This window comes from Nitrospirota bacterium (assembly GCA_040757595.1).
GTDB lineage: Bacteria > Nitrospirota > Nitrospiria > Nitrospirales > Nitrospiraceae > JBFLWP01.
On sequence record JBFLWP010000023.1, the window covers coordinates 1 to 42,369 of the forward strand.

At 62.7% G+C, this 42,369-nt stretch carries 49 protein-coding genes, 1 tRNA gene and 5 pseudogenes; 13 read left to right on the top strand and 42 right to left on the bottom strand.

The genetic code is table 11. The annotated features are described in order from the left end of the window. Positions 1-242: hypothetical protein (locus AB1411_15835; protein ID MEW6545066.1), on the top strand; the 242-nt coding region annotated here is incomplete at its 5' end. A 106-nt stretch (positions 243-348) separates the two neighbouring features. Here the strand turns inward: AB1411_15835 and AB1411_15840 are convergent. Beyond that, positions 349-594 carry a hypothetical protein gene (locus tag AB1411_15840; protein MEW6545067.1) on the bottom strand — a complete coding sequence of 82 codons (246 nt, stop codon included), beginning with the start codon at positions 592-594 and terminating at the stop codon, positions 349-351. A 120-nt stretch (positions 595-714) separates the two neighbouring features. Here AB1411_15840 and AB1411_15845 point away from each other — a divergent pair. The 4 genes from AB1411_15845 (at position 715) to AB1411_15860 (ending at position 2,573) form a co-directional block, all read left to right on the top strand. Beyond that, positions 715-791 (top strand) — tRNA-Thr (locus AB1411_15845). A gap of 392 nt (positions 792-1,183) precedes the next feature. Beyond that, positions 1,184-1,795, top strand: coding sequence for a hypothetical protein (locus tag AB1411_15850; protein ID MEW6545068.1), 612 nt, complete (start codon positions 1,184-1,186; stop codon positions 1,793-1,795). Between the two features lie 67 nt (positions 1,796-1,862). Continuing rightward, on the top strand, positions 1,863-2,291 hold the full coding sequence (locus tag AB1411_15855; GenBank protein ID MEW6545069.1) for a hypothetical protein: 429 nt from the start codon (positions 1,863-1,865) through the stop codon (positions 2,289-2,291). Positions 2,292-2,366: 75 nt separating this feature from the next. Then, positions 2,367-2,573: a hypothetical protein gene (locus AB1411_15860; protein ID MEW6545070.1), complete on the top strand. Its 207-nt coding sequence runs from the start codon at positions 2,367-2,369 to the stop codon at positions 2,571-2,573. Positions 2,574-2,647: 74 nt separating this feature from the next. On the opposite strand, the gene AB1411_15865 is transcribed toward AB1411_15860, so the two are convergent. Both AB1411_15865 and AB1411_15870 read right to left on the bottom strand, forming a co-directional pair. Next, a complete protein-coding gene (locus AB1411_15865) occupies positions 2,648-3,463 on the bottom strand; it encodes a hypothetical protein (protein ID MEW6545071.1) in 816 nt (271 codons plus the stop codon). Between the two features lie 10 nt (positions 3,464-3,473). Further along, positions 3,474-4,262 (bottom strand): SDR family oxidoreductase, encoded by a 789-nt coding sequence (locus tag AB1411_15870; GenBank protein MEW6545072.1) that lies wholly within the window; start codon positions 4,260-4,262, stop codon positions 3,474-3,476. A gap of 499 nt (positions 4,263-4,761) precedes the next feature. Here AB1411_15870 and clpB point away from each other — a divergent pair, with 499 nt between their 5' ends. Both clpB and AB1411_15880 read left to right on the top strand, forming a co-directional pair. Continuing rightward, positions 4,762-7,365: an ATP-dependent chaperone ClpB gene (clpB, locus tag AB1411_15875; GenBank protein ID MEW6545073.1), complete on the top strand. Its 2,604-nt coding sequence runs from the start codon at positions 4,762-4,764 to the stop codon at positions 7,363-7,365. Positions 7,366-7,518: 153 nt separating this feature from the next. Further along, a complete protein-coding gene (locus tag AB1411_15880) occupies positions 7,519-7,935 on the top strand; it encodes an Hsp20/alpha crystallin family protein (protein ID MEW6545074.1) in 417 nt (138 codons plus the stop codon). 48 nt (positions 7,936-7,983) lie between these two features. Here the strand turns inward: AB1411_15880 and AB1411_15885 are convergent, their stop codons facing one another. The 5 genes from AB1411_15885 to AB1411_15905 are packed head-to-tail and all read right to left on the bottom strand — an operon-like array spanning position 7,984 to position 11,725. Continuing rightward, entirely contained in the window at positions 7,984-8,409 is a 426-nt protein-coding gene (locus tag AB1411_15885; protein ID MEW6545075.1) for a hypothetical protein, read from the bottom strand. A 31-nt stretch (positions 8,410-8,440) separates the two neighbouring features. Beyond that, positions 8,441-8,668, bottom strand: a complete 228-nt coding sequence (locus tag AB1411_15890) for a hypothetical protein (GenBank protein ID MEW6545076.1) — start codon at positions 8,666-8,668, stop codon at positions 8,441-8,443. After that, positions 8,665-9,546, bottom strand: coding sequence for a YifB family Mg chelatase-like AAA ATPase (locus AB1411_15895; protein ID MEW6545077.1), 882 nt, complete (start codon positions 9,544-9,546; stop codon positions 8,665-8,667). The genes AB1411_15890 and AB1411_15895 overlap by 4 nt, the downstream gene beginning before the upstream one ends. Beyond that, complete coding sequence (locus tag AB1411_15900; GenBank protein ID MEW6545078.1) at positions 9,543-11,150, bottom strand: recombinase family protein; 1,608 nt, start codon at positions 11,148-11,150, stop codon at positions 9,543-9,545. The genes AB1411_15895 and AB1411_15900 overlap by 4 nt, the downstream gene beginning before the upstream one ends. 44 nt (positions 11,151-11,194) lie before the next feature. Continuing rightward, positions 11,195-11,725 carry a hypothetical protein gene (locus AB1411_15905; protein ID MEW6545079.1) on the bottom strand — a complete coding sequence of 177 codons (531 nt, stop codon included), beginning with the start codon at positions 11,723-11,725 and terminating at the stop codon, positions 11,195-11,197. A gap of 749 nt (positions 11,726-12,474) precedes the next feature. Between AB1411_15905 and AB1411_15910 the strand changes: the two genes are divergently transcribed. Next, entirely contained in the window at positions 12,475-12,648 is a 174-nt protein-coding gene (locus tag AB1411_15910) for a hypothetical protein (GenBank protein MEW6545080.1), read from the top strand. Between the two features lie 226 nt (positions 12,649-12,874). Here the strand turns inward: AB1411_15910 and AB1411_15915 are convergent, their stop codons facing one another. From AB1411_15915 to AB1411_16015, 21 genes are all read right to left on the bottom strand, one after another. Continuing rightward, positions 12,875-13,267, bottom strand: coding sequence for a hypothetical protein (locus AB1411_15915; protein MEW6545081.1), 393 nt, complete (start codon positions 13,265-13,267; stop codon positions 12,875-12,877). A gap of 65 nt (positions 13,268-13,332) precedes the next feature. Continuing rightward, positions 13,333-13,533, bottom strand: coding sequence for a hypothetical protein (locus tag AB1411_15920; GenBank protein ID MEW6545082.1), 201 nt, complete (start codon positions 13,531-13,533; stop codon positions 13,333-13,335). 145 nt (positions 13,534-13,678) lie between these two features. Then, the gene (locus tag AB1411_15925) at positions 13,679-14,854 is read right to left on the bottom strand and encodes a hypothetical protein (protein ID MEW6545083.1); all 1,176 of its coding nucleotides are present in this window, start codon (positions 14,852-14,854) and stop codon (positions 13,679-13,681) included. 11 nt (positions 14,855-14,865) lie between these two features. Further along, a complete protein-coding gene (locus AB1411_15930) occupies positions 14,866-15,798 on the bottom strand; it encodes a hypothetical protein (GenBank protein ID MEW6545084.1) in 933 nt (310 codons plus the stop codon). Positions 15,799-15,856: 58 nt separating this feature from the next. Then, entirely contained in the window at positions 15,857-16,276 is a 420-nt protein-coding gene (locus tag AB1411_15935; protein ID MEW6545085.1) for a hypothetical protein, read from the bottom strand. A gap of 51 nt (positions 16,277-16,327) precedes the next feature. Further along, positions 16,328-16,564, bottom strand: coding sequence for a hypothetical protein (locus AB1411_15940; protein MEW6545086.1), 237 nt, complete (start codon positions 16,562-16,564; stop codon positions 16,328-16,330). Positions 16,565-17,436: 872 nt separating this feature from the next. Next, positions 17,437-17,604, bottom strand: coding sequence for a hypothetical protein (locus AB1411_15945; protein MEW6545087.1), 168 nt, complete (start codon positions 17,602-17,604; stop codon positions 17,437-17,439). Positions 17,605-17,978: 374 nt separating this feature from the next. Then, positions 17,979-18,245, bottom strand: a complete 267-nt coding sequence (locus tag AB1411_15950; protein MEW6545088.1) for a hypothetical protein — start codon at positions 18,243-18,245, stop codon at positions 17,979-17,981. A 19-nt stretch (positions 18,246-18,264) separates the two neighbouring features. Then, complete coding sequence (locus tag AB1411_15955; GenBank protein ID MEW6545089.1) at positions 18,265-18,711, bottom strand: ADP-ribose-binding protein; 447 nt, start codon at positions 18,709-18,711, stop codon at positions 18,265-18,267. A 17-nt stretch (positions 18,712-18,728) separates the two neighbouring features. Further along, positions 18,729-18,944: a hypothetical protein gene (locus AB1411_15960; GenBank protein ID MEW6545090.1), complete on the bottom strand. Its 216-nt coding sequence runs from the start codon at positions 18,942-18,944 to the stop codon at positions 18,729-18,731. A 581-nt stretch (positions 18,945-19,525) separates the two neighbouring features. Further along, entirely contained in the window at positions 19,526-20,191 is a 666-nt protein-coding gene (locus AB1411_15965) for a JAB domain-containing protein (protein ID MEW6545091.1), read from the bottom strand. A 230-nt stretch (positions 20,192-20,421) separates the two neighbouring features. Next, a complete protein-coding gene (locus AB1411_15970) occupies positions 20,422-20,679 on the bottom strand; it encodes a hypothetical protein (GenBank protein MEW6545092.1) in 258 nt (85 codons plus the stop codon). After that, positions 20,676-21,095, bottom strand: coding sequence for a hypothetical protein (locus AB1411_15975; protein ID MEW6545093.1), 420 nt, complete (start codon positions 21,093-21,095; stop codon positions 20,676-20,678). Before AB1411_15975 ends, AB1411_15970 begins: the two co-directional genes overlap by 4 nt. A 97-nt stretch (positions 21,096-21,192) precedes the next feature. Continuing rightward, positions 21,193-24,537: a ribonucleotide reductase N-terminal alpha domain-containing protein gene (locus AB1411_15980; GenBank protein ID MEW6545094.1), complete on the bottom strand. Its 3,345-nt coding sequence runs from the start codon at positions 24,535-24,537 to the stop codon at positions 21,193-21,195. Between the two features lie 557 nt (positions 24,538-25,094). Beyond that, positions 25,095-25,553: a hypothetical protein gene (locus AB1411_15985; protein MEW6545095.1), complete on the bottom strand. Its 459-nt coding sequence runs from the start codon at positions 25,551-25,553 to the stop codon at positions 25,095-25,097. Positions 25,554-25,564: 11 nt separating this feature from the next. Further along, a complete protein-coding gene (locus tag AB1411_15990) occupies positions 25,565-25,861 on the bottom strand; it encodes a hypothetical protein (protein ID MEW6545096.1) in 297 nt (98 codons plus the stop codon). 82 nt (positions 25,862-25,943) lie between these two features. Then, positions 25,944-26,111, bottom strand: coding sequence for a hypothetical protein (locus tag AB1411_15995; GenBank protein MEW6545097.1), 168 nt, complete (start codon positions 26,109-26,111; stop codon positions 25,944-25,946). A gap of 32 nt (positions 26,112-26,143) precedes the next feature. After that, the gene (locus tag AB1411_16000) at positions 26,144-26,272 is read right to left on the bottom strand and encodes a hypothetical protein (protein ID MEW6545098.1); all 129 of its coding nucleotides are present in this window, start codon (positions 26,270-26,272) and stop codon (positions 26,144-26,146) included. A 60-nt stretch (positions 26,273-26,332) separates the two neighbouring features. After that, positions 26,333-26,479: a hypothetical protein gene (locus tag AB1411_16005; GenBank protein MEW6545099.1), complete on the bottom strand. Its 147-nt coding sequence runs from the start codon at positions 26,477-26,479 to the stop codon at positions 26,333-26,335. A 62-nt stretch (positions 26,480-26,541) separates the two neighbouring features. Further along, on the bottom strand, positions 26,542-26,751 hold the full coding sequence (locus tag AB1411_16010; GenBank protein MEW6545100.1) for a hypothetical protein: 210 nt from the start codon (positions 26,749-26,751) through the stop codon (positions 26,542-26,544). Between the two features lie 106 nt (positions 26,752-26,857). After that, a complete protein-coding gene (locus AB1411_16015; protein ID MEW6545101.1) occupies positions 26,858-27,052 on the bottom strand; it encodes a hypothetical protein in 195 nt (64 codons plus the stop codon). 497 nt (positions 27,053-27,549) lie between these two features. Here AB1411_16015 and AB1411_16020 point away from each other — a divergent pair. Then, positions 27,550-27,744 (top strand): annotated as a pseudogene (locus tag AB1411_16020) (transposase). 449 nt (positions 27,745-28,193) lie between these two features. On the opposite strand, the gene AB1411_16025 reads toward AB1411_16020, so the two are convergent. From AB1411_16025 to AB1411_16085, 13 genes and pseudogenes are all read right to left on the bottom strand, one after another. Beyond that, complete coding sequence (locus AB1411_16025; GenBank protein MEW6545102.1) at positions 28,194-28,514, bottom strand: type II toxin-antitoxin system RelE/ParE family toxin; 321 nt, start codon at positions 28,512-28,514, stop codon at positions 28,194-28,196. Then, positions 28,511-28,780 (bottom strand): type II toxin-antitoxin system Phd/YefM family antitoxin, encoded by a 270-nt coding sequence (locus tag AB1411_16030; protein MEW6545103.1) that lies wholly within the window; start codon positions 28,778-28,780, stop codon positions 28,511-28,513. Before AB1411_16030 ends, AB1411_16025 begins: the two co-directional genes overlap by 4 nt. Before the next feature lie 579 nt (positions 28,781-29,359). Then, positions 29,360-29,470 (bottom strand): annotated as a pseudogene (locus AB1411_16035) (type II toxin-antitoxin system HicB family antitoxin). Positions 29,471-29,545: 75 nt separating this feature from the next. Then, a complete protein-coding gene (locus AB1411_16040) occupies positions 29,546-31,303 on the bottom strand; it encodes an ankyrin repeat domain-containing protein (protein ID MEW6545104.1) in 1,758 nt (585 codons plus the stop codon). Between the two features lie 57 nt (positions 31,304-31,360). Next, positions 31,361-31,783: a transposase gene (locus AB1411_16045; protein ID MEW6545105.1), complete on the bottom strand. Its 423-nt coding sequence runs from the start codon at positions 31,781-31,783 to the stop codon at positions 31,361-31,363. Beyond that, positions 31,674-31,922, bottom strand: a pseudogene (locus AB1411_16050) (transposase). Before AB1411_16050 ends, AB1411_16045 begins: the two are co-directional and overlap by 110 nt. A 44-nt stretch (positions 31,923-31,966) precedes the next feature. Continuing rightward, positions 31,967-32,482, bottom strand: a pseudogene (locus AB1411_16055) (transposase). Between the two features lie 55 nt (positions 32,483-32,537). Continuing rightward, positions 32,538-33,014 carry a hypothetical protein gene (locus AB1411_16060; protein MEW6545106.1) on the bottom strand — a complete coding sequence of 159 codons (477 nt, stop codon included), beginning with the start codon at positions 33,012-33,014 and terminating at the stop codon, positions 32,538-32,540. Between the two features lie 40 nt (positions 33,015-33,054). Then, on the bottom strand, positions 33,055-36,294 hold the full coding sequence (locus tag AB1411_16065; protein MEW6545107.1) for a PAS domain S-box protein: 3,240 nt from the start codon (positions 36,292-36,294) through the stop codon (positions 33,055-33,057). A 61-nt stretch (positions 36,295-36,355) separates the two neighbouring features. Further along, the gene (locus AB1411_16070; protein ID MEW6545108.1) at positions 36,356-36,817 is read right to left on the bottom strand and encodes a response regulator; all 462 of its coding nucleotides are present in this window, start codon (positions 36,815-36,817) and stop codon (positions 36,356-36,358) included. A gap of 60 nt (positions 36,818-36,877) precedes the next feature. Beyond that, positions 36,878-39,517, bottom strand: coding sequence for an ATP-binding protein (locus AB1411_16075; protein MEW6545109.1), 2,640 nt, complete (start codon positions 39,515-39,517; stop codon positions 36,878-36,880). Positions 39,518-39,809: 292 nt separating this feature from the next. After that, positions 39,810-40,067: a response regulator gene (locus tag AB1411_16080; GenBank protein MEW6545110.1), complete on the bottom strand. Its 258-nt coding sequence runs from the start codon at positions 40,065-40,067 to the stop codon at positions 39,810-39,812. 17 nt (positions 40,068-40,084) lie between these two features. Beyond that, on the bottom strand, positions 40,085-40,243 hold the full coding sequence (locus AB1411_16085) for a hypothetical protein (protein MEW6545111.1): 159 nt from the start codon (positions 40,241-40,243) through the stop codon (positions 40,085-40,087). A gap of 81 nt (positions 40,244-40,324) precedes the next feature. On the opposite strand from AB1411_16085, the pseudogene AB1411_16090 reads away from it, so the two are divergent. From AB1411_16090 to AB1411_16105, 4 genes and pseudogenes are all read left to right on the top strand, one after another. Continuing rightward, positions 40,325-40,480: pseudogene (locus tag AB1411_16090) on the top strand (transposase). Positions 40,481-40,501: 21 nt separating this feature from the next. Then, positions 40,502-41,167: an IS1595 family transposase gene (locus tag AB1411_16095; GenBank protein MEW6545112.1), complete on the top strand. Its 666-nt coding sequence runs from the start codon at positions 40,502-40,504 to the stop codon at positions 41,165-41,167. Positions 41,168-41,416: 249 nt separating this feature from the next. Beyond that, on the top strand, positions 41,417-41,752 hold the full coding sequence (locus tag AB1411_16100; GenBank protein ID MEW6545113.1) for a type II toxin-antitoxin system RelE/ParE family toxin: 336 nt from the start codon (positions 41,417-41,419) through the stop codon (positions 41,750-41,752). Continuing rightward, positions 41,749-42,198, top strand: coding sequence for an addiction module antidote protein (locus tag AB1411_16105; GenBank protein ID MEW6545114.1), 450 nt, complete (start codon positions 41,749-41,751; stop codon positions 42,196-42,198). The genes AB1411_16100 and AB1411_16105 overlap by 4 nt, the downstream gene beginning before the upstream one ends. The last annotated feature ends 171 nt before the right edge of the window (positions 42,199-42,369 follow it).

Consider the following 42,369-nt stretch of genomic DNA (forward strand, 5'->3'; position numbering starts at 1 on the left):
TGCTGATTCCGTATGTCCGCTGGGGGTATTACAAGGGCGGCTTCAAGAACAACGCGGCGGCGGCGGCCGACAACAGCATTTTGTATGTGGGCATGGTGTGGGAGCCGGACACGCACCTGCGGCTGGTCACAGAATGGATCACCGAGAACCGGCTGACCCAGGTGGGCATGCAGTTCGGGCAGCCCCAGCAAGAAGTCAACGGGAACATGCTCCGGTTCCAGATCCAGTGGTTCTGGAACTGAGACAACCTTCGTTCTCCCTTCTCCGGTTTTGGCCCGGGCTCCCGCGGAGAGCCTCGCTGGAAAGGGCACGCGCATCACCTCCGTGAGTGCAAAGGTGGTCAGAGCCCTATTCGGTGTTCTTAATCACCCAGCCCTTCTTCCGCATGCACCGCTCCGTCGCTTCGAGCAGGAGGTACCGGCTCCCCTGCTGGAGCTTGGGGTCGCGCAACGCGTCGCCCTCGCACCTGTTGTAGTCCTGGGTGAATTCCTCCTGCGGCTTGTTCGGATGGACCCAGGACGGGCCCGAGCAGGCCGCGAGGTGCAGGGCACAGCCGATACAGATCGTGAGAACAGCGGATCGCCATGTCGTCATGAGCCGTCTCCTCCTGAGGTAAACTCCGAAAGGCCGGTTGGAGGATAATCCCGTTCACCCATCGCGTCAAGCGGTCCGACCCTTGCCAGGGCAAAGCCCATCGTGTACCCTCACCCCTGGGCTGGCGTAGCTCAACTCGGCAGAGCAGCGGTTTTGTAAACCGCCGGTTGGAGGTTCAAGTCCTCTCGCCAGCTCCACGCCTCGCTAGCGGGGCGGGAGCCTCAATGCTTGTGGCGATCCGCTAAACGCCACCAGCGGTTGCTTTTCTGTTCCCGAGCTTGCTCGGCGGGAGCGCCGAAGCGCGATCCGCTCGTTTCAGTTTTAGTAAAGGTTCACCGTCTCTGCTGCCATGAGGAATGGGGGAAGCATGCCATCCATGAGACTGTCTTTTATACCAATGGCAGGACTTCTATTCTGGGTACTAGCCCATTCCACCGCTCTTGGAGAGGAGGCTCTGCTCCGGTGGGGACAGTCTACCTCCAGAGGCCTCTACGCGGGCGCCTTCGGTGGCCTTGGGAATTCCAGTAACGGAGGTCTCGCGCAGCGCGGAACGGCCTTTTCCGGCGGTGGGCCCATCTCCGTTAACGCCGTGGGCAATGCTGACACCAAGACGGCGGCGATCGGTGGACTGCACGTTGGTTACGAATGGCCTGGGTGGTGGTACGGCAGGGAGGAATCGAGATGGGGACTGCTACCCGCTGCCGAGTTGGAAGGCTACTATCTCGGGAGCACCCAGAGCGGGCAACTGACCAGTTCGGACTCAATTCCCAATCGCCGCTTTCAGGTCTCCTTTCCCATGCACATGGGGGTCTTCTTGACCAACGCACTCGTGTCTCTCCACACTCCCTACAAGGTTCACCCCTACATCGGTGGCGGCGTGGGAACGGCGTTCGTGTCCGTCTCGGGAGCCGAGTCCTTTCAGGTGAATCCGGCTGAGCCGGGCATCAACCACTTCAATTCGAAACCGGACGCCTCCAGTTGGAGCTTTGCCGCACAGGCGAAGACCGGCTTCCGCACCGAGATTGACGAGCGTTGGTCGGTCTTCGCCGAATACCGGTTTCTCTATCTTGCCCCAACCAGTTACACCTTTGGCGCCACGGAGTATTCCACCCACGTTCCGACCACTCAATGGAACGTCCACTTCGGAGGCATGTTCTACAACATCGCTGTGGCCGGCCTTGGGTATAGTTTCTCTCAATAGGCTGGAGAAGGTCAGAAAGACAGTGAGAAAAAAGAGACAGTTGCGACACTGCCCGATATCTCCGACCATGCCCAGCCGGCTGCTTATCCTGTTCCTCCTGGCGCCGCTCGTGAGCGCCGCCTGCTCCCCATCCTTGGCCTATCGCGAAGGGCATGGGTTCTACTCCGAGCAGCTCACGCAAGCTCAAGTCGAGCAGGCCATCCAAGCGGGCACCGTGACGAAGGCCGGGCGGATCACCATCGAGTCGTCCGATTGCGGGCTCTACTCGGAGCGAGCCGCCGACGAGGCCCTCATCGTGGTCCCGTTGAAGGAGAAGCTTCGGGAGATGGGCGCCAACGCCGCCACGCACGTCTCGGCGACCGAGAGGCCGGTTTTCATCCTGCTCAGCTTCATCACTCTGCCCATGGGGTGCGCCGACTGGACCATCCGCGGCGAGGCGTGGCTGGTGGATGGCCAAGGCATCCCATCAGGTCCGGCTTCTCGTTCCGGACCTTGACGGCCGGAGCTTGATGCCTATCTCCAGCCTTGAGACCGAAGAATTGTTTCCGCTCGCTTCTTGGAGCCGCCGCTGATGGCTACACGAGACCGGGAATGGCCGGCTTACACCCAGTGGTACTGCTGTCCCGTTTGCCGGCGCCTCTGGACCTCTCAAGGAACCGACGTCGTGGCGTTGGACCAGTGCCACGCACTGGGTCCCGCCTACCCTACCGATGGGGTCCCGGCCAAGCTTTGCACGGTCTGCGAAGGGGAGCGGACCATGCCGGTCGCCGAGATCTGACCGAAATCCGTCAATCGTCACGCGTATCTCGTCTCTCGTCTTGCGCTTCACGAGAGACGCTTCACGTTGCCTTCCTACCCCTCGCCTTCTGTCCGCTGCCGGAAGAGCCGCTGCCGCCGGGACGAGCCGTGAAGGGCCGCGAACAGGTGGCCGCGGAAGATCAGCATGGCCACGGCCACGGGAGGCGTGAGGAGCACCACGAGCCCGGAGCTGGCCAGGTCCGGCAGCCCCAGGTAGCTCAGCCAGGCGGTCAGCAGCGTGAACGGCAGGATCAGAATCTGGAAGAAATCGAGCCCCGCGCCGCGACCGAGGCGGCCGGAGATCCCGAAGAAGAACGAGAGGCCGAACGGAGCCACCACCACCGCCAGGGGCAGGAACCACTCGATCCAGTTGTCGAGCACGAACTCGTAGCTCTCCCGGATCACGTCCAGCGGGGAGTCGTGGCGTACCTGATAGATGACCTCGGGAGCCGGGTTCAGCAGGATGAACAGGAGCAGGAAGATGGCGGCGGCCAGGAACGGGCCGTTCGGATTGGCCGCCAGGCCCTTTTCCAGCAGCATCATCGGCACCCACAGGACGAAGCCCAGCCCGATCACGTCCCAGAAGTGCTGGCCCAGGCTTTCCCAGATGTCGTGGAATCCGAGGCGGCGAGGGCTGCCGACGGCCTGCTCGATCAGCCCAAGCGTGGCTCCGATCAACAGGGCGTTGACGGCCCCCAGGATGAACCCGCCGATCAACCCGAGCGGCGCCACGATGGACGTGGCCAGGACCATCGCGGCGCCGAAGAGCACGACCGCGATGACGAGGACCCAGCTCCGGAGAAACGACTGAACGGTGGCGCGCAGGGCGTTCTGGTACAGACGCAGGGTGGCGCGGAGAATTTCGGTCATGGGCCGGCGATCACCTCGACTTCCTCATCCAGCTCGCGGCTCCCCGTGCGAGCAGTCTCCTGGGCACCCAGCGTCCCAACCGGTCCACCAGGGCACCGCTCCAGTTGGTCGTCACGACCGCCGGCCCACGGTCGAGGGCTGCCAGCGAAACGGCGACCACCTCCATCGAGGTCTGGGCCTTGAACGGGTTCCGCGGCTTGAACTGGGCCGTCTCGTGGAAGTCAGTGATCGTGGAACCGGGGCAGCAGGCCTGCACGCGCACGTTCGAGGCCCGCACTTCCTCCGCCAAAGCCTGTGAGAACGTGATCAGGAAGGCTTTCGTGGCGGCGTACTCCGCGATGTACGCGAGCGGCATGAACCCGGCCGTCGAGGCGACGTTGATGATCCCGCCGGACCGGCGCTCGATCATCCCCGGCAGAAAGAGGCGGATGCTCTCGACGACCGTGTTGACGTGGAGGCGCAGCATCTCCTGAATGCGGGGCATGGGTTGTTCGGCGAAGGGGCCGAAGAGGCCGAAGCCGGCGTTGTTGATCAGCAGGTCGGTCGCCGGCCGGCGCTCGCGCGCGGCGGTGAAGAGCCGGTTGGCCGCCTCCGGGAGGGCCAGATCCAGCACCGCCACGTCCGCGGCGACGGGGAAGCGGCCGGCGAGTTCCGAGGCCAGCCGCTCCAGACGGTCCCGGGCCCGAGCCACGAGGAGCAGATCGTACCCCCTGGCGGCCAGGGCCCTGGCATAGTCGGCCCCGATCCCGCGGGAGGCGCCGGTGATCACGGCGAAGGGATTCGTTGTGGAGTGGGACATCGTCGAGGACTCAATCGGACAATAGTCCGGTTGCCCCTCTTCGGTCAAGGTCCCTTCACGACCGGCCGGCCCGGCGTCTCCGCAAGCTTGACCCTCCCTCTCCCCTCCTCTATAAGGTCGTTTTAGGTGAGGGCCGTGCGCCATGATCGATCGGGCCTACGCGGGTCATGCCGGAGAAGCAGGACAGGCCTGGCTCCCGCACGAGGTGATGGCAGGGCTCATCCTCCTCGCGGGCTTGGTCCTCTTTCTACTCATCGGCCTGGCGGTGTCGTTCTGGCGCATCAGACAACTGGACCGGCGGCTGCGGACCGTTGAGCGGTGTGTCGCATCAGATGCCGATCGAGCGTCTTCAGCCGGGCGCCAGGAGCCGTGAGGATCTCACCTGCTCGGAGCGTTTCTCCGTTCGAGGTCTCGATAAGTCGGGCCCATCGGTTGACTTGCGGCTCAGGGTGATTAGCTCTGTTAGCGACGCGGCCTCCGTCGCACGGGAGAACGACCCATGGACATGAACCACATGACCGTCAAGCTCCAGGAGGCGCTCCAGACCGCCTCGGCGCAAGCGATGCGCCGGAGCCACCAGGGAATTGATGTCGAGCACCTGCTCCTGGCCCTGCTGGAGCAGGGGGAAGGCTTGACCGTTCCCCTCCTGGAGCAAGCGGGCGTCTCTGTCTCTTCGGTCCGGAGCGCCGTCGAGCAGGCCCTGGCCAGGCTGCCCCAGGTGCAAGGGGGCGGGGCCACTCCCGGGCAAGTGCACATCACCAACCGTCTGGCTCAGGTCCTCACCAGAGCCGAGCAAGAGATGCAGGCCCTGAAGGACGAGTACCTGAGCGTCGAGCACGTGCTTCTCGCGATGGTGGAAGAAGGGGGCGTCTTCCAGCGTCTGGGGTTGACGAGGGACCGGGTGCTGGCTTCGCTCCAGCAGGTGCGGGGCCACCAGCGGGTGACCAGCCAGGATCCGGAAGGGACCTACCAGGCGCTGGAGAAATACGGACGCGACCTCACCAGGCTGGCCGGCCAGGGCAAGCTGGACCCGGTGGTCGGGCGGGACGAGGAGATCCGGCGGGTCATCCAGATCCTGTCACGGCGGACCAAGAACAATCCGGTGCTCATCGGCGAGCCGGGCGTCGGCAAGACCGCGATCGTGGAAGGCTTGGCCCAGCGGATCCTCAAGGGCGACGTGCCGGAGGGGCTCAAACACAAACGCCTCATCGTGCTCGACATGGGCGCGCTGATCGCCGGGGCCAAGTTCCGCGGCGAGTTCGAGGAGCGGTTGAAGGCCGTGCTCAAGGAGATCCAGGCCTCCCAGGGACAGGTCCTCCTGTTCGTGGACGAGCTCCACACGGTCGTGGGGGCCGGGGCGGCCGAAGGGGCCATGGACGCGGCCAACCTGCTCAAGCCGATGCTGGCCCGTGGCGAGCTCCACATGATCGGCGCGACTACGCTCGACGAGTACCGCAAGCACATCGAGAAAGACGCGGCGCTGGAGCGACGCTTCCAACCCGTGCTGGTGGACCAGCCCTCGGTCGAAGATACGATTTCGATCCTGCGGGGTCTCAAGGAGCGGTACGAGGTCCATCACGGGGTCCGGATCAAGGATGCGGCGCTCGTGGCCGCGGCGAAACTGTCCCACCGGTACATCGGGGACCGGTTCCTGCCGGACAAGGCGATTGACTTGGTGGACGAAGCGGCGGCGCGCCTGCGGACGGAGATCGACAGTCTGCCCGCCGAGCTGGACGAAGTGTCCCGCAAGGTCATGCAGCTGGAGATCGAGCGGGAGGCCCTCCGCAAGGAGAGCGATCCGGGGAGCCGGGCCAGGTTGGAGACGCTGGAGCAGGAGCTGGCCGAGAAGAACCGCGACCTGAGCGCGCTGAAGACCAGGTGGGAAACGGAGAAGGCCGCGGTCGGGCGCCTCCGCAAGATCCGCCAGCAGATCGAGGACGTGAAACACCAGATCGAGCGGGCGGAACGGGCCTACGATCTCAACCGCGTGGCCGAGCTCCGCTACGGCGAACTGCCCAGGCTCGAACGGGAGCTGACCCTCGAAGCGCAGCACCTGGCGAAAAAGCAGGGAGAGAGCCGCCTGCTCAAGGAGGAAGTGGACGAGGACGACATCGCGCTGGTCGTCAGTCGCTGGACCGGCATCCCGGTCACCCGCCTGATGGAGGGCGAGCTGGACAAGCTCCTGAAGCTGGAGGAGTTGCTGCACCGGCGGGTCGTCGGGCAGGACGAAGCGGTCCGGGCCGTAGCCGACGCGGTCCTGCGGGCCCGCTCCGGCATCAAGGACCCGAACCGGCCGATCGGCTCGTTCTTGTTTTTGGGCCCGACGGGCGTGGGCAAGACCGAGCTGGCCCGCGCCCTGGCGGCGAGCCTGTTCGACGACGAGGCGAACCTGGTCCGGATCGACATGTCCGAGTACATGGAGAAGCACACGGTCGCACGGCTGATCGGCGCCCCGCCCGGCTACGTCGGGTACGAGGAAGGCGGCCAACTCACCGAGGCGGTCCGGCGCCGGCCCTTCTCGGTCATCCTCTTCGACGAGATCGAAAAGGCCCACTATGACGTGTTCAACATCCTCCTCCAGGTCCTGGACGACGGCCGGTTGACCGATTCGCACGGCCGCACCGTGGATTTCAAGAACACGGTGCTGATCATGACTTCGAATCTGGGCAGCCAGGAGATCCTCGAGGCCCAGCAGCGGCGCGCCTCCTATGAAGAGGTCCGGGACCTGGTCATGGCCGAGCTGCGGCGGCATTTCCGCCCCGAGTTTCTGAACCGGGTTGACGAGACCGTGGTCTTCCACCCGTTGACCGACGAGCAATTGACCAGGATCGTGGACATCCAACTGGGCCGGCTGCGGGACCGGCTGGCGGAGCGGCGGATCCTGCTGGCCCTGACTCCGGCGGCGGTGACCGACCTGGCCCGCCGCGGGTACGATCCGGTTTTCGGCGCCCGCCCGCTCAAGCGGCTGCTCCAGCAAGACGTCGAGACCCCGATTGCACGGCTGCTGGTCAGGGGCGAGCTTCGGGACGGAGACACGGCGACAGTGGACATGAAGGACGGCCGCATGCTCGTCGTCCCCACCGTCGAGACGAAACAGGACTGAGCGCCCGGGGGCTTGACCGGCGGCCCGGCGGTGTTATCTCCAATTTCCGTCGGCGCCGACGGACGTTGAGCGAGCGTTGACGGGACAACGGCAAGCGGGAACGGATGGCTTGCCGATCGAGCCGAGGGATGTGAAAGTGGAAAGGAGGAGGCCATGCAGCTCGCGACCTATACGCCGTTTGATCTTCAGATCGACAGGTTCTTGAACGATGCGTTGAGCACCGTCGTCCGGCCGATCCGGACCTGGGCCCCGGCCTGCAACGTCTACGAGGATGCGGACGGGTTCCACGTGGAGGCTGCCCTGCCGGGCATGTCGGCGAAGGATATCGAGATCGTGGCGGAAGACGGGGTGCTGACGATCAAGGGCGAGCGGAAAGAGGAGGCGGTTGAGCCCGAGCGGACCTACCTGGTTCGCGAGCTGGGCCGGGGCTCGTTTTCCCGTTCGTTCGCGATCCCGACCCACGTGGATCACAACAAGGCGTCGGCGACCTACAGGGACGGGGTGTTGTTCGTTCAGCTCCCCAAGCTGGAGGAAGCCAAGCCGCGCCGGATCGTCATCGAAACGAAGTGACTCACCTGAGGGATGCTTGAGCCGCCGGCTCGTGCCGGCGGCTCTTTGTTATCCGATCGCGGCCGATTTCCCTTCCAGGTCCGTCTGCCCGCCGCTCATTTTTTTCTTCTCGACGCGCCACTCGGTCGGCGAAATCTGCAGGATATGGCCCCGCACCGTCCGGAACTCCCCTTCCCGGAGCGTCACGCGCCCGTCCTCCTTCAACTCGGCCCGCAGGACGACCTTGCCGGTCTCCAGGTTTTTGAGCGTGAGGCTGGTCCGGGTCCTGGTCAGCTCGTGCGCCCGGCGCTCGTTGAACTGCAAGGCGCTGTCCACGACCTTGGCGATGACCCGTCCGGCCTCGTCATAGGTGATGAAGTTGATCAGAAGGGGGCCTCCCGGCTTGGGGAGGGTCAGGGTGATCTGGGGCACCCCTTCGACCTCCACCGTGCCGTCCGTGTTGCGGTACAGGTGCGATCCAATCTCGATGTCCATCTCTTCTCCCTCGTCCCTTACGCCTCGCCTCTTACGGTTTCTTGATCCGATCCAGGATGAGCGCGATGCAGCCGCCCAACAATCCGCCCCCGACGATCGCCGTGAGCAGCTCGACGAGCTTGACCTCCCAGAGCGATCCCTGGGCCTGCATGATCTCCCGGATGCCGCCCTCCAGCATGATCACCGACAGGGCCATGGTGGCGCCCACCATGAACCACCAGGAGAAAATCCTGACCGAGGGAGGAAGCCCGTTCTTCACGGGAGGTCTCCGCGGCGGTCCAGGCTCCGGTACTGGATCGCCTCCGCCAAGTGCGCGGGCTCGATACGATCGGAGCCGGCCAGGTCGGCGATCGTCCGCGCGACTCGCAGGATGCGCCCGTAGGCGCGGGCCGACAGGCCCAGCCGGCTCATGGCCTGCTCCAGCAGGTCACGCCCGGTTCCGTCAATCGCGCAGTGGGTCTTCAGGTGGCGCGGCTTGAGTTGGGCGTTGCAGAAGAGCCCGTCCTTCCGATAACGGGCCGCCTGCCGTGCCCGGACGGACCTCACCCGCTCGCGAATCGCGGCGGACGGTTCCCGGCGGTCCGCTCGCCCCAGTTCCCGGACCGGCACCGGCGGGACTTCGACGTGGATGTCCAGCCGGTCCAGAAGCGGGCCGGAAAGCCGTGACCGGTACTTTCTGATCTCGTGGGGCGTGCAGCGGCATTCCCGGGTCGTGTCCCCGTAATAGCCGCAGGGGCAGGGATTCATGGCCGCCACCAGCATGACCCTGGCCGGGTAGCGGAGCGACCCACTCGCCCGCGTCAACACCATGGTCCCGTCTTCAAGGGGTTGGCGAAGCCCGTCGAGCACGTGGCGCTTGAATTCCAGGACCTCGTCTAGAAACAGCACGCCGTTGTGGGCCAGGGACACCTCACCGGGGCGCGGAACGGTCCCGCCGCCGATGAGGCCCGCGTCCGAGATGCTGTGGTGCGGGGCGCGGAACGGGCGGGCCGTGACGAGCGGTCGTCCGTTGGGCAGGATTCCCCCCACGCTGTGCACCCTGGTGGTCTCGATCGCTTCCTCCATCTCCATCGGCGGGAGGATGCCGGGCAACCGGCGGGCCAGCATGGTCTTGCCCGATCCCGGAGGGCCGATCATGAGCACGATTGAGACTCAATTCCATATCCCCTTGCTTTCATCCTCAATAAATCAATAATTCCAATCAGTTCGATACTATGATCCTGATGATACCATATCCCAATCTGCGGCGATTTATCCCTGGGGTCTGGGTTCAAAAACAGCAATTTCAGAAGAGTACGCTTATCAGGGAATGTAAGAGTCTCGCAGGCGCGTTTCTGAAGCGAGGCCATCCACACTGTATTGATTGACTTCACTCGCGCAAGCCGGCGCTGATCGGACCAAGCAACAGTCAGCTGCTCTTCTAAGGTCTTCATCTCCGTTTTCAACTTCAATAACTGCGGATGAACTTCTTCATCGATTGCCCCAATCATATAGAGGTTGATTAACCGTGCTTTTTCTTTTCTCCGCATTTCAAGAAGCCGTTCGATGCGACGGGGGTCACGAACGCCATCCCCTTGTGCGGCGTCAGTTCCATGGTTCGCCCGCTGTATCGCCTGATGAAGCACGTCAGGCTGAGAGAGCAACGACGTCACTGCTTTCCAGACGGCTTCCTCGACCCAGTCAGCACGGCAAGCCGGGACCGGACAGGGAGCCAATCTAGAGATCTTCCGTCGTCTATTCCAGCAAACGTAGTAGCGCTGTTCGTTCGCGTAGCATTCACCTGTCATCCGACACCCACAAGAAGCACACCAGAGAATCCCTCCTAACAAATACTCTCGCTTGGTATTGCGGCTCGACAGCGTTTTCCGGCTGTTCAAGGCCAGCTGAGCCGCCTCAAATGTCTCTTTCGTGACGATCGCTGGAACTTCCACGGTCACCTGCTCGGACAATGGCCGCGGCGCTAAACGGCCGATCGCTCCTCGTCGCCCAATGCCAGGATCCTCTCGTTTCCATTTCCATCGAACAAAGGCGCCGGCGTATTTAGAGTCATGCAAGATTCGAACAACGGAAGATTTTGACCACGGCGTCCGTTGCCCCAATGGGGTCAAATACCCTGCGGCGGTGAGTGCATGAGGAATGATCTCGCAACTCTCCCCATTCAGACACCGCTGAAAAATCTCCCGAACGACCGCCGCTTCCTCCTCACGGATCTCAAACCGTCCCTCGACAATCTGATAGCCATACGGTCGTCTTCCGCCAATGAACCGACCTTGCCGGACCTTCTCGAGTTTCCCACGCATGGCCCGGCGCAAAAATTTCCTCTTTTCCAGTGCGCTAAGACGGCTAAAGATATCCGAGATAAACTCGTGGTCTTCGTTAGCAAAATCATAGACTTGCGAAGGCGTGATGACATAGATGCAGTGGCGTCGGCAGATGTCCTTGATGATTTCCCAATCGATAGATTTCCGGGCACGGGTCATTCGGTCCAGATCAATCACAAAGATGGCGTCGAAGAGGTCTCGCTCGGCATCATCGAGCAACCGCAGCATGCCTGGCCGCTCGTTGATCGTCTCGCCAGAGACCCCATCATCAACATACGGCTCATCTACTAACTCATAGCCATGCTGTCGCACGATCCCGGGCATGACCGATAATTGAGAGGCGATCGTGTGCCGTTCCCGTTGTTGTTCTGTGCTCACACGGGCGTAGATAACGGCACGTTTAGGCTTGGCGGCATCCATGACGGAAGTATTGTTCACAGATCACCGCCTGCCGTCAAGCAAGTTTATCGCAGTTGAGGGTACCGCTGCCGACGCGCTCGGCCAAACCGCTCGGCAAAGAGCCGGTAGAGGACCGCTTGCCGAAGGAGGGGTTGATCCGGCTGAAGGCCCAGGCTGTGAAAGTCCTGCAAGGCCGCCTGCTCGAATGCCTGCCGTTCCGAGACCGGAAGATGCCGGTACATCGCCAAGAGATCCCGCCGATCCTCCTCCGTGAGGCTCACCAGCACCGTTTCGATCGAAGGGACGACTTGGCCGCGGTGTGGGGGGGCGGCCCGACGGAGCTCCACCTGATAGGTCGAGGCCTTTCCCGGGGCGCCCGGATCGAGCACCGTGACTAGTTCTTTGGATTGCAGGAGACGAAAGGCCCGGACCAACGTGCTGTTGGGCATCCCGGTGAGGCGCCGGAGTTGGGCCATCCCGATCGTGACCTGATTGACACCCCGGCCGACGGTCTCGCGGACCAACTGGAGATACAGGCGCTGGGCCGGGAGCGATAGGTCAGTGAGTCCCCCGTCCAGCAACCTATGCAGGGCCACGCAATAGGCAAAGGGTGAACCGAACGCAGCCTCCGCACCCTGATCATCGATCTGGCTGTGATCCTCAGATGCCTCTGATTCCATAATCAATTCAGCATACTCACAACAGTCCAACTCTTTCTGACAAAACAGAATTCTGCGCCTTCCATGACTCCATGTATCTCGGTTGCGATTCTCTCGATAGTTATTACGACCGTCCATTGCCATACAGCCGCCCTATGCGGCAATGAAGCGCTGGGCCTGGCCTTCCCCGTAATTCCCCGGCTTGACCTCCGCCGTCGTTTCGCGTATCCGATGTCTATGCTCCCAATCGTCCGGCCCCAAGCTTCCCCGGCTCTTGCCGAACCACTCGTCCAGGCCGTCAAGGACATGCTCCACCATGCGGATCTCGAGACCACGATGATCTACGCCCATTCGGTCGATCGGGTCACGAACGGCGCGGAGCGCGCGATCACGCAGATCGAAGGCGGTGGTCGTCCGACTCGCGCACAAGGGCGTCTCACCCGGGAGGTCCTGTCATGCGGCTCGCCACAGGCCGATCGCGTCGTCTCGCTCCGATTCTCCTGCTCCTCGCGATGCTCAGCCTCCTGCCTTCAGTGGCCGCTGCGCAAACGGCCGCGACGGCACCACTGCTTCGCTTCCTGTCCGGGTGTCCTCCCACTCTGCCGATCACTCCGGCTCTGTTCTCAGGGTTGCCGTGTGGGCTCCCGTTCTTGTGGTTTCCGCCAGGATGGCCACCTGGCCAGGAAATGCCAAATGAGCAGGCGTTCTGGGATGAAGTGTTCCCGCTGCCAGCCATCCCTGAGGATCCCGACGAGGAGGTGGTGCCGATGTGTGTGGATGTGGACCAGGTGATGTGGTGGAGGAGCGAGGCGCCGTTCAGCCTGATGTGCCGCGGCGAGCCATCGATTTCATCCCAGTAGAGCGTTCACACGACTCTGCGGATCAGCACCTCTCATCCCACGGCTGAAGCCATGGGCTTTCTGGCGTGAATGCTGTAAGAGAACGTTTTCTTTCAGTGCAACACGCGGAGGTCTAGTCAGGAAATGTGGATCTTGACAAAACCTCCATCCGACTTGTCCGGGCGATCGACTACCGCCCTGTGGAGTTGTAGGACTCTTATCCGAAAGAGGTCCCCGATTTCCTCCTTCAGCTTCGCCAAGCCGCCGGCATCCTTCCCGACAACCGGACGAAGCTGCTCTTGTGGGTCTCCAATCCTTCTGGAAGCGCGGTGTAGAGCACCACCGGCACAAAGCCGGATCTCTTGATGCTCTCCAAAATCTGGACGCCGGTCTGTTCACCACCCGGCCGGGCGGTCCCGCGGTAGACGTCGAGGATGACCAAGTCAGCCTTGTGCTCCCTGATGACGTTCAGGGCCGCGGGCAGATCCGCAATGCCCGAAATGTTCAACTTTCCGGAGGCGAATTCCTCCCCATCGAGGTATTCCACTACCTGGCGCCTGATGTTCTCGTCGTACTCGACCACGAGGACGTTCCAGGCGTCCGCACCCGCCGCGCCTTCTTCAGGTATCCCTTTTTCCAAGTCGCTTTCTACTGGCTGCTTCCCATGGCTCAAGCCAGGAGCTGGCGCTCGCTCCTGTGGTCATCTCACTCGCCCAGGCAGGCTCGAATAAAGTCCTGCTTCATCAATGCCCGGCCCCGTTCGACGTCCGTCTTCGTCGCCTGGTTGTCTTGAATGGAGGCAGGCGGCGCATAGGACTCCCGCCATTGCCGCTCGCAGTCCAGGTAGGCGCAGCCGCTGCCCACAATGCACGCGGTCATGAGGAAGATGCTGCCGATCGCTTTCACGGATTCCCCCCCTTGGAACGCTGGTCAAGGTGACCATAGGCTGTATTTCGGTATTACGGCCAGTCTTTCAAGTACAGCGTGCTCCTGGCAAAAAAAGGCCCCGGAGCGGATCGCTCCAGGGCCTTTTCATCGGTATGGGACGCCGTTACTTCTTGATGGGCATGATGATACAGATCGTGCGATCCTCGTGGCCCGTCAGCACGACCGGGGCCGGCTGATTGACGACTTGCGACCATTCGACCTGTTCGGCGCGCAGGATCTCCAACGCCTCGAGCAGGAAATGGGGGTTGAGGCAGACGGTATGCGGCTCGCCGTCGTACTCGGCCTGCATGGTTTCTTCGGCCTGGCCGATGTCGCTCTGCGTGCTGACCGTGAGCGCCCCCTTGGTCAACTGGCAGTCCATGGACGGATAACTGGGGGAAGCCAGGAGCGCGATCCGCTGGACGGCGGCGATCGCCTCCTCCCGACCCACCCTCAGGGAATTGGTGTGCGGCTGAGCCGCCGGATTGGCCGGCACGACGGCCTTCCAGTTGGGGTATGGCCCCGGCTGATAGTCCGTTCGGAGATGCCAGGACCCCACCGTGAGATCCATCCCGTCCTGCCGGAAGGTCATCGTGGCCCAGGCCGCCGCGTCCCCTTCCGTGCGATCCTTGGAAGCCGCCGCCAGCATGCCGATGAGGGCCCGGACGGCAATGGCCGGGATGATCGCGGTCCTGGGCGGCAGCGTCCAGGTTCCGAGCGGATCGACCGGCTCCCAGACGGTCACCAGACGGCACCCATCGGTCCCGACCAGGCGGAGCCGATCCCGCTCCACTTCCACGAGCACTCCCTGCATCATGGGGCGCGTTCTGTCGTGCTGGTTGACGCACGAGCTGGCTTGCTCGAGCAGGGTCCCGAGGCGAATGGCCGACAGGATCACCTGGTTCTGAGGGGGTCCCTCCGCCACCGGGGCTTTGGCCGTCACGGAAGTGCTGGCGGTATACAGCGTCGTCTTGAACGACCCGACTTGCATGGTGACGACGTTGTCCTTCTGCGTCATCGCCAGATCGCCGGACAGCATTCGGACGGTCTCCCGCAGCTTCCTGGCCGGCATCATGAGAACGGTGCGAGCAGCCGTTTCGCACGGGAGCGTGACACGGATCTCGGTCGCCTGATTGGCGGCCCGCAGCCGCAGGGAGCCGGGTTCGATCGCCAGTTCCACGACCTCGTCATTCTGGTAATGATCCGCGGTCACCGGCGCGAGCCGATCGAGCGCCTCGGCCAATTGTCGGGCCGGAATGGTCCACGTGGCCGTGACGGGCAGGGTTGCGCTTTTTGTCATCTGTTCCTCCATTAAAAGGTGGCGGAAGCGCTGAAATAGTACAGCTGGCTTTGGCGAGCCGCCCCGTTGAATTGGACTTCACTGGACGTGCCGTTGGAGAAGAAGGTCCTGGCGGTGCCGCGGCCGGTCTCCATCCACTGCCAGCGCCAGCCGAGACTCATCCAGGCGCGATCTTTCAGAAACGACCATGCCAGGGCCGCATCCGTCCCGACTCCCCAGCCGGTGGCCGTATGGGTGAAACTCGGATCTTGCCGGAGATCCGATCGGCGGTTCCAGGTCCCTTGGCCGTCGTATCGGAGCCACGGCCACCAGGCCACTTCCCCCGTGAGCGCAAACGCGCTCCGGCCGAGCGGGAGATACTCTTTCAGTCCGAGCTCGGGCCCGTACCAGCGGGCCCGGTAGGTGCTGTTCAGCCGATCGATGGCGCTGAGAGTCGGGACGTCTTGGACCCCGTCCACGATGCGATAGGTTTGCTGGCTGAAGATGCCGCCGATCCGGAGCCAGCTCTGGCTCCAGGACTGATTCAGCCACCGATACTCTACGCCGCCGCGAGCCGCCCAGAGCATGTTGCCGTCGATCTGGCTCATGCTCCTGATTAACAACCCTTGTCTGTTGTTTCCAGCGAAGTCCTCGTCCCGCACGCTGCCGGATTGCAGGACTCCGCCGTCGAGTTCCAGGTCGAGTCTCCAGTCCTGGTGGCGCCAGGCGCTTTTGACGAATCCGACTACGGTCTCGGTTCGCTGAAACGTGAGTTCTGAGAGGATATTCGGCCGTCCTCCCGGGCCGGCGATACTCCACGCCAACCGTTCGGATCCGATCCCGGTCCCGAGCGTGACGTCGATCTCCGCGAACGCCGGCCCGGGGAGACACAGCAGGCACCCCCACCATCCCAGGATTTCACACGCCAATAGCAGAGTGTTGCACATGCGCATCTTCTTGTTCATCGCTTCTCCGAATGTCGTGATCGGTGCATTCGCCATCAAGGTGGAACCGGCGGGTGAGTCAGCACCGGAGATCCACCAACCGTTGATCGAGATCCGCCGCGTGGCGAACCATGGTGTGCTTGAGACTCGCGATCGCGCGGTTCATTTCCTCCGGAACCTCCATGAACCGGCCGATCTCTTCCAGAAACGTCCAGAAGGCCCCGAGCTGACTGCGGTTGCATACCATCGTCAGGTAGTGGGCGGTCTGGAGCAGCCGTTGCGTCTCCAGTTGTCTGTAGACGCCGGGCGTGAGCGGGAACCCGATTTCCATCCGCCAGTCTTGGCAGATACCTTCATGTAGGTGTTGGACGGGAACGCGGACACTGAAGCTGATGTGCCGACGATCCTGATCCAGCGGCAACGTCGTCAGCGTCACGACAATGTCAAAACAGTCATTGAGCTGATTCAACGTCGCCTTGGAGTGGATCGTCCAAAGCATGGGACTCATCTCGAACGTGCAATCCTCCTTTGAGGTGAAGAGGGGTGACGCTTACGCCGCCAACGCATAACGGGCCGGTCCGGTTCGGAGGCAGTGGCGTTGCGCGATCTGCCGAACTTTCTCTTTCCAGTGCGCTGTGGAAGTCGGCCGACGCGGCCCGATCTCCGCGTAGAGCGCCTGCAGATCCGCCTCGCCGCCCAGCCGCCGAAGGGCGGCTTCGAAGGCCTGTCGCCAGACCGATCCCGACGCCATCGAGCGGGTGAGGATCTGTCGGTAGGAATCCGGCATGCCCAGAATTTCTGTGAGCTGATCGTAGAGGGCAAAGCCCACGAGGGTCCGCTGCCATCAAGGCGGGAGAGCCTCTGTCATCAAACAAGTCGCCAACGATTACCTCCTTTGTAATGCAACATGGAAAGAATGGGCGCGTAACTGCTGATATTTGCAGTGGAAATGGCGCGTGTACGGGAGAGCGAAAGACGAGACGCAGCACAATTCGGCACTGGCAGAGCCAGGCCTACCGCAGAGACACTTCTCCTTGTGTATTACAGCCGAGAACTTGATTGTGAGGGTCCAAAAGGCAAAAAGCCTCGGACCCTGCTCGGGTCCGAGGCTTGCTTTCAAGAGGTTTAGAGTGAATCTGCCTCTTCATTGGCGAGCAGCCGTAGGAATATCGGGCAGCCCCTCTCCCGCGAGTCTCCTGTTCACGAGCTTCGCGAGAAATCTGGTAGTCGAGTGGCATGATCGCTACCGTTTAGTGAGGGCCGGGTGTCCGACGATCAAGACTAGGTCTTGGGTCACGACGGCGGCCAAGAGCTCGCTCAGCTGTAGACTGATCCGAAATCGTTCGCGCGGGTCCATACTGGCTCGGAACGAGGACGCGAGGTGCCGGATTCTCCACCGCAGCCATGTTCGCTTTAGGCCAAGCATCGGCTTTGTACTCCCTTCTTTTGGAGGATTGCCTTGGCTCACTCTGTTTACCGAAGCAGGACCCCCGAAGCGATTCGGGCCGCTGGCGGGGTCTAAACGCCGTAGGAATCGCCGGCCTTCAGGCCGGGGAGGATGTCAAGTCCTGAGGCGGCGATCGATCGGTCGGCGATATTCAGCACAAAAAAGAGGCGGAGCGGGGCTCCCTTTGCGGGGAATCCCGTCCGCCTCGTCTGTTATTGGGGCTGGGTAAGCCCCTCGATCACCTCGAGCAACCAGGCCACATCCTCGGCGTAATGCTGGCTCAGCGCCTTTACCGCCGGCTGATCACCCGGCCGCTCGACCACCGAACGCGCCTCTTTGACACGATCGCGCAGGACCCGCTTTTTCTCTTCCAGCAACATGGCTCGCTCCCCTTGAGACGTGCGCTGGTCAGTCTCCGTTCAGGCTGGTGCTCACAGCAAGGAACAGAGGGCCAGCATCACGATTGCCATGAGTACGCCAAGCCCGATCATCCGATTCCGAACCATCCGGCGAAGCGCAAGATACTCTCCGCGGGTCATGTCCGGAAAGTCCGGATGATGGAGCTTGCTGAGCGCGTATCGTACCGATAACTGTTCAGTTGAGACCGCGAGGCTCTTATTCCGCATGTGGCCACCTCATACTGCTGCCAAGCGCGATCCTCAGGCGCCAGACGGAACACGGGCGACCACCTCCCGTTGCCGCATGATCGGGACCTGAGTGTGAGATCTGTAGGCAATGGCGTCGGTCATGGAGATCAGTCTTGGCTGGCGGTATCCACCAGATCCACCTGTTTGCACAGGGCATCGAGGGACCGCGCCAGCTGCGCGGTGTTGATGCCGCCACCTGGCAGGCCCTTCCAGTCTTTCGCAGTTTGGCGCGCCACGCTGAGCAACGTCAGCAGTTCCGGCGCCGGTTCCACGTCCACCCAGTGGGTCGGGTTGTCCGATCTGTCGCAGTCCGCTCGCCGACAGGTCGGCTCCTTCCGTTCGTCGAGCCGCACCAGTCTCCGTTTCTGTCGCATGTTCATTTGCTCCTCCGTCTCAGATTTCCTGACGATGCACGACGAGGACCCGGTCATCCCACATTTCCTGCAGGATTGGTCGCACCTCCACCTCCCAATGCAACAATCCCGCTCCACAGCCTGGGCGTGGGACTGCCACCGTGCTCCACCCGTTCGCGTCGATCAGGTCGCGCAGGGCAGACGCGGAGCGCTGGATCAGGGCGAGATCAGCGGTCCGGTCTCGCCAATCGTGCTTCGTCGGAAACGTCACCAGTCGGTAGTCTGGCCACCAGTAGAGGCGATTGCCCTCTGTCCGGAGCCGCAGCCCCAGGCGGACCGGTAAGGCTGGAAACCGTGCTGCCGCCTCCTTGGCGCAGCCTTTCCCCATGACGGCCACGCCGGCGCGGGTGACTGCGCCGTTGGTCGTGACCGCGACGATGATCCCCTGGGCGTGGCAATCCCAGAGATTCACGGTGGCTTCACGCATCGTCCTTGGCTTCCGTTTCACCGAGGAGCACTGGACGCCGTGGACTGCGCCTGCCTCATCTCTTCCCAGTCTAGGTCCACGTGATAGACCGCACCGCTCTCTTTGTCATGCACCGTAAAGACGTTGGCCGAGCTGTCCGGACGGCGCATCGCTTCCCAGGCCTGCTGCGCGGCCTCCCGGGGCGATTGGGCGTCGTCGATGTCCATTTCCCACTCAACGAAGTAATCAGGCATACGCTGGCCTCCTTTGTGCTGGTGGTGTACGTGAGGTTCTAATGGCTACAGGGTCGGGACCACCATCGCGAGCAACTGGCGATACTCTTCCCTGTTGAATCAGCCGCGGATTCGGCCCTGAAACAGAAACTCCTTCTCCTCGGCAAGGGGGATGTCAACACCTACGTTGTCGTTTCTGCGATTGTTTTTCCGATTGGACGGGTCGGTCTCTCAATGGAGGTTGCTTGCCCCTGCTTAAAGACAAACTCCTAACTGAGCGGGATTTCAGGCGAAAAGATGGGTCTTGCGAAAAAAACAAGGCAGCAGCACGGTCAATTCGGAAATGCCCGAAGGCACACCTACGGCAGAGACACAACTTCTATTGAGATATTACGGCCGGCCGGGCCGGTTTTTAGGTTGGAGGCAGAAAAAAAGCCCCGGATCCATGGAGGACCCGGGGCTTTTGACGCGAGATGTCCTTCACGACGATTCCACGAGGCATGGGCCGCAGGAGAGGGCTCTCCCTGCCACGACCACGCGAAGCTTCATAAACCGCCTGGCATGCCCAAGCCGGCGTTGGTAGGCAAGACGGCGGAGCGAGATCACGCGGGCGCGTTTTCCGGCTCCCATGCTTTCAGTTCCTCCCGAATCGGGCCGTACTGACGCCAGAACCAGGTTATGGCCTCCTTGGCTTCCCTGCCGGCGATCGGCTGATCCTGGTCCAGCTTCTCTTCGAATCGGGCAAAGTGGCGTTCGACCAGGAGATGCAGTTCTTCGAGGGCTTCGTACTGAAGAATCGCCTGGTCGCCACCGCTTGGCAGCTCCGGCAGTTGGCCGTGGTCCGCCATACTCCAATACCCTCGTTCCACGAACACGATGTGATCCATGATCTGGACCCCGAGGAGTTGGCCGCACGCGACCATCCGCGCGGTCAGGGCCAGGTCCTCCTTGCTCGGCGTCGGATCACCGCTTGGATGATTGTGGGCCAGGATGATCCCAGCGGGATTCATCAGGAGCGCGGCCTTCCAGACTTCCCGGGGATGCACCAAACTTCGAGTCAGGGTGCCGATTGCAACCGTGTGCATCCCGATGATCTCATTTTTGGCGTTGATCGCCACGATCTTCATGTGCTCCCGATCGAGACCCGAGAAGTGTCCGGCCATCAGCCGATGAAAGTCCTCCGAAGTCTTCACACGTTCGGCGATCGTGGTGTCATCCACGGAAGGATCTCGGACCAGCCTAAGCTGGTACTGAGGGATCTGGTACATGCGTCAGGCATCCTCCGTTCGGTCGCAGATGTGGAGAAGCTTGGCGAGCGTATCCCGGCAGCGGATCTTACCGTTCGGACTCACGACGCCGGGTGTGTGCGCGCGGGGTGTCTGTTCATGGACCCAGGACAACCCGGCAAATGGCCCTGCCGCGGGTTTCCACCCGTAGCGGGCCAGCTTGCGAACGAGCTGAGCCTCGCCGAGGTCACGCATGACGTATGCGTGCCGCCTCAGCGATCGGCGCCATCGAGGCCTTGCGATTCGAACTGGTAGTTGAGATGCGCCATCTCGTGGAGGGCCTGCCAGTTCACCTTGTGTTGCGCGGCGTAGTGCATCATGTCGGTCAGGAGGTCCTGCAGCTCGTCCTCCCCAAAGACCGGACCGCCCTCGCGAAGCTCGTGTTCTTTGTAGTAGGTCAGCGTGCCCGCCACCCGCTTGGCCCGCTCCTGATTCCGTTCGGTCTTCTGATAGGTACTGGCCCGGGTCATTCCTGGTCCTCCCAGTCCGCGTCCATCCCGGCCCCGTCATAGGGACCGTCCCAGCCGGCTGCCTCGAGGGCCGCGGCGGCGATGGCGGCCTGGCGGGCGGCGCCCCTCTTGCCTTTGAGCTCGACGTGGAAGGTGATGGTCTCGTTGCAGTCGTCCGTACGGGCGATGTGAAATGCCTGCATGGTTACCTCCGATGCGGGTTTCGAATTCGGTCCCGATGGGCCGGTGATACCGTTCTGTATCCGCCCCCAGGTGTCCTTCGGCATGGCCGAAAGCGGCTTCGAATCGAGAAGCCGTGAGGTTTCCTCTCCCATCCGGATGTTGTCCCAATCCACCAGATGCACGGAGGTTCGAGCCGGATCGTCCGCGTAGACGGCCTGAACCATCCCATGCTTCACTTCGATGACAATGTTCATGTTCGATGCTCCTTCGCTCATTCGGGGTTCTCATCGCACATGGCTGCTGTCCCTTTCGAGACAGCAGCCATGTGGCGCGGAATCACGGGGACGATCCCTATTCGCACTTGCTCCAGGTACAGGAGACGCATTTGAGACAGCCCTCCTGGAACACCAGGACGCCCGCGCATTTGGGGCACGCCGTCTTGGCGGAGCTCTCGGTCTGCGTCATCCGGAACGCCCGGAGAATGGCCGCCGGAATCGTGCTGACCGAGCCGAACTTCTTGTTGGCTCCGTCCAACTGCTTGAGCAGCTTCTCCAACGGAACGCCGTGCTTCAGGGCGGTGGAGAAGATCCGCGAGAAGGCCTCGTAAATCTCCTCGTGCTTGGCTTCCTCGGACGTTGTCGTAAAGATTTCGACCGGGTTTCCGTCCAGGTACGAAATGTGGACGTAGATCGGCCCGTCCGGACTCTCGACGCGGATGCGCTTCGCGTCCAAGACCGCCGGGAGCGCGTCCTTGGTCTGCACGGGAGGCGCGGACGACGACGAGGCAGTCACTGAGCCCGGCGATCCGGTAGGATGCCCGTGGCCGTTCCCGTTGGCCTTGGCCGGGTCGGCCGACTTGGCTTGTCCGACGTTGAGCACCTGATCTTTCCGGGAACCATCCCGGTAGACCGTGATGCCCTTGCAGCCCAGTTTCCAGGCCAGCGTGTAGGCCTTGGAGACATCCTCCACCGTGGCCGTGTAAGCCATGTTGATGGTTTTGCTCACCGCCGAGTCCACGTGCTGCTGCACGGTGGCCTGCATACGGACGTGCCATTCCGGCGCGATATCGTGCGCCGTGGCAAAGATCCGTTGCCATTTCTCAGGCACCGCGGCCAGCCCTCGGCAGGATCCGTGGTTGGCCTGGATCTGCTCCAGCAGATCGTTCGACCACCAGCCTTCCGCCCTGGCGACTCGCTCAAACGGCTCACAGACATAGGGAATTTTCTTCCCGTCCATGACCCGCTTGAACCAGATCAGAGAGTATTCCGGCTCGATACCGGAACTCGTGTGGGCAATCATGCTGGTCGTCCCAGTGGGGGCGATCGTCAGCACGAAGCTGTTCCGAACCTTCGAGCTCGTGGTCTCGTGTAGACTCCCGGTCCAGGCCGGGTAGACCCCCCGGACCATCGCCAGGGCGGTGGAGCATTCCCACGCCCACTGCTTGATCCGTCCCATGATCCGGTCCACCTCGGTCAGGGCGGCTTCCGAGTCGTAGGGGATCTCCTTGGCGATGAGGACCCGGGCGAGTCCCATGACGCCCAACCCGATCTGTCTGGTCTGTCTGGTCCGTTCGTTGATCTCCGGCAAGGGATGACGGTTCGCATCCACCACGTTATCCAGGAATCGCACGCCGAGCTGCACCGTGTCTTTGAGCCGGCTCCAGTCCAAGTCCATCCGGCCGGTTTCGGGATGGCGGACCAGATGCCGCTCCAAGTTCACGTGGCCGAGCGTGCAGGCATCCCAGGGATGCAGCGGTTTTTCGCCGCAATTCGCAATGACCATCCCGTTTGCCACAAAGGTATGGGTGATGGGCTCCGTCAGGCAGTACACGTCTTCGACCCCATCGGGCACTAGGGCTTTGAATCGCACCCAGAACGTCTCCCGATATGGCCCTCCGTCATACTTCCCGAGCAGATCCACGAGCCGCTGTTGCTTCTTAGGAAGGAGGAAGCCCAGCCGCTCTGCGAATCGTTCCACATTGGACTTCGAGATCACCAAATCGTGATACGGCCGCGTCTGATACAGCGTGCGCCCACCGTGCCCGTCTGGCAAAAGACGCATATCGTCAAGCCTACGGTTCTGGTAGATTGCCGAGGCAATCCCCCAGTTCAGCAGGAGCCGCTGAACGTCCTGAAGCAGCGGCAGGCTGATCGAGCATAACCTGACCGAGACGCCCTTGTTGGGCGCACCGATCACTGTCCCGTCAGCCGTGAACAAGGCTTGGAGAAAGCCCTGCTGCATCTCAGCCGAGCCAGCGAGCACCGCCTTTGGAACCGTGAGCTTGTTCTGCTCCGTGAGCCCATGTTCCTCTACGACCTTCCGCAGGCGCGTCGAAGACACCTGATGCGTTGCCAAGGTCGGAACGGAGATCGCTGAGACGGGATCGTGCTTGCGTCTCCCATCTCCATCCGGAACCAACCGCTGCACCGCCTCCGCAAACATAGGCGCAAGCTCCGCCTTGTCGCCGTGGAAATCGAGGCAGGCGTCGGTGCTGGTGAGAAAGCCGTCCCCGACGATCCATCCGAGCACCAAGCCCATGTCTCGGGAACCGTCCGCTCCGAAGGCGCCTCCCTGGGACAAGAGCCGAATCGTGTCGCCCGGGATCAGCTCCTCGGCCGGGACCATACCGCGTTGCGTCTTGATCTTATGGTCCCTCGTGAGCCGGAGCGTGTACCCCTCGACCGTTTCGAGCCGGAAAACCGGCTGCTGGCTCGCCGTCTTGAACATGGGCGTGGCAGGCGAGCAACAGTCCAGCCCTTCCACCACCGCATCGACAGGCTGGCCGCTGGCCACCAAGTCTCCGACACGCTGGAGGCCGTTGGCCGTATACACCAGCGCGTCCGCGGTGATGCACGGATTGGTCGCCTCGATCCGCCCCAGCCGCGGAAGCGGATTGTGGGCGTTCGCGTGATCGATAAAGAACAGCCCAGGCTCGCCGTTTTTCCAGGCGTGCTCCACGAGCACGTTCCAGAGCGCACGAGCCTGGATGCGCTTGACCACCTGGCCGGAGTGCGGATTGACCAGCGGCCAATCCGTGTCGTTCTCGACCGCCCGCATGAAGTCGTCGGTGACCGCCACCGAAATGTTGAAGTTGCGGATCTGGCCGTCCTCCGACTTGCAGCGTACGAACTCCAGGATGTCCGGGTGATCGCACGAGAGGATGCCCATGTTGGCGCCCCTCCTGGTGCCCCCTTGCCGCACCTGCTCCGTGGCTTGGTCGATGATTTTCATGAACGACACCGGCCCGGAGGCCACCCCTCCGGACGACCGGACACGGTCGCCTTTGGGACGGAGACAGCTGAACGAGTACCCGGTGCCTCCTCCAGACTTGTGGATCAGCAGGGCTGCCGTGATGGCCTCCCCGATTCCCCGCATGTCATCCGGGACCGGGATGACGAAGCAGGCGGAATACTGTTGCATGGCCCCTGGCCGCCCCGCATTGCTAAGGGTCGGCGTATTCGGCATGAAGCGGTTCTCCGCCATCATCCGATAGAACTCTTCCGTGACGGCCGCGATCCCCGGCTCACCGACGCCGTAGAGCCGCTCGGACTCGGCGATGCACCGGGCGACCCGGCGAAACAGGTCCTCCGGCGTTTCGATGATGGCCCCCGTCTCCGGATCCTTCGCGAGATAGCGTTCCCGGAGGACATCCAGGGCCTGGGGCGTTAAGGTCGGTTGCGTGTCAGTCGGCTGCATCTCTGGCCTCCTTTCCAGGCTTCATTGCGATATTACGGCGTGTCGTGGACGCGGTCGGCGCCTAACGAGCAACCGAGATGGACGGGGCCGATCGATGAAGCGGACGCACGGCAATCATCGCTGCCAGGAGTACCAGCCAGACGGTGAGAAGTAAGCGTAATCCCACAGCATTGTCCTTTCGTGCAGCATGGGTCATGAGGGGTGGAAGGCCAACGTGGCCTTCAGTTGAGGGCGCAGGGCCGTTTCTCGCCAGTCCGAAGCGCGAAAAACTTCTCGTGGAGTCGTTGCATTATCGCGACGATCTCCTCGTGTCGGATATCGAGGGGGAGGTATCCGAGTGACAGGCTGCGATTCGCCAGCGTGGCGGACCGCTCAGCCAATTGCTCGCGGTTGTCCGTGTCGATCAGCCGAGCGCATGTCTCGCAAGCGGCCCAGGCACCCTCCGAGCCGACCGGCACGCCGTCCAGATAGAAACTCCGGCAGGGGTACGCAAAGACAGGCAGACTGCTGGAACAGAAGTCGCACAACATCACACATGCCTCCGAGTTGAGGGGCAGTCAGGCTGATTGAAGGTCGTGGCTCAGGCGGTCCCTCACCGCGAGGAAGCGTGACGGATGCCCGGCCTGGTAGGCGAGATCCAGGTCATCCAGCCGTTTCAACACGGCCGGAAACCGTGGATCGCTGGAGGGGATGTCCTGGACCATCTCCGCGACCCGAGACCACTCGCGCAGCCAGCTGAACGCCGGTGGCGGGGTCTTGTCGGACACAGCGATGGTGTCGTCGAGGCCGTACTGCTTGACCAGCCAGGCCCGAATCGGACGGTCGTTCTCGCAGAGGGCGATGCTGACGATCCAGCTCGGACGGATCCGCTCCTGGTTCGGGAGGCGGACCCATTTGTCCGTGGCTTGGGCCCGTCGGATCGGGTCAAGGTTCGGCACCGCACACCCGTTCAACCGGTTGTCGTGATTCCGGTACGCGATCTGGTAGGAGATGGTCGGTTTTGGGGGCTCAGCCATACAGGATGATATTACGCCCTTGCGAGGCTCGCCCGGGTCAACCGCAGGAGTGATTTGGCCCGGTTCCGAATGATGACCGGGTCCAGGACCTCCCCGCAATTGACACACTTCTTGGCCGCGCCCCATCCGTCCTCCGCATCAAACACTGCGGAGGCATCCGAAATGTAGTCGCGCAACCCAAGGATATCGACCATGAAACCCTGACAGCGGGGACAGCGCGTGTCCTGCGCACAGGGGTCTTGGCGGGGTTCTTGAATAGATACGTCCTGCGACATGCACGCAGGATCAGGAAACAGCAGCAGTTGCATGGTTCGGCTCCATTAAAAGAAATCCCCCAGGAGCCACCAGTTGGCTGCATCACCTGGGGGATCTCGTATCGCTGGATCGCCGCTAGTGCCGGCGTCGCTCCAGGGAGAGCAAGTTGACCATCTGAGACACGCTGGCCGGCATGAAGCTCCGGCGTCGCACCCACTTGAACCGCCTGAAGATCCGGGCGAGCGGCTTCCGATCCGCCGCCCCCACCGTCATCCGATTGCCCATCCAACACAGGGTCATCATGGCGAACTCCTTCCGGTGTGTGAGCGAGTGTGTTACGGCATGGGGATCGTCTCGATGGTGGCAACCCTCTTCTCCATCAACTTCTGGAAGTCGCTGACCACCAGATTGCCGAGATACATGCCTGTCAGCAGCAGCAGGCCAATCAACATGAAACGTACCATGGGGTCCTCCTTGGATCGTCCGACCGGACGTCCGGTTGTGTGCAGTGATGGCAGTGATGGTTAATAGCCCGTGGCCTCGGTCATCTTGCCCACTTGCGCCGTGATCGTTTCGGCCAGGGTCGGGCTGTTCACGTAGTCGGTGATCACGTAGACGGCCGTTGCCAGCATGACGACGGTGAAGATTATCGCCGTGACGTAGGGTTTCATGGTGTCCTCCAGGATGTGTGTGACAGGATGAGGGGACAAACAGAGGAACCGCCTGCGAGAAGTCAGCCGGCGTTACGCGCGGCCTGGCGCTGATAGCGGAGCGCGATATCCCGAAACTCATGCTTCGGATAGCTCTCCAACCAGCACCGGACTTTCTCGGGGTATTCCTCCATCAGATCGATGAGCCGACGCCGCACCTTCTTCTGATGCCGGCGATCGGTGGCGTACGTGTGAATGGCAGCCTTCTCTCGCGCAGAGCACCGCATAGCCATGGGCATTCTCCTTGGTTGTAGGGAACGTTGCGTGAACGTACGTGCGTGAAAACAACGGTGGCGATGTCAGAATAGGAAACGACGGGCGCGTGGATGAGCGATGCGCTTACAGATTCGGAAGGAGGGCGGGCAGCAGCGGAATGAGTTCCTGCTCCGTCATGGAGCTCAGCTGCCGAACCGTAACTTCGGGGGCCGGGCTGGAGTGCTTCGGCCAGTATTCCCCGAGATATTCCTTCGCGAACGACGCCAGAGCCGAGGGAGACAGCAAATCCTGTTCTCTTGTGAAATAGCGGGTTTGCATAGAAATCCTCCTTTGTCGTGAAATGGTAAATGACGATGATGAGTCATCGGACGAAATGGAACAGTCAGCGCGTGGAACGGGAGAGCGAGAAGCGCCGAGGACAAAGACTGAACGAAAGGATGCCAGGTGAAAGACGGGAACGGCTAAGCGAGACGGATCGAGGACCGGTCACCGATCAACGAAGGCACGAAAGGGATCGCGGGGGGGGGTGAAATTCGACTCTCAATGGAGTCTACGGCATCAACACTGTCTACTCCTGTATTACGACCGTTTAAGTGACAAAATTTGTCTCTTTGAGATTCTGTTGAAAATTATTTGATTCGCTGGCAGCGGTGTGGGAGAGAGTGATCGGGTTCGCCGATTCTCGGGTACGCCAGGAGGCATTCTGCATGGACGAGAACGGCCCGTTAGGTGCCGAACGCTTTGAAATATAGAGGCTTTCAGCTCAAGACATAGCTGCGGATGCGACGCTCAAAGCGAGGTTTTGAAGTTGCAGCACCAACGCCATCGAGCGGCTGAATGAAGAATTCCGCCGCCGGGTCAAAACCCAAGGGGCCCTGCCGACAGCCCAGACCGCGGAGGGGCTCTTCTATGGCCTGTTGCTCACGGGGCAAATTCGGCTGCGGCGCCTCGATGGGGGGCGCGAGGTGGCGGCGATCCCGGCGGCCTTGGCGACGACGGTGGCCGCGTGAGGGGGATAGCGCAGATCAGGCCGCATGCCGATCGCCTCGTAGAAGGCAAATACGGAGGTCATGATTCAGAGGGAGACGCGGGGAGAAGCCAATTTCAACAGGAATCGGGCCACACCCCCCCCCGGACGGCCCACTACAGCCCGGCGTCAGCACTGTCAAGCAAGCGTATCCCTCGTGATGGAATCTTCAATTCCCTTGCACGCGCCCGCGTTCCGCCGGCGTGAACGACGACGAAGAAATGGCTCTTCCGGAAATCGTGTGGGTTGCCACTTCTTGTATTTTCCAGACCTTCGAAGGCTAACGAACGATTCCGAGCTTTGTAGACCTCAGCTAAGTTTGCTAGGGCAAAACAGCTTGCTCCTCCCCCGCCCCCAAAACCGTCACCGAACCGTCACAAAACCGTCACCAAAAATCCACGTAAATGAGAGGCGGGACGCGGTATTGCTGAGTTACCGAAGGAGGGAGCGAAGGCGGAGCAGTTTTTTCGCTAAGGTGTAAATGTCTTTCTTGCTCCCTTCCTTTCGGATGCCCATCGCGAGCACTTCAACCGTGTTCGTCTCTGCGTGGATCTGATAGACAACCCGGTAGCGCTGTCCGACCGCGCGGAGGCTTCGATACCGGATCAAATCGCCCGTGAGGGCCTTGCCCTGTTTATCCGGTTCCTCGACCAACCGATCAATGCTCTCTCGAAGCTTTTCCTGGATACGGCGGTCCGGCACCGCCCTGAGCATGGCAAGGGCCGAGGGAGTGACCTCGATCCGATAGCTCACAGTTTCAGCTCACGCTTCGCGTCCTCCCAAGGAATGCTCTTCCCAGCTTCGGCTTCGGCCACCCCTTGCCGCAGCGCGGCCATCAGATCCTCGTCCTCCAGAATGTCCAAGGTCTCAACAAGGGATTCGTAGAGGGCCCAGGGCAGAATCGCCAGAACCGGCTTCCCTCGCCGCGTAACGGCAACCGTGGCGGGTGCCTTCGCCAGCCGTTTCGGCAGCGACGTTAACTCGTGTCGAGCTTCAGTGATGGGGATTTCTTTCACCACGGTCTCTGTCCCTCCTCTAGTGTACCTTTACCTGTACAGCAAAAGGGTCAGAAAAGCAACACCGTTCACGACACACGAGTCCGCGAGGGGGAGTCTTCGCCCCCCCTGCCTCCCCCCAGGATGCGCCCGCGTTCCGCCGGCGTGAACGACGACGAAGAAATAGCGCCCCGGCCAGGCTCGGCATCGCCAGTGAGGTTGGTCGTGAGCGGGACCACCAGCGTCGAGGGATGGCCCGCGTCCAGGAGCGCCTGGGCTTGGACGATGAGAACGGGGCGCGTCAGGCATCAGGGGCCCGCTCGATGGCCGCGAATTCGGCGTTCACCCGCAGGCTTTCTTTGCGGACCTTCCGGGAACCGAACGGGAGAAGCAGAGAAGACCGAGGGAACCGGTCATCAATCGTTGGACGTGATATCAGGCCATCTATGATGCGATGAGAGGAATCGGGGCACCGGGGTTCAACCTGGCGCTCCGTCAGACGCTGGAGGCACCATCCGGGAAGGACGCACTCAGCACCGCGACGGGGGGAAATCGATGCGGAGGAGAAACCGGCAGGGGCCCCGACCAACAACGGTTCGCAGCTTACGCGAGCATCAACCGATGTCCCTTCGGTTCAGGGACCGGATGGCCGAACTCCTTCGCGGTGTCAATCCAGAGGCGTATGGCATCGTTCGCATTCGCGAGAGCGACTTCCTGACCTCACCTATCGGCTCGCCTCCTCCCGGTCTTGAAGCCGTCCAGTTTCGCCTACGCTGGTCTGCAAGAACTTCACGGACTTCCGCGCTCAAGGAGGCGCCCACCGCCTTTCTTGAGCAGATCAGGGCTTGCCAGCAGCTGCGGCGTCTGCTCCATGTTGTATTGCCTTCGCGCCACCCGCTGCACGTTCGGCTTCACATATTCGAACAGCTCCGCAAGCTCGATTGCGCCATCCTTGTCCAGATCGCCCTCACCCTGCAGACCCTTGAGCAAAAAATAGGTAAGCAGCCCATGCCCCTGCTCCAGATAGGTGTTAGAGATCTGGGAGCCGGAGCTCGCCGCCAAGACGACGACCTTGCCGGCGGCTAGCACCGGGTTCTCAACGGAAATGACCATGGGCCGGGAGCCCTTGGCAAGCACCGAACGCCCTCCGGCTCCGGAGAAGCAGGAGTCCAGCACTACCGTGATGTCTTTGGCCGGCAGCTTGTCCAGCGCCGCGTAGAGCCGCTTGAGGGGAAAGCCGGTTGAGTCCACAAAGTTAGGGTCCCCGTCGTAGGGCACCAAGTAGGCGTCGCCGGTCCTGGGGTTGGGCGCCCCATGTCCGGAGTAGTAGACAAAGACCGACCCGTCTTTCTCCACGTTGTTCCGCAGCCACTCCTCGAAATACTTTTCCAGATCGGTCTTGGCCGCCTTCTCGTTGAGCCGGACGACGACATTCTCCTCCGGATAACCCAACACCTTTACCAGATAGTCACCCATTAACCTGGCGTCACGGTCGGCGAAGTCCGCCTTGGGAAGCTTCTCGCGGTACTGCTCGATGCCTATGACCACGGCATAGACGTGTGGTCTCATTACGGCCTTCGCAGGCGGGAGCCGATCTACATCACTGAGGGAACCCGTCGGCCGGGACGGTGGGGTGACGCCTTCGATACCAACTGCAGGAGACTTTACTCCTGCTAAATATGCAGCCTCTGCCTGCTGGAGAATCCGAATGAGCGTGGTGTTGCCCCCCTCCTGCGCCACCATCAGCGGAGTCTTTGCCTCACGGTCCGATTCAAGGGGATCCGCTCCGTGTTCGAGCAGAAGCGCCACCACACGCACCTTGCCGTAATACACCGCAAGGTGCAAGGGAGTTCTCGCACCGTTATTCTTGGCCTTCACATTAGCACCGCGCTCCAGTAAGAGAGCGGCCACATCAAGATGCCCGGCCGCGGCAGCCGCGTGCAACGGTGTCCAACCTCCTCCGATACCCGCTTGACTATCTTTCAGGTTTACATCTGCGCCGCGGTTCAGCAAGACTTTCGCAACCTCAAGGTTCCCGCTTCTCGATGCTTCCATTAACAACGTCGAGCCAAACGCGTCCCTTTGATTCGCATTGAGACCCCGGTCAAGCAATAGGCTCATCACCTCAGTATTTATATTTCCGCACACCGACTCACCTCGTATTTGAGCCCCCCTGTCAAGCAAGAGTCTGACCACTTCCACATGACCCGCACTCGTTGCATCGCACAGCGGCGGAGGACCGGAGTCCCCCGTGCTCGAGCGCCTCTCATTGACCTTTGCCCCGTGGTCCAACAGAAGCCGCACTATGTCTGTTTGGCCTTGACGACTCGCCACATTCAAGGGTTTACGGCCATACCCATCATCTGCCTCGACATCCGCCCCGTGATCTAGCAACGTGCGCACGCGCTCGATATTTCCGTCTGTGACAGCCGCGACCAACTGCGCGCCGGTTGGCCTGGGCGTCACACAGCCGCTCAAAGGCAACAGTAGGCTACCGCTGATGAGAGCGCTGAGGGATACCTTGCTTGTGAGGGTCATCGTCTTCATCGCTTTCGGGGAATTTGATACTCCCCCGAGGTCTTGTCAAGAGGTGTGGAAATGGAATCAGGCGGCGACCTCCTTCGGCGTGGCCGGTTGCTGCACGCCATTGACGAATCGGACGCCGACGTGGACCAGCGGCAGGAGCTCCGGCGCATTGAGCCGTCGGAAGGACTGTTCGGCGACTTGGAGCAGCTTCCAGATCAACGCCGTGGCGGACTCGACCCGTTTGTCCCGCTTGGCCGCGGTGGTCCGCAGCCGGACCGCCGCAAACGGCGACTCGACCACGTTCGTCGTGCGCAGATGCCGCCAGTGCTCCCGCGGGAACGGATAAAACGTGACGAGCCGCTCCCAGTCATGGCCTAGCCGCGCGACGGCTTTAGGCGCCAGCGGTCGGAATCCGCTGGCTGAACTGGGCCCGGCGCCGCTCGCACGCAGCCTGCGTCTCGGCATACGGCATGGCCCTGAGCAAGGCCTTCGCCTCCCCATGGAGTGTCTTGGGCAGAGCGTCCAGCACGTTGAGGATCCGGTGGTTCCAACAGCGCTGCTCGACCGCCGTGGGTTGTTGTTCGGCCAGGGCCGCCCAGATCCCGAGATGGCCATCGGCCACCGTACAGCGCCAGGGCTGGAGCCCCCGCGCCCGTCAGGGACGCTCACCGCATACTTGGCCAGCGTCGCGTGCATCCGATTCTTCAACTGCGTCCGCTGCCGCACCAACACCATCCGCGTCCGCGGCAGGTCGCGCTGGTCGCGCAACGCCCCCGGGGGGATCCAGACGGTCGGCAGGGTGCCGGTGCGCTGGAGCCGATTGAGCCCGCGTGCGTCCAGCTTGTCCGTTTTGTTGAACATCCCCATCATCAGCTTCGCCTTGCGCGCGTGCACCAGCTGCGGTACCATCCCCGCCGCCTCAATCTCCTCCACACTCCAATACCAACTCCCGATCGTCTCCACGGCAACCGGAGAACCCCGGTCACACCCTTGCAAAAACTCCTGCAGTGCGCCCCGTTCGTGGGGGGACGCGCGCCTCTCGGGCGGGCCCACCAGTCGCTGGTTCCACAGACGCCAGCGTGTAATGCTTATGCGAGTCGAACGCGATATACTGCATGCTGCGCCTCCCTCCTGCAGCGTCGCCGCGGTTGATTCCCCAACGCAGGATACCACCTGCGTGAGGGAGGCGCGCACCTTCATAACATCACATCTTTTGGTTATATCTCCCCGTGCTTAGGCGTCACCGTTCACGCATCTATCCGATCGCGGCCGCGTCTCCGTGCGTGTCCAGGACATGACCAAAGAGGGTGAGTCTGCCGATCAACCGGCAGACATGCGGGGTGATCACGACCGGCTGTCCGGTATGGGCATGGAACTGACCGCTCAGAATATGCACGCTGGTGCGGTCCACGCGGACCACGTCAAGCACGACTTCCTGGGTGGTGCTATCCGTGATGGTGAGTCTGGCCGGTTCTTGGAGGAGGAAGTCTTCTGGCGGCCGCACGCTCACGGCGAAGCGATCCTTTTCATTGAGGACCCAGGCATTGCGTCGGAGATGGGCGATCTGGGCGCCCTTGGCGGTATAGAGGTCCATCGTCAGCCACAGCCGAGCGGGCGAGGCATCGAGTTCCAGCACGAGTTGCTCTTTGCCTCGTACTTTCAGGATCCCGTTCGTGTTGCGGAAGACGTTGGAGCCTATTCGAAGATCCATCGTCTGAATCTGCGCTCCCATGGTCCTCTCCAAGACGTGGTCTGCCCTGCGCGAGACCATCTTACCGATTGAGCACCTCACGGATCTTGGCCGTGAGGGCGGCCGGCGTGAAGGGCTTCTGGATCAGGGCAATGCCGGGTTCCAACACCCCATGACGCGCGATCGCATCACTCGTGTATCCGGACATATAGAGCACCTTCATGTCCGGTCGCTGCGGGGTCAGACGATGGGCCAGCTCACGACCGCTCATCCCCGGCATGACCACATCGGTGAGCAAGAGGTGGATCGGCGCCTCATGGCGGGCGCTGATGGCCAGCGCCTCGTCGCCATGGCGGGCTTCGAGCACCCGGTAGCCCGCACTCTTCAGCGCCTCCCCTAAGAGCTCTCGGACAGCATCCTCGTCCTCGACCAAGAGGACGGTCTCAGAGCCTGCAACGGGTTCCCCGGGGCGTTCTGACGGCGCGATTCGGTCTGGCTGGCCTGAGACCCGTGGCAGGTAGACCGTGAAGGTCGTGCCCTGCCCTGGCGCGCTGTGCACGGTAATGGCGCCCCCGCTCTGCGTCACGATCCCGTAGACGCTCGCCAGCCCGAGTCCCGTTCCCTGTCCCTGTGCCTTCGTAGTAAAGAACGGCTCGAAAATGCGGGCCTGGGTCTCGGCGTCCATGCCGTGGCCCGTGTCGGTGACCGCCAGCGACACATAGGGGCCGGGTGGGACCTCACCGAGAGATTTGGCCTGGCCGGTGTCCAGCTCGACGTTCGCCGTGGTGATCGTCAGCGTCCCACCATCCGGCATGGCGTCGCGGGCGTTGAGGACCAGGTTCATGATGACCTGCTCGATCTGGGCCTGGTCGGCCTGCACGCATCCGAGCCCGGGGTCGCGCACGTTTGCCAAGTGGATGTGCTCCCCGATGAGCCGCTGGAGCATCGTGCTCATGGCCGTCACGCAGTCGTTGAGACTCAGCACCCGGGGTTCCAGCACCTGCCTTCGGCCGAACGCCAGCAATTGATGGGTTAGCGCGGCCGCCCGGTCCCCGGCTTTCTGGATTTCCAGTGGCAAACGGCGCAGCGGATGGTCCGCCCCGAGCTGCCGCACCAGGGCCGCACTGTATCCGTTGATGACCGTCAGCAGGTTGTTGAAATCGTGGGCGATGCCGCCTGCCAGCCGGCCGATGGCCTCCAGTTTCTGCGCCTGCCACAGCTGGGCATGAAGGGCGGCTTCACGTTGCCGACGACGATCACTATCGAGGAGGACCCCGGCCGCCTGCGTCAGAAACTCCAGGGTGGCTTGCTCCGCCTCCGTGTACCCGCCCGGCCGATTCGCGACGCCGATCATGCCGACCACCTCCGGTCCGTGCAGGATGGGCACGCCGAGAAAGGCGTGGAGGGGCGGATGCCCAGCGGGGAGTCCTTTCGCCCGGGGATCCTGCTGCGGGGCGTTTGACAGGACCGTCGTCCCGGTGGTGATGACCCGACCGAACAAATTGTCGAGCGTCGTGAACTCCAGGTAGCCCACGGTCTGATAGGTGCGTAACGCCTGCTCGTAGAATGCGCGGTTGACCTCCCGGTCCCACCCGATGCCTTCGTGGGCGAGGATGCGCAGCACCGGCCCATCCGCAACAATTCCCACAAACCCGGATTCGCTGCGGGTCAGCCTCATCGCCGCCCGTAAGAACCGCAGGCTGGCGGCCCGCCAATCTCCATCCTCTAAGAACTTCGTCATGGCGTCGCTGACCGCCTGGACCTGGTCGGTTTTGGCCTGCAGCGCCTGCTCGGTGCGGACTCGGTCGGTGATGTCGTAACAGGACCCGATGTATCCGGCAAACCGGCCGTCGAGATCATGGTAGGGACGCCCCACGTCCAGGAGCCACCGATAGGTGCCATCGTACCGGCGCAGGCGGTATTCCATTTCAAAGGGCCGGCGCGCCTGGAAGGCCTCCTGGTACGTGGCGCGGCACCGACGTTCGTCCTCCGGATGGACGCCTTCGGCCCAGCCGTCGCCGAGCTCCTGCTCCAAGGCCCGACCAGTGAAGGCCAACCAGCTCGTGTTGAAGTAATCGCACCGGGCATCGACCCCTGATCGCCAGATCGGCGTGGGAAAGTCGTCGAAGAGATGCCAGACAAAATCGCGCGAGCGCGCGAGGCTTTGCTCGGCCTGTCGTTGCTGGGTGATGTCACGCATGCTCCAGACCCGCCCGACCGCCTGAGGGCCCAGGCGCCGGACGAGCGCGGCCACTTCCACGGTTCTCCCGTCCTTCACGGTCCAGACCGTCCGGCTCTCGGCCTCGGGATGGGAGGCGAGGTGCTGCGCCTGCGCAAGAAAGTCCCCCTGGTCCTGCAAGTGCGCGGCCACCAGCTCCAGCACGCGGGTCCCGTCCCCGGTTGCCAGCACGGGCTCGGGAATGGACCACATCTCGAAGAATCTCCGATTCCCGTTCTCGATCATCCCGCGATGATCGAGCACGAGGATCCCATCCGTGGCCGCTTCCAGCGTCGCGCGAAGGAGCGACAGCGTGTGCGCGAGGTCCCGGTCCGTCTGCTTGCGGGCCGTACAGTCCCGGGCGATGCCGGCGGTGGCGTGGAAGCGGCGCTGGCGATCGTAGACTCCGGCGGCACTGACTTCGAAATCCCGGGCGGTGCCGGCCTTGGTCAGGAGTCGGACATCCAGACGGCGGGTCGCCCGGATCCCGGTCCGCCGCTCATGAAACTGGCGACCGCAACGGGGAAAGTCCTCCGGGTGAAAGAATCGGGAGTAGTGCGTCCCGAGGACCTCCTCGGGCTGGTACCCGAGGATGGAGGTCACGGCCGCGCTGATGTAGCGGAAACAGCCCGCCTCATCCAGCTCATAGACGATATCGGTCATGTTCTCGATGAGGCGGCGGTAGCGGTCCTCCGTGCGCGCCAGCAGGAAGCGCAGGTGGCGCTTGTCCAGCACCTCCCGGACCACCAGGGGGACTTCCAGGAGGAGATTGCGGGACTTGGCCAGGTAGTAGTCGGCGCCGGCCCGCATCGCCTGCACCGCCACATGCTCGTCGCCGTGGCCGGTCAGCATGATGAGGCCGGCGTCAGGGGCCAGTTGCCTGAACTCTGGGAGCGCCTCCAACCCGCTCTGCCCGGGGAGCTTGTTATCCAACAGGATCAACGTCACGTCCAGGCGCGCGACCTTGGCCAGCCCCTCTTCTGCCGAGCGGGCGACTTCAATGGCACACCCTGGGCATTCTTCCGACAGGGCGAGGGTCGCGAGCTCGATGTCATCCGGCTGATCGTCCACGATCAGCACTCGTTCGCCGTGCGTCTCAGTCATTGCACCGTCTCGTGGTGGCCTGGTCGTGCGTCTGCGCTCGGGGCTCCGACGTGACGGGCGGTTACGCACCCGGGCCGCCGCCGCGCCCGTTCAGGACCGGCGGGGTGTTGGTGAGCACCCAGTAGAGTTCTAGCGTCTTGATCGTCTCAATGAACTTTTCGAACAGGACGGGCTTCTGGATATAGGAGTTCACCCCCAGGTCGTAGGAACGGACGATGTCCTCGTCCCGCTTGGAGGTCGTGAGCACCACGACCGGAATGCGCCGCAAAATGGGTTCCTGCTTGATCCGCTGGAGGACCTGGATGCCGTCCACGAGGGGCAGCCGGAGGTCCAGCAGGATCAGGCCGGGCAGTCTGGCCGGCGGCGTCGGGGTCGGGCCTGCGCCGAAGAGATATCGTATGGCAGCCTCCCCATCCCGGATCACGGTCAACTGATTGACCACCTTCCCGGCGCTCAACGCTTCTTGGGTCAGTTCGATGTCGTCTTGGTTGTCTTCGACCAGGAGAATGTCCACGGATTCCATTGTCACAGTGCTCCTTCTCGCCCCGTCGGTCGGTTGTTGCGTCCAAGGACTGCAGGAGGGTCATGGACCTGATGAGCTGGAATCGTCCTGTGCGCGATCGGCGGGCTCGCCTCCTTCAGGCACGCGAGGAATCGTGAAGAAGAAGGTGCTGCCCTGGCCCTCGACCGACTCCACCCAGATCCGGCCCCGATGAAAGTCCACGATCCGCTTCGCGATGGCCAGGCCGATCCCCGTGCCTTCATACTGCTCCGGCAGGTGGAGTCGGCGGAATAACTGGAAGATCTGGTCATGAAAGCGCGAGGGAATGCCGATCCCCTGGTCCCGGACCCAGAAGGTGGCCGTCCCGTCCTCCGCGCGGCCGCCCACGGTGATCCGCGGCGGCTCCCCGGGTCTCACGTACTTGATCGCGTTCGTCAGCAGGTTCTGCCAGACCTGCGCCAAGCGGACCCGATCGCCCCAGACGTCCGGCAGCGTCCCTTCGTAGCGCAGCTCGGCCCCGTGCCTCTGCAGCGATTCGCCGAGCTCCGCCCGGACCTGGCCGACCACCTGCTCCATGCGGACCATCTCGAAGGGATGGGTGATCCGCTCGATCCGGGAGTATTCCAGGAGATCGTTGATCAGATTCGCCATTCGCCTGCTGCCGGACTGGATGCGGGCGAGATAATGCCGCTCTCGCTCATCCAGCCGTCCCGCTGTCCGCTTGAGGAGCAGCTCGGCAAAGCCGTGGATGCCCCGTAGGGGCGTCTGGAGATCATGCGAAACGGCATAGACGAAGCTCTCCAGTTCCGCGTTGCTCGTCCGGAGGGCGGCCTCCAATCGTTTGGCGGCCGTGATGTCCTTGCTGAGGCCGACGGTGCCCAGCGGCCGACCCTCAGGATCCCGGTGGGGCGAGAGGGTCAGGCTGATCGTCACCGGACGGCCGTCCTTGGCGCGGAGCCGGACCTCCCGGCCGACGACATGGCCCGTTGCCTCCAACTCGGCCAGGACCGCCTGCCGCTCCTGGGGGTCCCCATACAGGTCCGCGATCGGCGTGCCAAGCACCTCGGCTGCCGCATAGCCCAGCACCTGCTCCGCCCCCCGGTTGAACCGGGTGATCCGTCCCTCTCGATCGGTGAAGATGATGAGGTCCGGCGAATGGTCCAGCACGTTCGCCAGTTGCGCCTGGGCCGCCCGGTGCTGCGCTTCGGCCTGGCGCACCTCGTCCAGCAGCCGGACATTCTCGATCACGACGCCAGCCTGGGCCGCCAGCGCCGCGATCACCTGCGCGTCGGTCTCGGTGAACTCCTCCGTCCCCTGTTTCTCCGTGAGGTAGAGCTGTCCAAAGGGCTGGCCATGGGCCCGGATCACGACCCCCAGGAAGGACCGCATGGGCGGGTGATGGGGTGGGAACCCCACCGACGCCGGATGATGCGTGAGATCCGTCAGACGCAGGACGGAGCCGTCGGGTGGGAGGGCTCCCAACAGCCCCCGGCCCGTGGGGAGCCCGCCAATCGCCCGCTGGGTGGCGTCATCCATCCCGGAGACGATGAACGGGGGGAGTCGGGGATCGCCGGACTGGGGCAATGCGAGGGCGGCATACCGCGCCCCCGTCAGGTTCCGGGCCGCCTCCGTGATCTGCGACAGCAGGCGTTCCAAGTTGGGCTCGGCCGTGAGCGTCCGCGCCGTCTCGATCAAGGTCTGCAGCGCGGCGGCCCGTTCCTCGCTGACACGCACGGACGCCGTTAAGGCCTGGCTGGTCTCGTGCAGCGCCCGCTCTTCCCGCACCAACCACCGCACCGCCCACACCCCGAAGCCGGTCAGCGGCGCCACCACGAGCAGGCCGATGCCGCCCACCCGCCAGATGAGGCGGTCGATCGGCGCGTAGACGGCCGCGCGGTCCAGCCGCGCCAGGACGGTCCAGTCCAAGCCAAGGAAGCGGCCATAGCCGTGCGTCCGGGCATAGCCGGTCACGACCGGGACCCGGCGGCGGACATGCAATTCCTCCACAAAGCCGGACTGTCCCGCTCGCGCCTCCGCGGCTAGCCTGGCGGAGGGGAGCCCCTCTTCCAGCAGGTTCACCGGGCCTCCTGATTGAGGGGTCCGCTCCGTGATCACCGTGCCCTGACGATCCAGAAGCACCCAGTCATAGGGATGCCCCGCTTCCGCGGCCAGCCGACTCACCTGGTCCAGGAAGCGGCGCAGAACGTCCAGCGAGATCCGGCTGCTCACCACCCCGCGGATCTCCCCATGTGGTCCACGGATGGGGGCGGAAAACGAAAGGGTCCCCGGCTGCCCACTCCCCGGAGCCAGCGAGGGGCCTTCGACCACCGGAGCGGGCACGGATCGCCGTCCCGCGACAAACCAGGCTTCCTGGCTCGCATCCCGGTCCAGTCGGCTCGAATCGGTGGAGGCCCGAACCCGCCCAGTGGCATCGGCGAGGTCGATCCAGGCGTAGTACCCGTAGGCGTCGCGCGCGAGCCGCAAGGCCGTCGCTTGCTCAGCCGACGTGCCGGCGTGCAACGCCGGATGCTCGGCCAAGAGCTGGATGTCGCCCACCCGTTCGAACAGGAACCGGTCTAGGGCCTCGGCGGTGCTGACCGCGCGACCGGCCAAGGCCGTCCCCCAGTCACGCACCAGCGCGGCCCGGACTGCGGCCAGCACATAGAGCCCCAACGCGACCCCGACGGTAAAGCAGACGAGGAGGATCACGGGGAGGGTCACGCCAGACCACCGATGACGGTCCCGGGGAAGAGTGGGGGCGAGACCTCCTATGCGTGTATCGACGGAGCGGAGGATCATCAATGTGGCCGTACCTTCTCGCACATCGCTCAAACCTCTGTCAACACGAGGCAGGCCAGTGTCCCGCTCGGATCCACCAACGCACACCAACGGGACACAATGGAGCGAACCAGGCGATGGGACGTGGTCACGCCAGCCTCGTCACCGAGTCCCTTGCCCGCGTAGCGTCTCCATCCCCACCGCGGGGACCGGGCGTCGCGCCCGCGCGTGACCGTCAGGGGAAGCGTTCCGTGCCAGGACACGTCGCCGCTCCACTGGACAGACCAGGCGGAAGCGGCTGGCCCTTCAAGACGCGTTGGACGACGTCCTGTAGCGTCGCGAGGCGAACCGGCTTGTTAAGGAACGCCGTGACCCCATACCGGGCCGCACTAGTTCTGGTCGTCCAATCGCTGCAGGCGGTCACCAAGAGGATCGGCCGGTGTGGGATCATCGTGCAAAGCCATTCCAAGTACGCGAAACTCCCGCCGAGCATCTTCAAATCCGTGATAATCAGGGCCGGCGGCGATTCCCGCACCACCGCAAGGCCTCGTCCCCGCTGTGGGCTTCGAGGAACCGGCTGGCGAGCCCCTTGAGCGCGTCGCCGATTACCTGTCGCATGGCCGGATCATCGTCCGCCACGAGCACCACGGGGTTGTCTGCTTGCACCATCTCCTCTCCCTGTCCTGGATGCGCGAGGCTCGTCGAGATAGGTGATTGTAAAGCATCTGGCACCAGAATTAGGCTGGTGCCATGCGCGTTCGAGCCTTTGAAGCCCTGATTCGGAGCGAGGCCGCGGCCCTCCGAGTCCTGCGGCGGAAGCGGTACAAAAACGGGCGGCTCATTTGTCACGCGTGTGCGAGCCGCACCGTCTATCGGTTGAGCCGTGGACGCATTCGGTGTGGACGCTGCCGCTACACCTTCGGCATCTTGACCGGGACCTGGGTCGGACAGGCGCGGATTCCGCTGACGACCTGGCTGTGGCTGGTCAAGTTGTTTGAACTGGAAGTCACGGCCCGACAGGCGGCGATCCAGACCGGGGTGAGTTACCCGACGGCGCTCGGCATCTTCACCACGATCCGCCGGGCGCTGATCGCGCAAGAATATCCTGAGTTGTTGCGGGGGGAGGTCGAGGCCGACGAATCGTACTTCGGCGGACGACGCAAGGGCCGCCGTGGGCGCGGCGCCGCCGGCAACGTGTCCGTCTTTGGCATCCTGGAGCGGCGTGGACGGGGCTCGGTCACCGTGGTGCCGAATGTCACGGCCCAGACACTCCTGCAGGAGACGGTCAAGATCGTCAAGCGCGGCACGTTGGTATACACGGATAAAGTTCGCGGCTATGATACGCTCACATTCTGCGGGTATCGCCGTCTTGCGGTCAACCACAGCACACGGTTCACACGGGGCAAAGTCCATATCAACGGCCTTGAAGGCTTCTGGAGTTACGCGAAGGGGAAGCGGCTCAAGCACCATGGCGTCTCGCCCCAGAAATTCCCCTTGTACTTGTATGAAATGCAATTCCGGTACAATCATCGGCACGAGGACCTCTTTCAATTACTCCTCAATGCCCTCACGAAACCGGTGCCAGATGTTTGATGATCACCTTTTGGTTATACCTCGGGAGAGACGCCTGGATGTCATCGAGTTTGTCCTCATTGCGAAAGCTGTTTCAGCCGATCCCTGTCTGTTAATGCGGCGGATTCAAGCTTCATAGGCTCCTTCTTCCTGCACTTCTGCAGGCCGCTCACGAAGACCCTACCTGGGTTCGAGCCGTTGCTTCCTCAGCACGACGACCACAAATTGTAGTTGCCAGTGGTGTAGCATATAAGCTATAATGCTGCCTGTATGGAGCCGGGGCCTAGGACCCTTGAGTTTTACGTGACAGAGAGTGGCAAGGCTCCCTTTGCTCTATGGGTGGATAGCCTGCGCGATAAACACGCCCGGGCCACCATTCACCGTCGGTTGGCTCGTGTTCGCCTGGGGCTTCTTGGAGATTACAAGTCCGTAGGCGACGGGGTGTACGAATTTCGGATCGATACCGGGCCGGGCTATCGCGTCTACTTCGCGTTTGCGGGCCGGGCTGTCATTCTGCTGCTCTGCGGGGGCGAGAAACACTCCCAGGCGGCCGATATTGAAAAAGCCAAGTCGTACTGGCGCGACTACCAGGAGAGATCACCATGAGCACCGCGATCAAAATGCGGGGTCCCCACAAGACCAAGGTCCCAGCCAGCCAACCCTATGAGCCCTGGCTGAAAGAACGGCTGGCTGCCGATCCCCAGGAGGCCAAGCTGTATCTTGAGGCCGCGATGGAGGATGACGATCCACGGGTCTTCCTTCTGGCTTTGAAGGATGTCGCGGATGCCTACGGCGGCATGGGGAGACTGGCTCAGGCGACGGGTTTGAATCGAGAGAACCTGTATCGGATGCTGTCCGCAAAAGGCAACCCGGAGCTGGCCAGCCTCTCGCGCGTGTTGCAGGCGCTCGGACTCCGGTTGAAGGTGGAACCGGTCGACCGCGCGCGCTTCCGATCCGCCCGGCTTCTGAAGAACGTTCGACGGAGCGGCTGGCCTAGGAAGTCCGCAGCCCGACGTGGCGGCCGCCGGCCAGCAAAACCGGTTCTTGCCTGATACCGCGGGCCCCTCTACTGTGGACTGGGTTTGAGAAGAAAGTTGCTGTCCTCCTTCGAGTCTGGTCCCGTTGCGGGAGCCCGTCCTCCTCGCCGGAGTCGCCTTGAAGAATCAGTTCAATTTGACCTTTCTGACTCAATCGGATAAAATGTCTTCCATGAAAGGCCATGC

What these genes read in the sequence shown, in the direction of transcription:
- AB1411_15840 (MEW6545067.1), bottom strand. Translation starts at nt 594, where the DNA reads ATGACGACATGGCGATCCGCTGTTCTCACGATCTGTATCGGCTGTGCC.
- AB1411_15855 (MEW6545069.1), top strand. Translation starts at nt 1,863, where the DNA reads ATGCCCAGCCGGCTGCTTATCCTGTTCCTCCTGGCGCCGCTCGTGAGC.
- AB1411_15860 (MEW6545070.1), top strand. Translation starts at nt 2,367, where the DNA reads ATGGCTACACGAGACCGGGAATGGCCGGCTTACACCCAGTGGTACTGC.
- AB1411_15865 (MEW6545071.1), bottom strand. Translation starts at nt 3,463, where the DNA reads ATGACCGAAATTCTCCGCGCCACCCTGCGTCTGTACCAGAACGCCCTG.
- AB1411_15870 (MEW6545072.1), bottom strand. Translation starts at nt 4,262, where the DNA reads ATGTCCCACTCCACAACGAATCCCTTCGCCGTGATCACCGGCGCCTCC.
- clpB (MEW6545073.1), top strand. Translation starts at nt 4,762, where the DNA reads ATGGACATGAACCACATGACCGTCAAGCTCCAGGAGGCGCTCCAGACC.
- AB1411_15880 (MEW6545074.1), top strand. Translation starts at nt 7,519, where the DNA reads ATGCAGCTCGCGACCTATACGCCGTTTGATCTTCAGATCGACAGGTTC.
- AB1411_15885 (MEW6545075.1), bottom strand. Translation starts at nt 8,409, where the DNA reads ATGGACATCGAGATTGGATCGCACCTGTACCGCAACACGGACGGCACG.
- AB1411_15895 (MEW6545077.1), bottom strand. Translation starts at nt 9,546, where the DNA reads ATGATCGGCCCTCCGGGATCGGGCAAGACCATGCTGGCCCGCCGGTTG.
- AB1411_15900 (MEW6545078.1), bottom strand. Translation starts at nt 11,150, where the DNA reads ATGGATGCCGCCAAGCCTAAACGTGCCGTTATCTACGCCCGTGTGAGC.
- AB1411_15910 (MEW6545080.1), top strand. Translation starts at nt 12,475, where the DNA reads ATGCCAAATGAGCAGGCGTTCTGGGATGAAGTGTTCCCGCTGCCAGCC.
- AB1411_15925 (MEW6545083.1), bottom strand. Translation starts at nt 14,854, where the DNA reads ATGACAAAAAGCGCAACCCTGCCCGTCACGGCCACGTGGACCATTCCG.
- AB1411_15930 (MEW6545084.1), bottom strand. Translation starts at nt 15,798, where the DNA reads ATGAACAAGAAGATGCGCATGTGCAACACTCTGCTATTGGCGTGTGAA.
- AB1411_15935 (MEW6545085.1), bottom strand. Translation starts at nt 16,276, where the DNA reads ATGCTTTGGACGATCCACTCCAAGGCGACGTTGAATCAGCTCAATGAC.
- AB1411_15940 (MEW6545086.1), bottom strand. Translation starts at nt 16,564, where the DNA reads ATGCCGGATTCCTACCGACAGATCCTCACCCGCTCGATGGCGTCGGGA.
- AB1411_15945 (MEW6545087.1), bottom strand. Translation starts at nt 17,604, where the DNA reads ATGTTGCTGGAAGAGAAAAAGCGGGTCCTGCGCGATCGTGTCAAAGAG.
- AB1411_15950 (MEW6545088.1), bottom strand. Translation starts at nt 18,245, where the DNA reads ATGCGACAGAAACGGAGACTGGTGCGGCTCGACGAACGGAAGGAGCCG.
- AB1411_15955 (MEW6545089.1), bottom strand. Translation starts at nt 18,711, where the DNA reads ATGCGTGAAGCCACCGTGAATCTCTGGGATTGCCACGCCCAGGGGATC.
- AB1411_15960 (MEW6545090.1), bottom strand. Translation starts at nt 18,944, where the DNA reads ATGCCTGATTACTTCGTTGAGTGGGAAATGGACATCGACGACGCCCAA.
- AB1411_15965 (MEW6545091.1), bottom strand. Translation starts at nt 20,191, where the DNA reads ATGTACCAGATCCCTCAGTACCAGCTTAGGCTGGTCCGAGATCCTTCC.
- AB1411_15970 (MEW6545092.1), bottom strand. Translation starts at nt 20,679, where the DNA reads ATGACCCGGGCCAGTACCTATCAGAAGACCGAACGGAATCAGGAGCGG.
- AB1411_15975 (MEW6545093.1), bottom strand. Translation starts at nt 21,095, where the DNA reads ATGAACATTGTCATCGAAGTGAAGCATGGGATGGTTCAGGCCGTCTAC.
- AB1411_15980 (MEW6545094.1), bottom strand. Translation starts at nt 24,537, where the DNA reads ATGCAGCCGACTGACACGCAACCGACCTTAACGCCCCAGGCCCTGGAT.
- AB1411_15985 (MEW6545095.1), bottom strand. Translation starts at nt 25,553, where the DNA reads ATGGCTGAGCCCCCAAAACCGACCATCTCCTACCAGATCGCGTACCGG.
- AB1411_15990 (MEW6545096.1), bottom strand. Translation starts at nt 25,861, where the DNA reads ATGCAACTGCTGCTGTTTCCTGATCCTGCGTGCATGTCGCAGGACGTA.
- AB1411_15995 (MEW6545097.1), bottom strand. Translation starts at nt 26,111, where the DNA reads ATGATGACCCTGTGTTGGATGGGCAATCGGATGACGGTGGGGGCGGCG.
- AB1411_16000 (MEW6545098.1), bottom strand. Translation starts at nt 26,272, where the DNA reads ATGGTACGTTTCATGTTGATTGGCCTGCTGCTGCTGACAGGCATGTAT.
- AB1411_16005 (MEW6545099.1), bottom strand. Translation starts at nt 26,479, where the DNA reads ATGAAACCCTACGTCACGGCGATAATCTTCACCGTCGTCATGCTGGCA.
- AB1411_16010 (MEW6545100.1), bottom strand. Translation starts at nt 26,751, where the DNA reads ATGGCTATGCGGTGCTCTGCGCGAGAGAAGGCTGCCATTCACACGTAC.
- AB1411_16015 (MEW6545101.1), bottom strand. Translation starts at nt 27,052, where the DNA reads ATGCAAACCCGCTATTTCACAAGAGAACAGGATTTGCTGTCTCCCTCG.
- AB1411_16040 (MEW6545104.1), bottom strand. Translation starts at nt 31,303, where the DNA reads ATGAAGACGATGACCCTCACAAGCAAGGTATCCCTCAGCGCTCTCATC.
- AB1411_16045 (MEW6545105.1), bottom strand. Translation starts at nt 31,783, where the DNA reads ATGGGGAGGCGAAGGCCTTGCTCAGGGCCATGCCGTATGCCGAGACGC.
- AB1411_16060 (MEW6545106.1), bottom strand. Translation starts at nt 33,014, where the DNA reads ATGGGAGCGCAGATTCAGACGATGGATCTTCGAATAGGCTCCAACGTC.
- AB1411_16065 (MEW6545107.1), bottom strand. Translation starts at nt 36,294, where the DNA reads ATGACTGAGACGCACGGCGAACGAGTGCTGATCGTGGACGATCAGCCG.
- AB1411_16070 (MEW6545108.1), bottom strand. Translation starts at nt 36,817, where the DNA reads ATGGAATCCGTGGACATTCTCCTGGTCGAAGACAACCAAGACGACATC.
- AB1411_16080 (MEW6545110.1), bottom strand. Translation starts at nt 40,067, where the DNA reads ATGCTCGGCGGGAGTTTCGCGTACTTGGAATGGCTTTGCACGATGATC.
- AB1411_16085 (MEW6545111.1), bottom strand. Translation starts at nt 40,243, where the DNA reads ATGGTGCAAGCAGACAACCCCGTGGTGCTCGTGGCGGACGATGATCCG.
- AB1411_16100 (MEW6545113.1), top strand. Translation starts at nt 41,417, where the DNA reads ATGGAGCCGGGGCCTAGGACCCTTGAGTTTTACGTGACAGAGAGTGGC.
- AB1411_16105 (MEW6545114.1), top strand. Translation starts at nt 41,749, where the DNA reads ATGAGCACCGCGATCAAAATGCGGGGTCCCCACAAGACCAAGGTCCCA.